This window comes from Candidatus Cardinium hertigii (genome assembly GCF_003788695.1).
The window spans coordinates 82,177-139,847 of record NZ_RARA01000024.1 but is presented as its reverse complement, the minus strand read 5'-3'; the positions used below and the strand labels follow the sequence as shown (position 1 = coordinate 139,847).

Below are 57,671 nucleotides of genomic sequence, written 5' to 3'. Positions count from 1 at the left end.
GCATGGGAATATGCACTTGGTGGAGGGTATGGCTGAGATGTTTGGCTGCTATGCCCCTTGCTTCGTTACCCAAAATAAGCGCAATAGGAAACGTTAAATTAAAAAGACTTTTTAGTATCAAATTTTTATTTGCTATTTCAACGGCCTCATAGTGTATTACATACCCTTATATTTTTGCATATATTTGCATATAATGTAGTATATATCTAAATTAGTCAGTGCATTACGTTAACATTACATGCTTTAACTTTAAACAGCAATTGCTATGTTAGTATACAAGAATAAAAATATTTGTGGAGGGTCGCTATTATCATTTTTAACTATGTTAGGCTTAACCTTAAGTGTAGGTGGATGCCCTTCTCCTAAATCCTCAGTCGAATCTAAATCTCAGTCAAAAATAAAAACAAACTTCATACAAGCACAAGCAGAAACACACGAAGAAAACCGTAAAAACGTAACAATTTTACGGCAAAAAATATTGCCTATAATCAAGAAAAACCTTAGTACAGAAAAAGTAAAGGAGCTAGAGAAAAAGATTAATGAATTGGATGAAGCGATAGAAAAAGTTGTGGCAATGGAAAAAGTCTTAACAGCAGCAGAAATAAAAAAGATTAATGAAATGGATGAAACGATAGAAAAAGTTGTGGCAATGGAAAAAGTCTTAACAGCAGCAGAAATAAAGTCAGGGACAGGGGCAGGGATAGACGCATACAGAAACCAAATAAAAGATATGTTTAGTAAATGGGTCAAAGTAATGGAAGTAATAGACCTGATTAGAGATACAGAATCTTCGAAAGAAGTCCAAGATGCTGTTAACGAACCAAATCTTTTTTCAATAAGCGATACTTCCGGTATCCCTTCAGTGGTATGGGGGAAAGATTGTAACGGTTCATTTACGCGGCAGTTTATTTTTGAACTTTAAACAGCAATTGCTATGTTAGTATACAAGAATAAAAATATTTGTGGAGGGGCGCTATTATCATTTTTAACTATGTTAGGCTTAACCTTAAGTGTAGGTGGATGCCCTTCTCCTAAATCCTCAGTCGAATCTAAATCTCAGTCAAAAATAAAAACAAACTTCATACAAGCACAAGCAGAAACACACGAAGAAAACCGTAAAAACGTAACAATTTTACGGCAAAAAATATTGCCTATAATCAAGAAAAACCTTAGTACAGAAAAAGTAAAGGAGCTAGAGAAAAAGATTAATGAAATGGATGAAGCGATAGAAAAAGTTGTGGCAATGGAAAAAGTCTTAACAGCAGCAGAAATAAAGTCAGGGAGAGGGGCAGGGATAGATGCATACAGGAACCAAATAAAAGATATGTTTAGTAAATGGTACGATGTAATGGAAGTAATGGACCTGATTAGAGATACAGAATCTTCGAAAGAAGTCCAAGATGCTGTTACCGAACCAAATCTTTTTTCAATAAGCGATACTTCCGGTATGTACCTTTTTGGCAAACGTTAACATACGAGTAACAAATAATTTAGTAATTAAAAACATTTCTGCCACGCAAGTGAACGGAACAGGGTTCCCCCTATGTAAGGGCTGAAAATTTAATTTTGCTTTGGGCGGCTGCTACCCTTGCAATAGGAACGTTATAGGGTGAACAGGAAAGATAGTGGATGCCCACTTTTTGAAAGAAATCAATTGAGGCAGCATTGGCGGCATGTTCTCCACATACACTTAAGCGTAATTGGGGATTTGCTGTTTTCCCCTGATTAATAGCTATTTTAATGAGTTCTCCTACTCCTGCCTCATCTATTTGTGTAAATGGATCGCATGTAAATATTTTTTGTGCTATATAGTTAGGTAAAAAATTTCCCATATCATCCCTAGAAATACCAAAAGTAGTTTGCGTTAAATCATTGGTACCAAAACTAAAAAATGCTACTATGGGCGCAATCTCGGCTGCAGTTAGTGCCGCCCGTGGTAATTCAATCATAGTACCTACTTGTATATTAAATCGCTGGGACAATAAAGTCTCCATTTTAGCAATGGTTTGATCTATATAAGATTTTATTTTTTGCAGTTCCTTTACTTCGCAAGTAAATGGAATCATAAGCTCTACTTTACTTTCTATTTTTTTTGTTACCTGCACCTTATGCATTGCGCATAAAATGGCTTCCATTTGCATAACATAAATTTCTGGATAGGATATACCTAACCGACATCCCCTATGTCCAAGCATAGGATTCATTTCATGTAAGGCATGGAGGCGTCGAACAACGGAAGATTGGGAAATTTGGAGCTTTGCTGCCATGCGTTGCTGTTCTTTTGTTTCAGTGGGTAAAAATTCATGTAAAGGGGGATCCAGTAATCTAATATTGATAGGCTTTCCCTTTAAAATTTGGAATAAATTTTTAAAATCTTCAGTCTGTAAAACTTGTAAATGTTGCAATACTTTTGTACGTTTTGTTGCATCTTTTGTAAGAATCAACTCTCTAACTAACCAAATGCGTTCCTCCTCGAAGAACATATGTTCGGTACGACATAAGCCAATGCCTTTTGCACCAAACTTTAATGCGGTTACGGTATCCCTTACGGTTTCTGCATTTGACCTTATATCCATATCCCGTTCACAATCTGCCCATTCAAGGAGCGTATGAAATGCTTTAGAAAAGGTAGGCGCTATTAATGTAACCTTACCCTTTATAATGGTACCAGTTGTTCCATCTATGGTTATCTTATCACCCTGCTTTATAGTATGACCCGAAGGGATAGTAAAAAAATGTTGTTTTTCATCAATAAATAATCCTTCAACGCCACATATGCACGGTTTTCCTATGCCTCTGGCTATCACCGCTGCATGAGAGGTCATCCCTCCCTTTGCCGTAAGAAGTCCTACTGATACCTGCATACCTTTTATATCTTCAGGACTGGTTACATTTCTAACCAATATAACTTTATGATCGCAAGCATGCTTTTCAGCATCGTAAGGAGAAAACATGACTATACCCGTAGATGCACCCGGTGAAGCGGGAAGCCCTCTAGCTATAATCTCTGGATGATCCGTATAATCAATTACCGTATGTAATAATTGATGCAAAGATGCAGGGTCAATGCGCATTAAGGCTTCTTGCCTAGTTATCATGCCTTCTGTTACCATATCAACCGCAATCTGCACAGCTGCCGCTGCCGTTCTTTTGCCTTTTCGGGTTTGTAATATATATACCTTACCTTCTTCTATAGTAAATTCAACATCCTGCATATCTCTATAATGTGCCTCTAATGTATGACAGTGTGCCATAAGCTCATTATATGCTTCGGGCATTTGGATATACATAGCACATCTATTTCCATTTGGTAGCGTTCCAATAGGAGATGGCGTACGTATTCCAGAAACAATATCCTCTCCTTGCGCATGTATTAAGCATTCGCCAAAAATTTTTTTTTCTCCATTTGAGGGATTTCTAGTAAAAACAACGCCTGTTGCAGAGGTATTGCCTTTATTTCCAAATACCATAGCTTGAACATTTATCGCCGTGCCACTACTATTGGTGATAGTATGTATTTTACGATATAATACGGCACGTGGAGACATCCAAGATTTTAAAATAGCTTTTATGCCATTTTTTAATTGCTGATAGGGATCTGATTCAACCTCTTTTCCGGTATGTTTGCGTATGGCATCTTGAAAAGCAACTATAATTTTTTGTAAAATCGTAGCAGTAATTTCGGGATCTTGCGTAATAAGATGGTCTATTTTATACCTTGTATAGATCGTATCAAAGATTTCATTGGACACTCCCAGGACTATTGATCCATACATTTGGAGAAATCGTCTATAACTATCATAGGCAAATTTAGGATTATCCGTCTTATTAGCTAAGCCCTGAGCAATTTCCCCATTCATACCTATATTGAGGAGGGTATCCATCATACCGGGCATAGAAATACTTGCACCAGATCTTACAGATAATAATAAAGGATCATAGGTAGAGCCGAAAATTTTACCCGTAACCTGCTCCAAAGATTGAATGGCATCAGCTAACATTTCTTCAAAGGCAGTAGCAAAATGATTGTCGTTCTTATAATAATGTTCCCATACAACAGTGGCTATCGTAAAACCAGGAGGTATGGGTAACCCAAGTTTTGACATCTCCGCAAGGTTAGCGCCCTTATCTCCAAGTAGATGTGGCATATGGGCATTTCCTTCCGTAGGCCATCCCCTTCCAAAGCGGTAAATAAATTTATTCGTGGTCATTTCGTATAACAGTATTAGATTTTTTGCCTACGTAATGTACTGCTGAATGGATGCATCTAAAGCAAGTAAAGCTTGCGTTTATATCATGGCATTTTGGTAAGCCAAACCATTACCTGTATGCCTTCTATATGCATTATGGAGCCTTCTGTTTTTGTTTCTGTTTCTGTTTCTGTTTCTGTTTCTGTTTCTGTAGGATACATCACAAAATTCAATGAAATGGCTTGTGTTTCCGTACAAATATAATCCATATATTGGGTAATAGCTTGGTAAATTTGTTGCTCTTTTTGAATATCAATTATAATCTTATCTTCAACCTTAAAGTTCAACTCTTTGCGCAACTGTTGAATACGGTGGACAATTTCCCGTGCCATCCCCTCTTCTTGTAATGCCTCATTTAGAGTAATATCTAGTGCAATGGTAAGCGCTCCTTCTGTAGCTACACACCAGCCTGGCATATCTTCTGTAACAATGGATACATCCGCTAGGGTAAGGGGTATTTTTTCATCTTCTAGCCATAATAGATGGGTTTCGCCCCTTTCTAACGCACAAATGTCAGCTGCTGTTAAGGCTAGTATAGCCTCATGCAGTAGCTTCATTTTACTACCATATCGTTTTCCTAAAAGGGAAAAGTTGGGTCTTACTTTCTTCTGGATAAGTTGATGCGTATTATCTAAATAGTAGATTTGCTTTACATTAAGCTCATTTTTAATGAGCTCTTCTACATTAGGTAGGTCTGTTGTCCTAAGCAGAGACGTTGCTAAAATGCTTATGCTAGGCAAAGGTTGACGTACCTTAATTTTATATTTCTTGCGTAAGGCATGGGCTAACGAAACAATGGTTTGTACTTGAAGCATCTCTGTTTCCAATGTGAGATCTACCACCTGCTCCGATCCTACTCCTACTCCTACTGGAAAATCTGATAAATGTACAGAATCATGGTTTTCTTTTCCAGTAACCTGATTCAATCCTTGGTAAAGATAGTCGGCATAAAAAGGAGCTACTGGAGCTATAAGTTTTGCAATGGTCAGTAGGCAATTATATAAGGTCTGGTAAGCAGCCTCTTTATCTTGATCTTGACTATTTTTCCAAAATCTTTTTCTATTTAAGCGTACATACCAGTTGCTCAAATCATCTATTACAAAATCTTGAATGGCTCTAGCCGCTAAGGTAGGTTCATAGCTATCATAGGCTTTTGTTACCGTTTTAATCAATGAATTGCAGCGGGAAATAATCCATCTATCACTTGTATGCATATCGGTCAGTGGTACTGCTTGAAAGTAGAAATGGTCTATATTGGCATAAAGGGCAAAAAAATTATAGATATGGTTTAGGGTAATAAAAAATTTACGTATTACTTCCTCTACGCCTCCCACATCAAATTTTAAATTTTCCCATGGATGGCTATTACTGATCATATACCAACGTAGCGCATCTGGACCATATTTTGTCAATAACTTCATTGGGTCAAGCGTATTACCGATGCTTTTAGACATTTTATTGCCATCCTTATCCAAAACCAATCCCATAGCCACTACTTGCTTAAAAGCAGCCGTTTCAAAAAGCAAGACCGCAATAACATGCAAGGTAAAAAACCATCCTCTCGTTTGGTCCACCCCTTCTGCAATAAAATCAGCAGGAAAGTTTTTTTCAAATATTTCTTGGTTTTCAAATGGATAATGCCATTGGGCACAGGGCATAGCACCAGAATCAAACCATACATCTATAACAGCTGTTTCGCGATACATAGGTAATCCATTGCTACTGACTAGTATGATATCGTCTACATAAGGACGATGCAAATCTATAGCTTCAGGTAACGCACTTTGCATATAGCCTGCTAATACGGCTTGATCCACTTCAAATCTAAGTTCAGCTAGGGAACTGATACATTTTTCTTCTGTTTGATCAGCTGTGCGCCAAATAGGAAGCGGAATACCCCAATAGCGGTCACGGCTTATGTTCCAGTCTACCAGATTTTCTAACCAATTACCAAATCGGCCTTTCCCCACAGTAGCGGGTTTCCATTGAATGGAGTTGTTTACAGTAACCAATAGTTCTTTGTAGGCCGTAGTTTTAATAAACCAAGCGTCCAATGGATAGTAGAGAATCGGTTTATGGGTACGCCAACAGTGGGGATAACTGTGGGTGTACGGTGCTACCTGAAACGCTTTATTTTCTTGCTTTAGTTTATCAGCAATTAGCCAATCTACAGAAGGCAAATGGGCATTTTTTTCATACGCTACCTTTACATAGCGTCCAGCAAAATCAGAAATTTCTGGCACAAAACGGCCTTGTTTGTCTACAATGGGTACTACTTGGCCAGTTGGATGGGTTACCGTAATAGAGGCAATATTTTCTTTTTGGGCTATTCGGTAATCGTCTGCACCAAAAGTAGGTGCAATGTGCACGATTCCAGTACCTTCTGTAGTGCTTACAAAATCAGCCGCTATTACTTTAAAAGCATCTCCTTGTGGTGATACATAAGGCAAAAGCTGTTCATATCGCAAACCTATTAAATCTGTTCCGCTATAGTGCGCCACAATCTCCCAAGGCAAAGCCGTAGCCGTAGTAGTAGCAGTAGCAGTAGTATGGGCCTGATGAGACAGCTGGTAGCTATCCTTACTATTTTGTGCTCCTGTAAAAAAACGTTCTATCGCATCTTCAGCCAAAATCACCTGAATAGGAAGCTGTGTATAGGGATTGATGGTAGCTATTTTAACATAATTAATGGCAGCACCTACAGCTAAGGCACTATTAGCCGGAAGCGTCCATGGAGTAGTAGTCCATGCTAAAAAATATTCGTTCTCTTTATCGCTTCGTTTAAACTGTGCAACAAGGGCCATATCATTGATCTCTTTATAAGCGCCTGGTTGGTTTAATTCATGGGAACTGAGCCCCGTTCCAGCAGCAGGTGAATAAGGCTGTATGGAGTGACCTTTATATAATAAACCTTTGTTATAAAGTGCTTTTATCAGATACCAAACACTCTCCAAATAATTACGTTCATAGGTAATGTAAGGCGCTTGGTTATCTTTCCAGTAACCCAGTTCCCTATTAAGGGCTTCCCACTGGCTTGTATAGGCCATAACGGTTTTTCGGCATTGCTGATTGTAATCAATAATGCTAATTTTTTTACCAATATCTTCCTTTGTAATGCCCAATTGTTTTTCAACCTGAAGCTCTACCGGTAAACCATGGGTATCCCAGCCGCTTTTACGCTCTACATAAAAGCCTTGCATAGTTTTATATCTGGTAAAAAGATCTTTAACCGTCATAGATAAGATATGATGTACACCTGGTGCACCATTGGCAGAAGGAGGTCCCTCAAAAAAAACGAAAGGTTCATTTTTTTTGCGTTGTTGCATAGAGCGTTCAAATATTTTGTTTTCCTCCCAAAAATCGTTTATATCTTTTGAAATTTGTGCAAAGTTTAATTGCATTTGCGTGGTATACTTTTTCATCTATGCATGCGTATATAGGGGTGGAAGGAAACTATTCTAAGCGCTAATTTATGAAAAAAGTTAGATAGTGGGGTATAATATGGTTTATAGCAGCACTTTTCAATCAATCTGTTCACCTGCGTGGCAGCCATATTTTATAGATTACAGAAAATGACTAATAATTAATAATTGATGATTTTATCCATTTTTTTAAAAACTACTTCTTTTTTTAAAAAATTACTGTTTTTAAAGCTACTTTTTTTGCTTGATCAAAAAAAGTAGCCAAAAAAAATCAAGCGCTGGTGAACAAAGCTGTTAAAATTTCAGTCTGAAAGCTGAAAATCAGAACTTGCCCAGGCCTGCAGCCTTGGGCTCAAACAGGCTGATTTTCTAATAGCTTTCAGACTGAAATTTTCTAATCACAGCTTTGTTCAAGGCGCGTTTTTATGATCTTGCATTAGTACTATTTGCTAGGTACGAACGTGAACAAATACGCTTAGGCCACATGACTGAAAGGGCACCTATTTCTAATTGATACGAATACGGATACGCATACGCATAGGCCACTCCACTGAACGGATACATTATTTCATAGATTTACTTATCTTAATTATGTTTTAAACTAAGCCAGTTATATAGTATATAATACATGTAGTATATAAATGGAATGTTAAATATGATGGATCATCCAATTACCGAAAGAATAGGTATGCTGAATGGCACAGAAACATATTAATTAAAAAAATTTGCACAGATGGTTGTGAAAAAGCAGCTGTTTCCATGAGAATTTAAACAATGCAAATGGTATTATATGCTATTAGATTTTGAAAAACCTATTGTTGAGCTTGAAGAAAAGCTTGCCAACATGCAAAAAGCAGCTAAGCAGCAAAATGCACCCGAGTTAATGGCCTCAATAGCTAAGTTGTCTACTGATATTCAAGAATTAAGAAATAGAACCTTTCAAAATCTAACCAGGTGGCAACGGGTTCAGTTGGCTCGCCATTCAGATAGACCCTATACACTCGACTACATCCAACAGATTACAGAAGATTTTGTACCATTACATGGAGACCGCTTTGCAGGGGATGATAAAGCAATGGTTGGTGGATTTGGTACCATAAATGGAAAAACGATGATGTTGATTGGTCATCAAAAGGGTAGAACCACCAAAGAACGGCAAATGCGCAATTTTGGTATGCCAAATCCAGAAGGTTATCGCAAAGCACTTCGGCTTATGCATTTAGCAGAAAAATTTAATAAAGCTATTATTACTTTTATAGATACACCTGGTGCCTATCCAGGATTAGGAGCAGAGGAACGTGGCCAAGCAGAAGCTATTGCCCGCATCATTCAAGCTATGTTTGGACTGAGTGTACCTATTATATCAATTGTTATTGGTGAAGGTGCATCAGGAGGTGCTTTAGGTATTGCAATAGGTGACCGTGTATTGATGTTAGAAAACACCTGGTATTCTGTTATTTCTCCTGAATCTTGTTCTTCTATTCTTTGGAAAAATCGCGATTATAAGGAGCAAGCAGCGGAAGTATTACAAGTAACGGCTAATGATATGTATAATTTTGGTCTGGTAGATGGGCTAATTAAGGAACCAGTAGGGGGCGCACATAGAGATCTACCAGCGGCCGCAGCGCTGGTTAAAGAAAGTATTCTAATGCACCTAGGAAATTTAACCAGTAAGCCCACAGAAACTTTACTAAAAGAACGGACCGAGAAATTTTGTACCATGGGAAGAATACAACCAAATTTGTAGACCGAATCTATGTATTATACTCCCCTATCCTTCTTTTTCACTTTTTGCTTGAGCAAAAAAACGTATCCGTTCAGCGGTGTGGCTTATACGTATGTATCCGTTCAATCGTGTGGCCAATTAGAAATAGCATAATAATGCAAGATTATAAAAAACGCGCCTTGAACAAAGCTGTGATTAGAAAATTTCAGTCTAAAAGCTAGTAGAAGGATTATTTTGAAGGATTATTGAAAAGAAAGCGCTCCAGCTCTTGATGGCACTTTATGTGGCCATTCTGTAAAGCCAAATACGCAGCTGTTTTATTAAACGTATTGGGCATAGTTAATGAAGCACCTGCTCTTATAAGTGCCCTTACAGCTTTTATATGGCCATTTTGAGCAGCAAGGTGCAGTGCTGTATTTTTATGCTGATCTAGCGCATTAATTTCTGCTTTTGCAGTTAGTATAGCCCTTATACAAATATCACATCCATTTTGAGCGGCAGCGTGTAATGGCGTTTCTCCTCTATTGTTTTTAGTATTTACCTTGGCGCCATGGCGTATCAGCAACAAGACACAATCCGAATGCCTATTTTGAACAGCAGCATGCAAAGGTGTTATATGAAATTGATTGGCCATATTTAGTTTTAGCTTATGTTTCATAGCCTTATTAATAATTGATGGACTATCCATTATGCGTTTTTTAGTGATAGCTTTCCCCTGTTGATCTGCTTCAATCAATGCTTCTATACAGGCAAAATGGCCACCAGCAGCTGCCAGATACAGGGGTGTTTCTTTTGCTTTATTGCAAGCGCTAATCTTTCCCCCGGATTGTATCAATTCTTTCAAACAATCTGTATACCCTTTTTTTGCGGCCATATGCATAGCAGTAGTACCTGATTTGGTTACGGCATTAACTTTACATTTTGCCTTGATAAGTTCTTGTAAACAAGCCAAATTACCCTGTTTTGTAGCTACATGCAGAGGCATAACGCCCCAGTGATTGGCTACATTTACAACTGCTCCTGCTTTTATAAGTGCTAAACTGCAATCTATATGTTGCAATGCAATAGAGAAATGCAGCGGTGTATTCTTAAACCGATCAACCGCAAAAGGCTTGCTCCCAGCTGCTAGCAGTAATTGTAAACATAATATATGGCCGCCTTTGGCAGCCATATGCAACGGTGTAAATACTTCTTCTGTGGTAGCATACACATCCGCACCAGCCTTTAAAAGAATAGCTATACAGTGATGATGGCCATGGAAAGCGCTTAGATGTAAGGGCGTCTTTTTATAGATATCCGGTGCATTTATAGCACTTCCTTCCTTAATAAGCTGCTCTACGCAAGCAAAATGACCTGATTGAGCTGCCCAGTGCAGTGGTGTGCGTTGTTTTTCACCAATTGCTTGTATGCCTTCTTGATTGGCTGCGATCAATGTTTGCAGGCAAGTCAATTTACCATAACGAGCCGCTAAATGTAAAGGCGTATTTTGGTGCTTATTACGCACACATGGATTTCCACCAGTTCGTAGTAATAGCTGTAAACAATCTACATGACCATTCAAAGCTGCAGCATGTAAGGGTGTATTGAGTCCATCTATTGCATGGATATCTGCTTTATAGTTTAACAATGCCTGTAGCATGTCAAGCTGTCCATATTGAGCTGCTAAATACAAAGCAGAAATACCACTTGACGTAATAGCATTGATATCAGCATTATGCTGCACTAGCAGTCCTAGATTTTCAACTTTACCACTTTGCGCTACTATATGAAGGGGTGTTACCTTATCCTTTTTGGTAAAGACTTGAACCTTTGCACCTGCTTGAATTAATGCTTGCATAGAGGGAAGAGAACCAGATAAAGCAGCACAATGAAGTGGTGTAACATTATCTTCATCAAGTTTATGCACATTCGCTCCTTTGCTAATCAAATAGTGTATACAATTGGTATGGCCAGCTTCTGAGGCTACATGAAGGGGTGATCTTCCTAGATAATTTGACGTATGCACACTAGCTCCAATCGCAATCAGCTCCCTAATAATAGCAGTATGTCCATTTTGTGCAGCAAAATACAAAGGAGTTCTACCCAGATTATCAACCATATTTACCTTAGCACCTACATTGATCAGTTCTTGTACGCAGTGTAAATGGCCTTTAGAAGCGGCAATATGCAGGGCACTAATTTTGTTATTATCTACTAGATGTACATTTTTTCCGTTAGCAATTAAGGAGCGCAAATGTACTATATTGCCTTTGGCAGCAGCTATATGGACCTCTATAGGAGACAGGTGATTGCCTATGGGAACCGATTTAACTATATGCGCAACTTGAGGAAATCCTGTCTCTTTTTCTACAAAATGTGCAGTAGCTATAGCCGGAAATACAAAGATAATAAGGATAATATAGATAAACATCCTAAACAGAAGGGACAATTTTCTCTTTTTAAGCATATAATACATATTATATTTAGCATGGGTTTATTTTTACGTAAGTATCCGTTCACTTGCGTGGTAGACATATTTTATAGATTATTAATGATTTTATCCATTTTGTTAAAAACTACTTCTTTTTCTTTTAAAGCTACTTTTTTTGCTTGATCAAAAAAAGTAGCCAAAAAAAATCAAGCGCTGGTGAACAAAGCTGTTGAAAATTTCAGGCTGAAAGCTGAAAATCAAAACTCGCCCAGGCTTGCAGCCTTGGGCTCAAACAAGTTGATTTTCTAATAGCTTTCAAACTAAAATTTTCTAATCACAGCTTTGTTCAAGGCGCGTTTTTTATAATCTTGCATTATTATGCTATTTCTAATTGGTACGAAAATGGATATATATAAGCCACATGACTGAACGGATACGACGAAGAGTAGGCTCAAACAGGCTGATTTTCTACTACTACCTTGCAGCCTGAAATTTTCTAGTCACAGCTTTGTTCAAGGCGCATTTTTTACGATCTAGTATTATTCCGCTATCTCTAATTGGTGTGAACAGAGATACGTATAGGCCACATGACTGAACGGATACCATAAATAAGAACTACGCGTCGTTGCAATAGAAAATTGCAGCAAGTGTGTTATACATATTCAAAGGTTTTTACCACGAAAACGTTATGCAAGCCTTCCTTCAGGCTTATCACGTAGCTATTGCTACTTAATGGCATAATTTACATAGGTAACGATGCGTACATGTTTCTTGGTCGGTATATGGGTATCACTTATTGAAAAAGTACCCTGCGTAGCAGTACGCAAAGAACCTAACTGTATATGGGCATCAGCAGCCAATTGTTCCGCTGCAGTTCTGGCGTTTATGGTAGCTTCTTGTAACATAGCAACCTTAATTTTATTTAGCTCCGTAAATTCAAATTTTACAGGATCTCTCCAGTGCATCTTTAATTGGACACCCTTCTTGAGTAATTCTTGAGATTTTTGTACAGCTGCCCAAAGCAAAGAAACATCTGATGTATGTACCGTTAGTTGCATTTCTTCTATATATCTTAGTTTCTTATCTTGTTGTGTATTATATTGTGCATTGTCCTTCAGTTGAGGTATGCCATAAACTATATGCTGATCTATAAAACCCTGTTCTCTTAAAAAAGAAACTACCGTATCGGTTTGTTGCTTGATTTGTACATTAACTTGATTCAAATCCTCACCTGCCGTCTCAAAACGAATATCCCAAATGCCTATAGTAGCGTCTACTTCTCGCTCTGCTAGACCTTTTACGCTAATACATTGAGCGCCTAGGGAACGCACATACACAAATGCCCCACTAAAAATAATACTACTCAATACAAACCCTATGCTAAGGATTAAACTGCCTCTTATGTTTTTCATTTGTTTTTTATTTTAATGCCCATTTTTCATTTTAATACCCAAGTATAGCGTGATGGTTTTCCACTACCATCTATACTACCACATCCGATCCTTTCAGCCATATGTATATGTATATGAATTTAGTACGCATACAAATAAAAAGCAACCCTACTTAACGTTTTAATTTTTTTATAAGCAATTGCATTGCGCTAATACATATTATATATAATATTGTATGTTGCTAATGCGTATATAATTTTTACGCAAATATCTAAAACCAACTTCCTAGTATGATCAACGGTATGGTCAACGGGAAGTAAACAAAAGGAATTTACTTAAAAATACCCTATTTTTGGGTTTTACTTACAATACCTGTTACAAAAACGAAATATTCAGATAATGCACCCATAATTATGGGTGCAACCTGAAAGGAATAATAATTTGTGTATATACAATGAACATGAAAGGCAATACAAAAGCAATTGTAACATTTTTAGCAGTGCTACTGGCGCTGCTTTCTATAGGTATGCATTTGGGTGTTATAGCAGTACCCATATTAGCTGGATATAAGTTTAGTATGATATCTATTGCCTTTGTATTGTTAGGTATATCTATGCTTTGTTAACTCAACATACATATAAATTTTAAATATTAAAGATTAGATGGTTAGATGCGGTAAATTTTTTGAAGTAATTTCATAATGAAAATCATACCCATACCAAAACCATTAGAACATAAAACTAAGAGTATCCATGTCTTATTATACAGAAGAAGGGCTAGAGCAAATTAAAAAAGAGCTTAGTTGGTTAAAAAGCGAAGGTCGAATACGCATAGCTAATGACCTTGCAGAAGCCTGTAAAAAAGGCGATTTAAGTGAAAATGCAGAGTATGATGCTGCTAGAGAAGCGCAAGGCTTGTTGGAAGCAAAGATTGCTACATTGGAAACTTTGGTAGCAAATGCTAGGGTATTAAAAGAGAGTGAAATTGACTTTTCCCGGGTTTCCATTCTCTGTAAAACACGTGTCAGAAATAGGAAAACCCAAACAGAATCTGTTTTTATGCTTGTTTCACAGGGTGAAACTGACCTAAAGCAGGGTAAAATATCGATTAATTCCCCTATGGGAAAAGGATTATTAGGTAAAAAGGTGGGCGAAATAGCACGTATTGATACCCCTTCTGGTATTATTGAATTAGAAATTTTAAAAATTGGATTAGAATTGTAAACAAAACAACCTAATATTCTATAAACATTAGCATGTAGGCGTTATTTTATTGGGAAGAGATTTGCTGCAATCTTTTATTTCTGTTAATTTAGTAGTTGTCTAAACGGATATAATTAAAATTTTTATGAGCTATGGCTTTACGGATAACAGACGCATGTATTAATTGTGGTGCATGCGAAGTAGCCTGTCCCAATACTGCGATATATGAGGGCGGTGTGGATTGGCAATGGTCACAAGGTACGCAGTTGCAAACAGTAGAGGTAGAAGGGAAAATACTGAATGCAGCTTTGCCGCAAGATCCTTATACGCATGATACGTTTTATATTGTTATGGGCAAATGTACTGAATGCGTAGGTTTTCACGAAGAACCTCAATGCGCAGCCGTTTGCCCTGTAGATTGCTGTGTATTGGACCTTGACCATCAGGAAACGCCAGAAGCGTTGCTAGCAAAAAAGAAATTTTTGCATGGCTGTTAAACGTTTATAGGATATAAATACATATTACATACTTACTTACACTAACAACTTAAAATATAATATATAGTGGAATTAAACACAGGACTAGATGAGGTTTATTCCAAAAGAGTAAATGCGGGGAAAAGGGTTTATTTCTTTGATATAAAATCTACCAGAGGTGGGGATTATTACCTCACCATCACAGAAAGCAAGAAAAAAACAGAAGAAGATGGGAAGTTTTACGAAAAACATAAAATTTTTCTATATAAGGAAGATGTAAACAAATTTGTCCATGCGCTTAATGAGGTCGTTTATTACCTTAAAACGGTATTAATGGCTGACTATGCGTTTGATCAATTTGATCGTAATATAGAAGACACCCAAAGTAAGTAGCATTAGTATGCGTTCAGTCATGTGGTCTATACGTATCTGTGTTCACACCCATTAGAAATAGTGCAATAATACTAGATCGTAAAAAATGCGCCTTGAACAAAGCTGTGACTAGAAAATTTCAGGCTGAAAGGTAATAGAAAATCAACCTGTTTGAGCCTACTCTTCGTCTTTGAAAAGCTGGCTGCGTTCCGTTTCGGGATTCAGCGTACTTGGGGTCCCCATGATGTATGTACATACATCATGGGGCGAACTTGCATAGTGCGTACTATGCTGCGTGCGCTTCACCCTCGCGCGCCTTGCCAGCTTTCCAAATCCATTGAGTAACCATAGAGCGAGTTTTGATTTTCAGCTTTCAGGCTGAAATTTTCAACAGCTTTGTTCACCAGCGCTTGATTTTTTTTGGCTACTTTTTTTGATCAAGCAAAAAAAGTAGCTTTAAAAGAAATAGTTTTTAACAAAAAAGAAATAGTTTTTAACAAAATGGATAAAATCATTATATATTAAATAGGTATCTATACCTTTTTTATTCTTCTTTTTCCTTTTCATTTTCATTATTTATAGCTTTATCTATCAGTTGTTGGTCCAATACTTTACTGGTACGTGCACCTAATATTTTCATTTTTTGTGCCCTAGATACTAAACTACCCTTTCCATCATATAGTTTTTTGGTTGCTTCTAAATAGTTTTTTTTAGTTAAATCTAACTGACGGCCTATATTTTTAATATCTTCTATAAAGGAAACAAATTTATCATATAGGGCGCCTCCTTGTGTGGCAATTTCTACAGCATTTTGATTTTGGTATGCTTGGCGCCATAGGTTTGCAATGGTTCGTAGGGTGGCCATTAAATTTGAAGGAGAGACGATAACAATATTGCGTTCATAGGCTTCATTAAAAAGGGTTGCTGCTTCTTGAACAGCTAATACAAAGGCTGGTTCAATAGGTATAAACATTAATACAAAGTCTAAATGCTGAAGTCCATAAAGCGATTGATAACTTTTTTCGTTTAGTGTTTTAATATGACGTCTAATAGAATGGATATGTTGTTTGAGGTGAAAAGACCGTTGCATTTCATTATCCATATTAAAAAATTGCTCATAATGGTTCAAAGATACTTTTGAATCAATAATAATATTTCGGCCTTCGGGAAGATTAATTACTACATCTGGCTGCAATCTTTGTCCATTTTCCGTTGTAATAGAGGGTTGTATAACATATTCTCTATTTTTGACTAGTCCAGATTGTGTGAGAATATTTTCTAAAATAAATTCTCCCCATCCGCCCTGTAATTTTGCATCTCCCTTAAGGGCTTTAGTCAAATTTTCAGCTTCTTTCGTGATTTTTATATTAAGTTCATGTAGCTGCTTTAATTCTGTTCGTAAAGCTACATTCCTTGCCAAACTCTCTTGGTTATAATGCGTTACTTGTTTTTCAAAAGTAGTAATTTTTTCATTGAGCGGTGTTAACAATCGTTCCATTTGGAGCTGGCTTTGGTCTGTAAATTTCTTACTTTTTTCTTCTAATAGGTCATTTGCTAAGTTTTTAAAATGAATGCTTAGTTGGGTTTGCAGGAGGTTAAAAGATTCTCCCTGTTCAGCTATTTTCTTTTCTAAGTGGATATGGTGTGCCACTGAGGTGGCTAATTCTTTGCTAATTTGCAGATGTTTTTCCTGAAATAATAGGGATTGATGCTTACTTTCTCCCAAATCCCTTTCTAGGTTAGTAATGGTATTTGCTAAGGTTGCAAGGGCTGTTTTTCGCAAAATATTTGCTACTAACCATCCAATGGTTAAACCCAGTAGCCATGCAATAATAAAATAGATCATTGTTATTGTTAACGGATATGAAAGGTAAAAATTATTATAAGTTAGTAGTTAGTAGATTGTTAGTAAATTGTATGGATAAACACTATTATGTCTCATATCCTCCAAGCCCATACCGTAAAAAAGCTCCTTAGTTTTACTGAATTACGCATTTTTTAGAATGCTTCAAAAAAAATTGTTTTTAGCCCTGTTCTTTACAGCAAGCTATATATTACAAAAAATATATTAATAAGGATAATAAACACCCATGGATGATTGGGATATCAGCAACTTTTTGACTGCTTGACCGCGAGGAATGACCTGTTCCTTTTGAAGAACCATGGCTGTCAACATTCCTCCATAAACACATGCTGTATCAATTCCTGTTGCCCACGGATGAAATTGAGGCTCAAAAAAAGCATTGTGACCAAAAACAATATGAGGGGGGCCTTTATATGCCCTCCCCCACCATTGGGAATGGTTCTTATTATAACAAGGTTTTTTCTCCTCAGTGAGTCCACGAATAGAGAGCAGCACCTTCCGATCTTGGCAGGCTAGCGTAATGCCAGGCACCAAACCCGCATGCACGACAAGGAGTTCATGCTCAGGCAGAGCATACCAGAGTGGGAAAGAGTGCATCCACATCCAATCCTCTTCGGTTAATGCTTGGGCAATAGCCAGATGCATAGGAAGTAATTCCACTGATTTAGAATTATAATCGTTCGAATCTTCTTGAGAAGTACGCCACAAAAGAAGTTTTTCCTCATGATTCCCCCGTACAACAAGAGCGCCTATTTCTCGTACAAGTTTTAATACTCCCAAGGAATCAGGGCCACGGGCAATAAGATCACCTACAAAAATTAGCCTATCACTTGGCTTATATGCAATGGTTTTTAGTAGATAGGTAAGCTCTTTATAACAGCCATGCACATCACCTACAATGATTGTACGTTCCATATCAGCAGATCCTAATGGCTAAAAAGAAAAAAAGAGCATAATGGGTTTTTAACATATTCAAATCTGGTAATTTTTTAGAAAAAATGGTTTCAGAAATGCGTTTTCAAAACTATACAACTACAAAGAAATTTACAAAAAAAATAAGAAATGGCTAATGCACATAGCTACCAGCGTAAATCCGATTATAATGAGGTTATCCTAATATATCCATATTTAAACCAAAAGCTAAACAGTACGGGTATAATTTGAAGTGACCACTAAATATTTAATACCAATACGTTTATTCTTAAAATCTGAAGAATATTCATATGGTATTGGTTACTATATGGTTAATCATTTTGGAAACCCATTTATAATTATTACAATAAAAACTACTATTGTGTTTTTGGTAAACCATTAAATCAAGTGATATAGCCTTATTTTGTAAATTATTTTCTTATATTACTTTCTTTACATAACAAGTCGCTCTTCTTGAAAGTAGCTTTATGCTTTCTTAGGCCTAATTTTTTTATTTCGAATGATTTTTAAGCTTTTTCTATTTATTATCACTTGTTGCTGTTTTTTGCTGGGTAGTTTTCCTACTTATGCCGAATGCATGCAAAAAATAGAAACCCCCCATTTTAGTATAGCGTTTGATAAACGTACGATGAACCAAGCACAGCGTATAGCCAATACGTTAGAAACCATTTATAAGCCTGTCTCTAGATCATTGGGCATTTATCCCGGCGCTATTCGTTTATGGTTAAATAATCAATCTGCTGAAGCCAACTCCTGTTTTTCTTCACCGCCGCGTCAGTTGATGTTTTCTAATTTCTATCCTGCTAATCCCTATTTTTGTGGCAATGCTGATTTTATAAGCCTTTTATGTATACATGAGTTCAGGCATGTAGTGCAACATAGTATTCAATATCATTATACACCTTTTCTGCTTAAGCCTTTCTACTTTTGGGGGAATACGATTACCTGTAGTGGTGTTCCAAGTTTTTTTAGTGAAGGTGATGCAGTTTGCGTGGAAACAGCACTTACCAAAAGTGGACGTGGACGTTTCCCTGGATGGGAAAAGTTGTATAAAGTTAATCTACTGGAACGTAAACCAATTAGTTTTGGCAAACAATTGTTTGGTTCTTATCAACATAGAATGCCAGGTATATATAGATTAGGTTATTATTTTTGTACACACATACGGAAGAAGTATGGTGCGCAAGCGATTAGGGCTATTTATGAAAAAAGTGTGCGCAGGGTTCCTTTTTTTGGATTTTATAATGCTATAAAAGAAGTTACCAAAAAGTCAGTATTAGAAATATATAAGGAAATGAACCAAGAGCTGTTATGGGGTTGGCAAAAACAGTTAGAAGGATTAAGCATTACGCCTGCCACCCACATTACTATTCAACCATCAGCAGATACAACAGATCCTATTGATTACATCAAGCCCTTTATGGATGTATCAGGTAACCTAAAGGCTTGGAAGAAGGGCTTAGGCGTACGTCCTCAATTGGTAAGCTTGTCTCCCCATTCTTTTTCTAAATCGACTGCTTTATTGAAAAAAGCTTCTACTCATTTTCAAGAAACACGATGCTGCTTTACCCGCGATATCCTTGCTCCTGCTGCTTTTGATATAGGGCAGGGATGTGCAGCTTGGTTAGAAAGCTGTTTGCACCCTTGGCAAGGAAAGACGCTGGAAAATCGTACATATAATTATACGGTTCGTTTGCAATATTATGATTTTAAGAGCAAAAAAAATCGAACGCTTACTAAAAACTGTAGATATAATGCGCTAGCTATAAGTCCTAATACTGCTCAATTGGTTGCGGTAGAGGTGGACAAAGGTGGTACCATTTACTTGGTTATTTTAGAAACCCAGCAGGGTAGGGTTCTCAAAAAAATAGATAATGCAGCGGGTGGTTATTATTTAACGCCCAGTTGGTGCGATGAAGCGCATATAGTGGCCATACACACCAAGGAAGGACAAAATAGTATTGTACGGATTAATGTGCATACAGACAAAGTGGAAATACTTTTGCCTTATTCCTATGAACATAGAAATTCCCCTAAGATATATAAAGATTATTTGCTCTATAACAGTTCTTATAATGGTATTGATAACATTTATGCAATGCATTTACCTACCAAGCATGGTTTTCAGGTTACCTCACGAAAATATGGTGCCTATCTAGGTATGGTGGATCCTGTAAACCATCAACTTGTTTTCAATGATTATACTAAAGATGGTATGGCCATAGCAGTTATGCCTTTTGATCCGCTTTCGTGGCTACCCCTAGAAAGGGTAGAAGATAGAACAGTACGTCACTATGAGACTTTGGTTGCACAAGAAAATAATAGTGATATATTAGCACAGGTCCCTGAACATGTCTATCCCATAACCAACTATAACTTTTGGAGAGATAGTTTAGGTTTTAGCAGTATAGCATTAGATGAGCCCAAGATCATAGGAGGTAAAGTGCTGTTGCCTGAATTACTAAGCTTACAGCATAATTTTAAAGCTCGTCCCCATTTCTATCATCAATTTAATCCAGAGTGGAAGGACCAAAACAATGAACAAAAGACCAGTGCATTAGGTTTAGATATACAATATCAAACCTGTTATCCAATTCTAAATGCGGATTTTAGTTTCCAACGAAAATTATCTGTGCAGGATAAGACTTCCTGGAGGAAACAACTAGAAGTAGGTATAAAGTTTCCCTATTATTTTACGTTGGATAGTTCTAGTGGAGAAACCTATTTACACATTAGTCCTATACTAAGGCTATTTGATAAAGGAAATATTTTAGATTATGTGCAATATAAATTTATGATAAAAAATGCAGCTACGAGCTGTATAAAAGATATGCATGCGCCTTGGTCTCAACAACTTGATATAAGTTATAATCATAGATTCGAGCATACCGAGACATATAGTTATGACCTTGACTGGAATGTTCAATTTCATCTTTTTTTTCCAGGGATTTTCCCTCATCATTATACCGGTTTGATACCAGAGTGTCAATATAGGCATTACTCGAAAGAGCATGTTTTGTTTCCCAAATCTGAAATCTTACCCAAATTCCAGCTACTTTATGGTTTTCCTTTATATCTAGACGACTGGCAGATACCACTGATCTGGTTTTTAAGAAAGGCGAGCTTTGCAGTTAGCTATGCTATTCAACCAGCAGGATGGATTAATAAGCTAGATAATTTACGCCTTCAAGATACGCAACATACTATAACTCCACAATTAACTTTTTGGAATGGTTTCTTATCTATTGAATCCTATGATCCTGTTAAAGTTTTGATAGCTTTTCCTTTCCATTGGAAAAAAGACCTAAATAAGCAATGGAAGTTCTCTTGGAAACCAAAATTGGAATGTACACTTGCATGGTAGGTAGTAGGTAGTATCCGTTCACGTGCGTAGCAGAAGTGTTATATCCGTTCACATGCGTGGCAGCCGTATTTTATAGATTATTTAAAGCTACTTTTTTTGCTTGATCAAAAAAAGTAGCCAAAAAAAATCAAGCGCTGGTGAAAAAACTGCTGAAAAGAAAGGAAAAAAACCGAAAATCAAATCTCGCTCCTACGGTTACTCAATGGATTTGGAAAGCTCGCAAGGCGCGCGAGGGTGAAGCGCACGCAGCATAGTAGAACTATGTGAGTACGATGAATCCCGAAGCGGAAACACAGCCAGCTTTTCAAAGACGAAGAGTAAGCTTACTCAATGGATTTGGAAGGCTCGCAAGGCGCGCGAGGGTGAAGCGCACGCAGCATAGTAGAACTATGTGAGTACGCTGAATCCCGAAGCGGAACAGGGGTCCCCGCCAGATGATATATCTGGTGGGGTAAAGCGCAGCCAGCTTTTCAAAGACGAAGAGTAGGCTCAGACAGGCTGATTTTCTTTTATTTTTTCCTTTCTTTTCAGCAGTTTTTTCAAGGCGCATTTTCAAGGCGCATTTTCAAGGTGCGTTTTTTATGATTTTGCATTATTATACTATCGCTAATTGTTGCGAACGTAAACGGATACGCATAGTTCACACGACTAAACGGGTATGGTTTTATAGGATGTGCGGAGTAGGAGGGATTCGAACCCCCGGTACCATTATCAATGGCACATCCGTTTTCGAGACGGACACTTTCAACCACTCAGACACTACTCCAGTAAACCACAAAATAATAGTATTATTTTCCACTTATTAAGCGATTGAATGTTACATAATACTGCGTAACATCAGCTATTATTTTAGTTATATTTGCGTAAGTGCTTTTTTAGTAAATTTTATAATGGCATGCAATACGCGAGGATTCGAAAGAATATTTCTATATGGTGGAACCGTTACAATAGTCCAAACCTTTCTACTATGAAAGACATCTTTGATAAAAATTCTTTTGAAATTTTTCTTATTTTTTGGTACAATATTTAGCGCAAGCTGGCTATAAAGAGGAATATACATATCGTGACTACGATTGCATTTCGCTTCTCCTACTATTAACCAAGTATACATGCTATTTAAAGCTTTAAAAGAATGCGGTATCTTTTTGGGTACAAGGGCCCTAAAATCATCTTGCCCTCCTCCTATAGCTAATATAGGCACTTTTGTATGAGGAAGCGTTTTTTTGATCTCGCACAAAAATGTACTATCAACTAGTAAATCTTTTGCGCCAGGGAAGTGCAGTATGCTTTGATGATTTTTAATTTCTAACTTAAGTTGCTCAGTAAGGGTATCAGCAGGATACCCAAGGCTCAGGGAAAGCATACGCAGGTCGTTTAAAACAGGATCCGTTAAATGTTCTAGTAACATTTTTTCATTTACCCTACCACCAGGCGAACCTTCCCATGGGGTGGCCAATGTAACCAGCCCTTTTACCTGTAATAGGTGTGCATACTGCTTGAGTAAAGCATACGCACGCACTCCACCCTGGCTATGGCCTATAAATACAATAGACTTATTGCCTAGATCAGCTACCTTTTGATTAAGTTCTTTGAAGCTCACTTCAACTTGTTCTTGTATAGAAAGGTTTAAGCTTTGCATCTTTTCAACATTAGCCAATGCAACCACAGTAGCACAAGGAAAGGCTTGCTCCAGTTTTGTTTGTATTGTTTTTAAAGAAGCAACATTGTTGGCAAATCCATGGAAGAGAACAATGAGTTGGTTGTGTTTATTTTCATCTGATTTTGCTTGGGAAAAATTTGTAGTCAATAATAAAAAAATCGCAATAAAACGAAAAAGGTTAGAAGCATATGGTATCATGAGTCTTATAAAGAATATAAATAAAATAGATGCGAAAGATTAAAGAGCGATATAAAATAAACGATTAAAAAATAACAGGCATAATCAACAATAGTAGATGTTCATGCTGATCTTGTACTTTAGGAAAAATTAAAACAGCCTTATTAGCTTCCCAGAAGAAAAATTCTATTTCTTCTGTTATTATGCTAGAAAGCATATCTAATAAAAGTTTTGCATTAAACCCTATTTCTAATGGTAAACCTTCATACATACAAACAAGTCGTTCTTTTGCTTCATTGGAAAAATCCAAATCTTCTGCAGAAAGTGCCAGTTCGTTATCTATAATGGTTAATTTTACCTGATGGGTAGCCTTGTTGGCATAAATAGCGATACGTCTTAAAGAACTTACGAGCGCAGGCCTATTTATGGTAAGCTTACTAGTATGCTCCTTTGGTATGACATTTTCGTAATCTGGATAACGTTCGTCTACTAATCTAGCAATAACACTAATGTTATCGATATGAAATTGGATTTTATGTTGATCAAAAGAAACGTTTGCAGTTTTATTTTTACCACCCAAAAGGCCATTTAAAAGCATCAATGCTTTTTTAGGCACAATAATTGGGCTTTGTGTAGATGCTGTCAGATCGTAACGATTGTAACGAACCAACCGATGCCCATCCGTAGCCACAAAAGTCGCCATGGTATTGGTTAACGTTATATATACACCGGACATAGCCGGTTTAAGTTCATCATTGCTCGTCGCAAACATGGTTTTTTGTAAAACGCTTTTCAGTACATCCACCTCTGTATGGAATGTTATACCATCAGTGATAGCGGTTAGTTGTGGAAAATCACTAGCGTTCTCTCCTGCTAACTTATAATAACCATTGTCAGATTTAATAGAAATCGTATAAGAATTTGGATTAATTTCTATCCTAATAGGCTGTTCTGGCAAGTTTTTAACCGTATCCAGTAACATACGGGCGGGTATAGCCACACTTATTTGTATATCTGAGGTAATCCCTAAAGAAGCACTTAAGGAAGTCTGTAAATCGGACGCCGTTACGATCAAACGATCAAAATCTATCTGAAAAAGAAAATTTTCTAAGATCGGTACAATCGGATTACGGGCTATAACCCCACTAATAGCAGTGAGCTGTTGCGATAGCAAAGCTGATGATATCGTAAACTCCATAATTGATTTCTTTATTGTTTATACGGTTTTATATGGTAATGGTATGGTTGCTACTTTATCTTTTATGATGTAAAGAGATAATCCTTATTTAGCCACTTACATAAAACTAGCCACTTACATAAAACCATCTATATATCCATAAAAAAACGCCTTGTTCTAGGCAGGCAGCCAAAACCAAAAACAAAACCAAAAGTATATTGTATATAAAATGTGAATTTAAGTAAAAAAACGTAAAAGTTATTACCTTTGCTCAGTTTATGGTAAACTGGCTACATGTTTTCAACATTTTCTTCCTGTTTTCCCCATACCATACATTCATAATCATAATTTTTCAACACCCCCCCTGCTTTTCCAATACAATAAACTCATAATCATACAAATTATGTGCATCTGCTTTACAAGAAATTATAGAACGTTGCACCCATTCTTCTCCGAGTAAAGGAAAATAAGTATCACCCAGTAAGTTAACATAAATTTTTGTTAAATAAATCCTACTAGCCAAAGGTAGGGTCTGTTCATAAATCTGCCCCCCTCCTATTATAAATAACTCTAATGCCCCTTGCTCCCTTGCCAAGTTGATACCTGCTTCTATGCTTCTTACTACATAATAACCACTAACTGACGCTTTCATTTGTGTACTGACAACTATACTGATGCGATTCGGTAAGATACAGCCAATGGAACGAAAAGTATGGCTGCCCATTAACAAGTGATGCCCCAGCGTCTTTTTTTTAAATTCCTTTAAATCAGCTGGTATATGCCATGGAAGCTTATTTTCTTTTCCAATTACCCTATTTAACGATGTGGCAACCATAAGGGATATAACCATATGTATACATTTTAAAAATATCTTCAATTCCTAAATAAAACGATTTTTATTTGATTTATTCAATCAACCCTATTAAATTCGCTTAGTGGGTAGAATTCAACAAATGGGTAGAATTCAACACACTAGTATAACAACAGCTAGATTACGTAGTTGTGGTATTAAAAATTTGGGGGATTAGCTCAGCTGGCTAGAGCACTTGCTTTGCAAGCAAGGGGTCATCGGTTCGAATCCGATATTCTCCACTTTTGTTTGATGGACTCGATTGACTGTTGTCCAGTGCTAGTAAAATTATTAAGGCTTTCTTTTGCTTTGGTTTTTTTTAATAGGGGACTGTTGTGTATTCCAGCAGCAGCCAATATCCTTTGTTTAAGTATGAAAGCAATAGTTGAGTGGAGCTGATAGTCACATTCCGTTACCTGGTTTAGATTGCCTTTATATGATCAACAGACGAACGAGGGCTGAACTAAAGCTATTGCGACAAGCCGGCCATATTGTAGCACTGTGTCATAATACTTTAAAAAATGTTATCCAGCCAGGTATCAGCGGTTTAGCCTTAGACGCAATGGTAGAAGAAATCATCCGAAGTCACAACGCTTATCCTGTATTTAAGGGCTATCGTGGTTTCCCGAATGCTACTTGCATTTCTATTAATGATGGCGTGGTGCACGGCATACCTACCAAACAAATATTAACTTCAGGAAACATTGTCAGCATTGACATAGGTGTCAAATATAAAGGCTATATTGGAGATAGTGCTTGGACCTACGGCGTAGGTAAAATTTCTGATACACAAAAGTTTTTGTTAGAGCATACTGAAAAAGCTTTATGGGAGGGACTGAGCGTTATTAAAGCAGGTACACACCTCTCTACTATTTCTCATGCTATAGGTACATATGCTGTGCAACACAACTTAGGTATTGTCAAAGAGCTAAGTGGACATGGGGTAGGTACCAAATTACATGAACCACCTATCATTCTCAACTATGGCAAGCCCAATGAAGGACCTAGGTTACAAGCTGGTATGGTATTGGCCATAGAGCCTATATTAAATTTAGGTAATACAGCTATCAAAACTTTACAGGACGGTTGGACAATTGTTACCAGTGATGGGAAAGATTCAGCCCACTTTGAGCATACTATCGTTGTGGAAGAAGAAGGATATACGGTTTTAACCGCCTTGATGTCCAACTGCTAAAGCTACTTTTTTTGCTTGATCAAAAAAAGAAGTATAATTATTACTGCTTATTATGGTTCTATTTATAAATTTAATTTATGGGAAATAAATATTTGGTATTTATGTATAGTATAGTTATTTTATAATTCGTAATTAACGTAACGATCTTCACATCTGCCTTATATTTGACTTTATTACCAATACTTTTATTACCAGCTATGTACCAGCTCAGCTATGCGTTTAACTTAATGTATAATGTATCTTAGTATCCTCCGGTTACTGCTACCTGTTACTGCTACGGCAAAAACTGCTGTACAAATACAAATACCATAAATTTTTTTCTATTCCAACGGTCTCGCAGTGCTTATGCTGTTATTATGCCAACTGATCAATTTCAAAGTAAGCGCATACAACTTCCCAAAAACCATTATTTATGAACATGGATGTAATCATCGTAGCCCTATTCTTAATTATAACCCTTGTAATTGGGATGTATTATGGTAGAGGGATTAAAACATTTCAAGAATATGCAGTAGGAGACAGAAAAATGTCTAGTATAGTCATTGCATTTTCGTTAGTGGCTACTATCTATGAGGGTGGCTGCTTAGAAGTAAGTCTATTCAATTGGTATCACAGGCCGTTTTTTACTCTGGCTTTCACTGTAATACCTGTTTTATTTTATATCTTTTTTCCTAGATTTTTTATTGTAAGAATGAAAGAATTTTTAGGCCATCTTTCTATAGCTGAGTCTATGGGCAGTATATATGGCCCTATGGTTCGAATGTGCGTAGCCTTATTAAGTATCGTATATGCAATAGGATTATTGACCGTTCAAATTAAAGTTGGTTTAGACATTACAAAAATTTTATTACCTAACGCAGGCGCTTATGCAGCTATTATATTAACGTTACTATTTATTACGTATGCTGCTGTTGGTGGTGCAAGAGCTGTAACCTATACAGATGTTTATCAATTTTTTATTTTTTGCCTCTGTTGCCCTATGGTATTTTTTGTACTGCTGTATTATACAGATGCTATCTCAATAACTAGTTGGCAACGATTACAAGATATACCACAATTTAGCATGAGCCCATGGCATTGGAATATTGCTCCCAAAAAAGAGGTGTGTTATTATGCTATTTTTGCCAGTTTGGTGTACTTTCGTCCTTCCATGATACAACGTTTTTATATGGCGTCTTCTATACGGAAGGCCGTAAAAATATTTAATACGATATGGATAAGTTGGCTAGCCCTTGCGGTAATTTTTTTAAGCATTGCGATGGTACTGCATTTAGGGAACCATCCTATTCAACCCAATCAAAATGTACTCCAATATATACTTGAACAAACTTATTTCCCATTTATGAAAGTTATGTTGATAACAACTAGTATTGCCCTACTTATGTCTTCAGCTGACTCTGAGTTGCATGTTGTTGCCGTTTTGTTTACCAACGATATCTGGCCTATGCTCACACGTTTAGTGAGCTATCGTATATCTTTCATAAAGGTTACACGTATAGCTGCTACCGTAGTAGGCATCATCAGCTTAGTGGCCGCACTATATACAAGTACAAACAAAACAGAGCAATTATTGCTAACCACTGTTTGCTTATATGCACCTATTTATATAATCCTATTCTTTACCTGTTGTGGCTTTAGACCGCGCCCTATTACTGTTTTAGTAACCATAAGCATCCCTACCTGTATAACACTTTTTTACTTGATTTATCAAGGAGTCATGTTATCAGGGACGCATTTTTTTGTCTTACTATTTTCCAGTATAACCACACTGCTACTTACCCACTGCCTACTTCCTAAACGTCCACATACTGGTTGGATAGGTATTAAAGACCGTAGCGCATGGGATCTACAAAAACAAGAAATCAAACGGTGGTGGCAAAAACGGTTGCAACAGTTGACTAGCCTTGTTACAAAACAATATCGAGCAGGCCTTTTTCCAAAACAGGCTAATACTTTTATCTTGTTAGGTATCTATATTATTATCAGTACAATTATATCGATCTGTTATATGCAAAAAACATACTTTTTTCCTTATGTATATGTATATATGATAGTCATGGCCATTGGAACGATTGTAGCCCTTTATCCCGCTTTGCACTCCTATAAAAAAGAGGGTAATGTTTTCCTCCATTGGGTATGGCCTGGGTTGTTATTTCTATTGTTTTTTGGTTTCAATATACAATTTGCTAAGCTGAGCCATTTTAGTCCTATGGTTTGTACGCTATTTGTCTGTCATATAGGCTTAAGTATTATTTTATTATCCTTAGAGGTAAGTATTAGTATGTTGTGTTTAGCCATGATGATGCATACGTACATTCCCCCTCATATTTCTTTTTATAGTGTATTTTGGAAAAATTTTCAATCATTTTCGTTGGAACTACATTTTGCTTTAGTGCTTTTAGGGATAGTGGTAGGAGGATTAGGCGTCTATAAAAGTTTACGTGATAAAGCTAACGCTAAATTGAAAATTCTAGAACTTACTAGGTCCTATGAGCATAAAATTGCATTAGAAGCTATTTATAACCAGGCCAATCGGTTTAGACTAGATAGAACGAATGGTAGTAATCTACTTAGGGAAATGTGTAAAAGGTTGCAAGCGCCCTCTCACTATCTCTATACACACCATCAAGAAAAATTAGGAGAAGAAATTAACATCTTTATGAAAAAGTTGCGTCAATTTAGCAGCTTATTGTTACAAAACGCTAAAGCAAAATACAGCCTAGAATTGAATGCCAAAGCGGTAAAATCAGTAGCCATTGAATCAGTAATTACAAAGACCTATCGATATCTCCATGAGATAAAAGCATCTATACAGCTGCTTTTGCGTGGCCAAACAAAGGTCAAAAAGTTGCTAGCAGATCCTGAGCTTTTTGAGTGTTTTTTGACTTTAAACCTAATGGAAATCAGTAGAAGTAAACAAGCCGTAGATCATGTGGTCACATTAACGATTGCAGATACTGTTTTACATTATAATAAACCCATCATCCCGCAATCCACTGGACATGGAACGCTTATGTTACCAGCATTGGCTTTTTGTATGAGTACCGATACCACCGTGCAAAAGATCCTATCAGGATATGAGGTTAGGGATGAGCTAACAGCATTTCATTTACCTAAAACAGAAAAAGAAGTCTACCAAACTGAAAGTAGACAGATTGTACAAGCCCATGGCGGATATACGGAAATAATAGACACTGAATCAGCTTTAACTTGCCTTTACGTGTTACCAGTAGCTGGTACACGGGTAATGCATTTTAAAACTTATGACCCTACTGATTTAGTGGCGGATAAGATAGCAGAAACGCCTGAAAGCTTAGCTCAAGAAAAAGAGTTAATAGCGTTACTTACTACCAAAACTGCTTTGACTCAAGAAATGGTAGAAAAAACCATCGCTTTTATTAAAAATGTACATGGATTGACCGTACGTAAATCGGGCCTTCCTTTTTATACCCATCCCATGGCAGTAGCGCAAATACTCTTAGAGGTTACCAATGACCCATCCACCATTCTAGCTGGTTTGCTACATGATGTGGTAGAAGATTCATCTGTCACATTGAATCAATTAGAACTGATGTATGGACCTGAAGTGGCTTCTATTGTAGAGATAATAACCCATTACAATACCAGTGGTTATCCATGGAAATTAGATAATACAGAAAACAAAAATATGCTAAAGCAGTGTAAAGATATACGTATAGTGCAAGTGAAACTTGCCGATAGACTTCACAATATTCGAACTTTATATGCCCGTCAATTGGTAGATCAAAAACGAATAGCGCAAGATACCATGAATTTTTATATACCATGGGGCCATAAACATAATATTTGTTCGAAATGGTTAGCAGAGATGCAACGAATTTGTGAAAATATTTTGGGGATGGCTAAAAAAACGCACCTTGAATAAATACAATGTATTATTCTATCTATGCGACAGAAATTGCAACGTTTTGAAGCAAATAAATGGTTAAATAATCTTATAGAACCAGGAAAAGCTATTTATAAAACCATCAAGGGGCAATGGAATAATTTGTATTTTCCAAATAACCAACCTATTACCCTAGAAATGGGTTGTGGGCATGGTGCCTATACAGTGGGATTGGGTAAAACATTTCCAGAAAGAAATTTTATAGGTATTGATATCAAAGGAGATCGATTGTGGAAAGGAGCGCAAGAAGCTCAAGATGGTCACTTACACAATGTGGCTTTTTTACGTATTCCCATAACGCAACTGCTAGATTTTTTTGAAGAAAATGAAATATCTGAAATTTGGATTACTTTTCCAGATCCGAGACCCAAAAATAAGGATATCAAACGTAGACTTACGGCTCTTCGTTTTTTGAAGCTATATGAAATTATTCTGATAGATAGCGGAAAAGTACACTTAAAAACCGATAGTACCTTGTTATTTCAGTATACATTGGATCTCCTCCAGCAGCAAGCGTTACAACTGCTCAGCTATACAACCGATTTATATGGCTCTTCTCTAATAAAGGATCATCTGGGCATTCAAACCACTTACGAAAAACGATTTTTAGCACAAGGCATGCAGATCAGCTATTTATGTTATGCAAACCGTTGTGGTACTTCCTACTTCCCCCATCCCGCTCGATCTAGGCTACGGTATTGAATGGCTTCTGCTAAATGCAATTCTGATATATTTTCATTTCCTGCCAAATCTGCAATCGTTCTGGCTACTTTTAAAATCCTTTCGTAAGCCCTTGCAGAGAGGTCCAGTTTTTCCATAGCTATTTGTAGGAGTTTTTGTCCGGTATTAGAAATAGGACAGAATACTTTGGTCATGGTAGAAGACATTCGTGCATTGGTATAGAGCTCTATATGATCTTGGAAACGTTTTTCTTGTATTTTTCTTGCTTTAGCTACTCGCTCCCGGATAAGATGACTTGCTTCATTCTGCTTTGAAGAAGTCAATGCTTCAAAGACGACAGGGGTAACCTCTACATGGAGGTCTATCCTATCTAACAAAGGTCCACTTACCTTATTTAGGTAACGTTGTACACTAATCATGCTGCAAACACATTTTTTTTCAGGGTGGTTATAATAACCACAGGGACAAGGATTCATACTGGCCACAAGCATAAAGTTAGCTGGAAACTCAACAGAAAATTTAGCCCTTGCAATCACTACTTTACCATCTTCTAAAGGCTGACGCATAACTTCCAATACACTGCGTTTAAACTCTGGCAATTCATCTAAAAAAAGAACGCCATGGTGTGCCAAGGAAATTTCACCTGGGTGTGGAAAGGCTCCCCCTCCTACTAATGCTACATCACTAATGGTATGGTGAGGTGCTCTAAAGGGCCTAGTGGGTAAAAGACCGCAGCTATTATCCATGCGGCCAATTACGGAATAGATTTTAGTGGTTTCTAGTGTTTCAGCCAAGGTAAAGGCTGGCAAAATAGAAGGTAATCGCTTGGCAAGCATGGTTTTGCCTGCTCCGGGAGGCCCTATCATAATAACATTATGGCCACCAGCTGCAGCAATTTCCAAGGCTCTTTTGATATTTTCTTGTCCCTGTACATCTGCAAAATCTGCCTCATATGTTCCCACTTGCGTTTCAAATAGTTTACGTACATCTACTTGTATGGGATGAATAGTGCGTTTAGCTGCCAAAAACGCTATGGCTTCTGTAATATGGCTAACGGCAATTACCTCTAACTTATGCACAATTCCTGCCTCAGGCCCATTCTTTTCTGGGACAATAACCCCTTTAAAGGCATTTTTATGGGCTTCAATAGCAATAGGTAATACACCCTTTACCGGTCTAAGAATTCCATCTAGGGCCAATTCTCCCATAATTAGATAATCAGACAAATACACTAAGTTACACTGTTCTGAGGCATGTATAATAGACAAGGCAATAGGCAAGTCATAGGAAGCCCCTTCTTTACGTATGTCTGCTGGAGCAAGATTTACAATTACACGTTGCCGCGGCATGGCATATTGGATCTGCTTTAATACAGATTCTATTCGATGTTGACTTTCTTTAATGGCACTATCTGGAAGCCCTACCATAAATAAACCAGTTCCATTCACAATGCTTACCTCTATAGAAATCATAAAGGCATTGACCCCATATACAGCGCCACTAAAAGAACTAGTGATCATTTTTTTGCAAGAAGAAATAATTGAATAGATAATTATTGAACTACCATAAGGTAATAATTTTTCTTGCCTTTCTGTACCAATAGGTAACGACTATGTAGTAAAATAAAATCTGGCTTTTGATAGGGATCAGTGATTAATACCTTATTAATCATAATACCATGCGAAGCAATCATTCGTTTTGCTTCTGATTTAGATGTCATAATAACTCCTTCTGTAGTTACCGATAACAAAGAAATAATGGAATCTACTGTATTTAATGTAGCTTGTGTAATATGAATCTTAGGTATAGTTGCACAAACCGTTAGTAAATCATCTTCACTTAATGCATATAGCTCATGCATCGAATAAACATTACTAAAAAGAATATGAGAGCTAACGATGGCCTTGCTGCAAGCTTCTTCTGAATGCACCATAGTAGTTACCATCTTAGCTACCGTTTGCTGCAAAAGACGTGTTTCTGGTTTAGCTTGATGGGCCACAATAAGCGCTTCTATCTCCTCTTTGCTACAGCATGCAAAAACTTTAATTAATTTCTCAACCTCATAATCCGTACAGTTTAGTAAGAATTGGTAAAGCTCATAAGGAGAAGTTTTAGAAGCATCTAGCCATACATTAGCCCCAGCTGTTGTTTTTCCAAATTTTATGCCATCTGAACGGGTAAACAATGGGGCTGTTATGGCAAAGGCTTGTGCATGTGCTTTTTTACGAATAAGTTCTATACCTGTAGTTAAGTTTCCCCATTGATCAGCCCCTCCCATCTGCAACGTCACGCCCTTATTTAAATAGAGGTAGTAAAAATCAAAACCCTGTAAGAGTTGATAAGCAAACTCTGTATAAGAGATACCTGTTTCTATCCGCCTTTTTACACTATCCTTAGCCATCATATAACCAATAGGAATATGCTTCCCTACATCACGTAAAAAGGATAAGAACGAAATGTCCCTTAGCCAGTCAAAATTGTTGAGTACAACGGCTTTATTTTTACCAGTATCAAAGTCTAAAAACTTTTTCAATTGCTGGCTAATACAATCTTCGTTGTGACGTATTATTTCTTCTGGTAGAAACAGCCGCTCTTGCGCTTTCCAAGAAGGATCTCCCACCATCGCCGTAGCACCACCTACTACTACAATAGGCTTATGACCTGCTTCTTGAAAGTGTTTTAAGAGCATTAATGTAACCAAATTACCTAAATGCAAAGAAGAGGCTGAAGGCTCAAACCCAATATAGCCAGTGACCATACTGTTACTAAGATGCTCTTCTATACCAGGTACTATATCATGAATCATACCACGCCAGCGCAAATTGGCAACAAAATTTTTCATATAAATCAAATTTTAAATAACCGTAATGAATAGACAAAATTTAATTGATCATGGTTATGGGTTAGGAGACGTAGTAGAACATTTTAATATCCCAGTTATAATTATACCTCACAAAAAATTAAGGGAACTTTTGGATATATGGATATATTAAAAAATTGGCTAAAAATAATGCGTTGCATTTAGCAAATACTACCTTTTCTTGCTTACATGATAAATATACAAATAAGTTCTTGAAAAATATTAATACAAAAGGTACAGGTACAGGGCTTAATTCTAACAAGGGTGGATCAACATTGCCTGTCACTAATCAGAGAGGTAACTTTTCTGTTCTGCCAGTTAATCCTAACAATGGTAATGGTGGACCAACAATGTCTATCCCTAATCAGGGAGGTAACACTCCTCAGGGAGGTAACTCTCCTACTCTGCCAGTTAATCCTAACAATGGTAATGGTGGACCAACAATGTCTATCCCTAATCAGGGAGGTAACACTCCTCAGGGAGGGAACTCTTCTACTCTGCTAGTTAATCCTAACAATGGTGAACCAACAATGTCTATTCCTAATCAGGGAGGTAACTCTCCTCAGGGGGGTAACTCTTCTGCTCTGCCAATTAGTCTTAACAATGGTGGACCAACATCGCCTATCACTAATCAGAGAGGTAAACCTGTTGTGCCACCGAAGCCTGCATGGCTAAAATCTCTTAATCCTAATAAAGAAGTTACAGTACCAGAGCACAGCAGAGAAAAAAGCACAGCAGAGAAAAAAGTAGGAAAGCTTAATCGTAATAAGTATGCTGATGTTATAAATTGTTTGACAAACAGTCCCCTGCGAACACCATCGCAAGAGATAGCAACAAGAAGAGAACGTCCTCTTAGGCAACTAGATAATAATCACAATACAGTAGCGCAAGAAGAAAAACAAGAAAATATTGCGCCAATAGTGGTACAAAATATTGCAGCAACGAGTGCATCACCACCACCTCCACCACCGCTTGATAGGGACCGTTTTAATAAAATAAAGCTGACTTCTAGTCGTAAAGAAATTAGACCTGCGCCAGCTGAATCTGATTCACCTAAAATTAAGAATGATCAAGCTAAGCTTCCTAGTTATCTAAAAGACCCTGAATTTTTTGCACAAATAACTAATAGGCGCAAAAAAATAATAGGCGCAATGTAATTAAAGGTAAAACTAAACTAGACACAACACAGATAGATACAAACAGTAAAGAAATTTGATTTTTTGCGGCATATTTGTAACGCATAAGAAAACGCTCTGCAAGCTGAAAATCAGAACTCGCCATCTACGGTTACTTAATGGATTTGGGAAGCTGGCAAGGCGCGTGAGAGTGAAGCGCACGCAGCATAGTACGAACTATTCGAGTTCGCTCCATGATGTATGTACATACATCATGGGGACCCCAAGTACACTGAATCCCGAAACGGAACGCAGCCAGCTTTTCAAATACGAAGAATAGGCTCAAACAGGCTGATTTTCTATTAGCTTTCAGCCTGAAATTTTCTAATCACAGATTTGTTCAAGGCGCGTTTTTTACGAGTTAGTATTATTGCGCTATTGCTAATTGGTGTGAACACAGATACGTATAGGTCACATGACTGAACGGATACATATAAACGTCATCTGTATTTTATATAACGCAACGCTTGGTATAGATTTTTCTATTTTATAAAATTTTTTTTCTATTGCCACAGCTTCAGGTTGGGCCATTCAATGGCCATACAAAAATCTAAATGATAGGCTTATGTAGTGGCAAAAACGTATACTATACACTAGACTTACGTTGCATTAAACATAAGGGCATAATCGCCAATAAAAAGAAAAGGCCGGATATAGTATATATACATTTATATCCATATAGGTCTGTAAGTTTACCCATAAACATAAATCCTGCAAGTTTAAACAAATGAATCAACCATTCATACCATGATTCAACAGTTGCACGCTGATTACCTGTAATGTTATTGTGCATCACAGTGTAGACAATGGGCACTTGTGCAGTTTCTCCGATAACATGTACTAAATACAAGCACAAAGCAACAACAGCCGTAATGCGCAAATAAAAAAACAACAAAATAGGTAATCCAGATAGCAAGGCAAATGTAATCAATCTTTTTTTATCACTTATATGACTGGATATATTGACAATACCATTGGCTATAAAGCTCATTATACCAAAACTACCATACATCAATCTTAATTTGGATGAGTCTTCTAGTAAATGTTCAAAAACAGGTTGCCATGTTTTCATTAATCCAACTGCGCCTATTTGCGAAAGGCAAGTAAATAGGGTAACACTTAAAATAGATGTATGGCTGTATAAGATTTGCAAACCTTTGTGTGTTTTTTTGATTAAAGCTATAGCGCTAAATTTTGATGAATGGCTTATAAGAGCAGTAGAATGTTGGGATGGGTAAAGCTGTTTGGTATGGATCATGATAAGGCAAGCTAAAAGACAACAGCCTGCTGCCATCCACCAAGATATAGTAGAATTTGAATAAAAAGAAGCAAAGTAACCCATTATAGCTCCTGCAATATTACCCAGATTACCAAAATTTCTATTAACTATAAATTGATATTCCATTTCAGCTTTGCTATTAGGGGATGCTGTTATATTTTCTGCAATCCAGGCGTTCAAGGCACCAGATTGAAAAGATTGACCGAAACCCAGACAAAAATAGGCTAATGCCAAAATACCATATATAGGTATACTTGCTACAAATAGGTAAGCTATCGTTCTTAAAATACAACTGCTGATTAAAGCATATTTTCTACCGTATCTATCAGCTATTACACCGGTAGGGATTTCTAACAATAGGGCTCCCGCACTAGCAACTACTTCTAGTGCATTGATTTTTGTATAATTCATGCCCCTAGAAAGGAAAAAAAGGGCATCATTACCGGCAATACAAGCATGCGCAGCAGCTACCAAAAATGTAAACATACCTAAATTTCTTAGCACACGATTGGCGTAGGCAAAAGTAATAGGCATAGTAAAAATTTTGCGCATATAGGTAGATGTTATTTGAACCCATGTCTATGCTTATTTTTAAGCATAGCTTGGCTATCCTCTGTTATAACGGTATCGATATGGCCATAGGCGTGAATAGAAATATTTTTAACTGCTATAATTTCTTATTACTTTTTGTATTAATTACAAAAAGTAACCATTAAAATAATTTTTACCACATACCTGAATGGTTAATCTTTATGAAAATATATAAAATTCCAACATGGGCCCGACTTACCCATATGCAGCTTACATTTTCAGGAGCCATTATTATGGCCATGGGTAGTGTATGGGTCCACTATACCGCCTGTCAATCATCTCTTAAATCATATAACGCTACAGATACAGATATAGATATAGAAATGTATTTTACACCAGAAGATCCTTGTATGGATTTAATTATAAAAAAAATTCTATCTGCAAAAAAACGCATTCTCGTACAAGCCTATGTCATAACTTCTGAAAAAATTGCACGTGCCCTGATACAAGCGCATCAAAAAAAAATAAAGGTGCAGTTATTAGTAGATAAAAATACCCAATCCTCAAAGGGAAGTAAAATAGATTTGATGCTACAATATGGCATTCCCATTATAATCGACACACCATCTCCTTTCGGTATTGCGCATAGTAAAACAATGATTATTGATGATACATATGTAATTACAGGTTCCTTTAATTGGACCGATGGTGCCCAATTTAAAAATTCAGAAACCGTAGTAATCATAAAAGGAAAAGATAGCAATAGAAAATTCAAAAATAATTGGTACAAAAGAGCAAAATCTGGCAAGAAATTAAAGAGTATAAGGTAACGCATGGATAATGCATGGTTTATCCAGCTTCTAAAGGATCCTGCACCACTACAAATTTATTTTTAACAAATCGTAATACTGGAATATGTTGATTGGCATGATGCTTTCCATAATATAATTTTGGGAAAATAACACCACTATAATGCATTTTTTCCCATTCTTTTTGAAAATATATACCATAGGTCGCCAATATACGTCCAAAAAATAGCATCATTTCATAACCAACATAACTTTGTTCATTTGGTTGGGTAGCTGTTTGCTCAAAAAACTTTTCACGAAATGCCATTAAAGCAGGGCGATGAAAATCGATATAACAGGGCGATAAAAACAAAATAGGCAATTTTTCCAGTTGTGAAAAAGTTAGTATCTCTTTTTTTAACCACTGTTCATGGCCTATAATTTGTGGACGTATATGCAACCTAAAAGGAAGACTTATTACATTAGATACCAGAAACCCATCCTGAGATGGCACATAAAGATGCGTTATCTGCTTAAAATCTAGTTTATCTGCTTTGTGTGTTAACACTTCAACTTCTTCCTCTTGCCCTATTGTTTTTGCTTGATCAAGCTTGGCTATTTGATCAACAAAATTTTTAACCTCTTCATTGTTAGAAAGTTGCACAAACCAATCTAATTCCCTACCTAACTTTTGCTCAACCATGCGCTTATATAATGCTGCTTGCAAAACATCTTCCCGTGCGCTACCATAAAAAACCGCTATAACAGGTTCTACTATCGACTGGTCATGTATATCACTAAGTGTAAGCTGAGCCGCCTTTTGGGCGCACGTTTCCACACTGGGCTGAAAAAGAAAAGCAAATGGATTATCGTGCATTATATCAGGATTTCCAGAAATAGGATTCACAAAATTAATCTTATGTTTTTTAGCAAATGCAGCCACCAATGGAATAGTAGCGGGATAGAGCGGTCCGATAATAAGATCCATATATTTTAGCTCTTCTTGTGCAAGTAATACTTCTGTAGTCTTTGCATTTTTTTTAGTATCAAAAGCAAAAAGATGGATCTTAATGCCCTCCTTCACAAGATCTTCTATAGCACATTGTATACCCTGATAGAGATCAATGACAAATTGGTTTGTACATGCTTCATAATCCAACTCTTCTACAAAAAAAGGAAAAAAAACAGCCACACGGTATGCCTCCTTGCGCTTAGACTGTAAATGACGCAAAGGCTCATAGGCATAATCACAACCATTGTACTGCTCCTTTAACTGGTTTACTAATGAAAAGTCTTGTGTTATATAGGCCTGGCGAACAGCTTTCTTATACAATATTTTTTTGAGCATATCCTCATTTGGGAATTGTGCTACTAGTTCTTGCAAGCATACGCAATTTTCTATTTTTGCAAGGAAATATTTTTTCATTTGAAGCACTGACTTGGCCATCCCTTTATCTTGAATCAAAGCAAGAAGTGCTAAGGCCTCAGCAAAATTACCTTCTTGAAATTTACATTGTGCACTCCAATAACGAATTTCATTTTGTTTAGACCACAGCGGAAAATGTAAGTTTATCCAGTAAAAAGTTTGAGCAGCTAAGACTTGTTCTCCATTGTGATAAGCAGCTAATGCATAATAGAAATGTATATAGGGAGCAAATGATGGTTCCCACTCCCTTTCCCTAAGTTTGTCAAATAATGATTTGGCCTCCGCATAACGTCCCTCTTTATAAATCTGCTTGGCATATGCATACTGCTGAAAATACAGATGCTGCTCTGATATGCTTAAATGGCTTTTCTTGTCCGCAACAAGGGGCACGATAGTCCCGCAAATAAATGTCCACAAAAGTGCTAGTAGGTAAATAGCCATTCTTATGGATTTAGGTTGTTTATATTTATAATGGCAATGCATTTTTTGTGGAAAAATACTACTACTAAACAAAATAAATAATGATTTTTATTGCTTTTTTATGCGGAATGTCGGGTGTTATGTCCTTTTTAAGGCTTTTACGTAACACTTGGATATAGATTTCTTTCTTTTATAAAATTTTTGTTTTCTATTGCAATAGCCTCCACTGAACGAATACGTAGATCTAGATAGGAGGCGATCCTGCGCCCTAAAGTATTTAATAATAATACGCTTGAAGTAAAATAATACAAGCAAGAGTAGATATACTGCAAGTCCAAAAATGCCTTTGTATGCTATTTCTTGATAAAATTTAGCAAAAACGCTATGAATAGGAAATTTGTTTATAAAAAATATCGCCATGATAAAACCATCTACAAAAGCATATACGCATGAGCTTATAATATTACTTACCGGAAAACTGTATCTGGTTTTTAGCTTTAAAAAAATTTTTAACCCCATACAGGACGAAATGCATATAGATAATAAGGAGATTGTGATTAGTCCCTGAATAGGCTTACCATACATATGGTATTGCATATCATATAATGTACAAAAAGTTATGCCTACGCACCCTATTACACTTAGCGTAGCCTTTTTACTGCCCCAAAGCGCTGATAGACAGTTTACAGTAAGTGCTAAAAAAGTAGAGCATAAAGCACAATAAACTATTTTAATAGAAAAATTAATCGATAAAGTAAAGGCAAACAGTAGAGAAGTGGCTATTACATAAAATATATTATTATATATATTATTGTGATGATTTATATTTTTATCCATAATAATTTCTATTGAACTAATAAACTGTATCCGTTCATCCAATGGCGTCAACTTAAGGTTTAGCTGTTATTGATAACCAAGTAGAATAGGAGGGTAGGCTAATCATGAATTCCCTTAAGTTGACGCCATTGTCCGTTCATCTGCGTGACAGGAATGCTTTAATTTAATTATTAATTTACTAAATTATTGATTTTTTTTGATAAAACGCATTCGCTCACCTGTGTGGCAGCCATATTTTATAGATAGATCACAGAAAATTGTTAATAATTAATAATTGATGATTTTATCCATTTTCTAAATTAATACAAATACGGATACGTACAAGCCACACCACTGAACGGATACCGCTACTAATTGCGCTATTCCAAATTATTATGTACGTTGTATGTGAACGGATATATTTTTTATATTTATGAAATAATACGTGAACGAATCCCCACTACTGCGTATTGTTACGTACATGAACAGATACGCAAAGAGCATGTGCTATGCAAACCATTTAATTAATTAAATTAATGCGCTTAAATTCTTCTTATTTATGCTTAATATGTTTGCATATAATATGTTGTTATACAACAGGTAATAATTATATTAAAGATAATACGCTTCAAGCTTTTAGTGGGAGAATAGTATATCCTACTTCTTCAACGTATGATCAAGATAGAATATCCTTTAATAAAAAGATTGATGCTAAGCCTGCAATAATATTTTTTTGTAACGATTCAGAAGATATAAAAATAGCTATAAATTATGCTAAATCTGTCAGAAAACCCATTCGTGTGCGTTCCAATAGACACAGTTACGAAGGATTTAGTATAGCAGATGATGCAGTTGTGATTGATATTAGTGGCATTACTACTATTGAGTTAAATCATGATAAAACTACAGTGAAGGTAGGAGCTGGAAATGATTTATATAACGTTTATAAAAAATTATGGGAAGAGCATTTAACCATTCCTGGCGGCTCATGTCCTACCGTAGGGATAGCAGGATTTACCCTGGGTGGCGGTATTGGTTTTTCATCGCGCCTAATGGGACTTGCTGCTGATAATGTAGTAGCGTTTGAGTTAATTACTGCTAATGCACAGTTTTTAACTATTAATGAACAGCAGTATAGTGATTTATTTTGGGCATGTCGTGGTGCAGGAAATGGTAATTTTGGCGTAATCGTTTCATTAACATTTAAAACACACCAGGTTAATAATAACCTATCTATTTATAAAATAGAATGGGACTGGGATCAGTTATACCACATTAGCAATAGCTGGTTTAGGATACGTGAGACTGCGCCGGATACGCTTATGATGTTTTTACGTTTTCAAAAGCAAGAAGGCCAAAAATCAATATTTTCCTTTGGCCAATATTTTGGTTCGATGATTGAACTGAAGAAAATACTAGAACCTTTATTACAATTTCCAGCAAAAAATATTTTAGTAAAAGAATTGAACTATATGGAAGCAGTAGATTTTTGGGCAGGTATACCACATCGCATACATGCAACATCTTACAGAGAAGATAGCAATAAACAACGTCAAGCATTTAAAGCGACTTCTTTATATTTAAGGCAACCTTTCTCTAGACAGGCATTAGAGGTTATAGACAAATATTATACTCAAAATGACATTAAAAATAATTATACCATCATTGATAGCTATGGCGGGCAAATCAATAAGGTAGCTGAAAATTTTAATGCATTTCCCCATAGGGGTACTATAGCTTCGGTCCAAATTTTAGCATATTGGCAAAATGACATTGAAAAAAATGTACAGCTAGAATGGTCCCGTCGATACTATTGTGCACTAGAGCAATTTGGCGAAGGAGGAGCCTATAGTAATTATCCTGATATATGGCTTAAGGATTGGGCAACAAAATATTATGGTAATAATTTGCATAGATTAAAACAGATTAAACGAAAATATGATCCGCATAATTTGTTTCACTACGAGCAATCTATTCCAGTAGAATAATTGGAGCAGTATTAAACAGTATCACCAAGTTTGCCCGTTATTCGTATCTTTTTTGGTATCCGTTCACCCAATGGTAATATTTCAATATTGAATAGCTTTACCTAGGCAATAGTATTGAAATCCTTTTCTCTGCATAAGATTAATATCAAGTATGTTTCGTAAATCAATAACAATATTGGATTTCATTATACCACTTATTTTGATTCGATCAAAATTTATATTTTTGAACTCTTCCCATTCGGTTGCAATAATTAAAGCGTGCGCATCACACATACTTTCCTCCGGGTTATTATAAAAGTTAATGGATTGGTTGTAATCATTTTGAAGCAAATCATAATTAGCTTTCGGATCATAACAGTTGATCATTGCATTTTGGGCAACCAATAATTCAATAATTCTTAATGCTGGACTTCCCCTTGTATCATCTGTATGGGCTTTAAATGTAAGTCCATACACACATAATATTTTATTTTGAACGCCTCCTAAAATTTTTAATATTTTATTTACCACATTTTCAAATCTATATTCATTTGCTGCCATTACGGATTCTAAAATTTTTGATTGTATACCATATTTATTAAAGCTCCTGTTTAAAGACCTGATATCTTTGGGAAAACAGGAACCACCAAATCCAGGACCGACCTTTAAAAATGCTGGCCCAATTCTTTTATCTAAGCCAACCCCTAAAGATAAATCATCTATATCCGCTTGAGCCTTTTCACAAAAATCTGATAACTCATTAATAAATGCTATTTTACTGGCTAAAAAAGCATTTGAAGCATGCTTGATAAGTTCTGCGGTATTTGGATCAGTTATTAATGTATAACATCCTTTATCAATGAATGGTTGATATATTTTAGTCAACATATCTTTGCCATACGAATTATGTACTCCTATCACAATTCTATCAGGATTGAGGAAATCATCTAAAGCATGCCCCTCTCTAAGGAATTCTGGATTGGATACCACTTCATCATATCTATTATTTTCCTTTAAATAAGATACTATTTTTTTATTAGTACCCACAGGGACAGTAGATTTTACTACTATTAAAGAATGGTCCGGTGCAAACTCAATAATTTTAGCTATGGAAAAAAATAACTGAGATAGGTCTGCATCTCCATCTTCTAAAGGAGGGGTACCAACCGTCAAGAAAAAAATTCTATCTGTACACCTGTAATGGGTACCAAAAGTCAGCAATGTATTGGAAGACAGTTGCCGTAATCTTTCTTCTATGTTTTTTTCATATATAGGACAATGTCCATCAGTTAAAGATTGAATTTTTTGCGCATCAATGTCAACACAATGAACAGTATGCCCTAACATGGCTAAGCCTACTGCTGTAACCATACCGACATACCCCATACCTATAACTGTAATATGCATCTCTACTGTGTTGTGGGTATAACGTTTATGGGTTTAACTACGTTCTGGATTACATATATTAGCAACCAATTAAATTGGTATACGTTCAATGGTGTGGCCTATGCGTATTTTTTCATGTTCGTATTTAAAAATAGCGCAATAATGCAATATTATAAAAAAGGCGCCTTGAAAAAACTGTGGAAAGAAAAGAAGGGAAAAAATCAAAAGAAAATCAATTATTCCTGCGTAATAATATATAGGTCTTCCTTCTCGCGTTTCATATAATATTTTTCACGAGCAAGTTTTTCTAGGATATCATTATTGTCTATACACTCTTTTTTTTCTTTTTTTATTTGCTGAATATAGGAAGTATAGTATTTCTTCTCCTCTTTCAATTTTTGCAAACGCTTATATAACTCATATTGTGAAAATATATTTTGGTAGTCAAAAAAGAGAAGCCATATAGTAAAAAAGAACGTTGAAATAAAATAAAGATTCAATAGTACTTTTTTAAGGTAAAGAAATTTGTATCCGTTCACTTGTGTGGTAGCCATATTTTATGTATTCGTTCACTTGCGTAGTAGCCATATTTTATAGATTATTGATGATTTTATCCATTTTTTTTAAAACTACTTATTTTAAAGCTACTTTTTTTGCTTGATCAAAAAAAGTAGCCAAAAAAAATCAAGCGCTGGTGAACAAAGCTGTTGAAAATTTCAGGCTACAAGCTGAAAATCAGAACTCGCCCAGGCCCTGCGGCCTTGGGCTCAAACAGGCTGATTTTCTACTACCTTGCAGCCTGAAATTTTCTAGTCACAGCTTTGTTCAAGGCGCATTTTTTACGATCTAGTATTATTCCGTTATTTCTAATTGATGTGAACACAGATACGTATAGGCCACATGACTGAACGGATACATATTTTATATATTACAGTAAATGGCTAATATTTAATAAAGGCCACCTAATTAATAAATCATTAATAAAAAATTTTCATTCTTCATCCGAAGTAGCTTCAGAAGCTGTTTCCTGCGCAATGGAATCAGTAACAATTTCTTTCGCAATAGGGGTAGTACTTTTCTTTCTTCTTCGTCTAGTTGTCTTAACGATTTTCTTTGCTTTGGTATACACTTCATTATAATCTACTAATTCCACCATGCCCATACATGCATTATCTCCAGCACGATTCCCTAACTTAATGATCCGTGTATACCCACCTGGACGCTGCCCAATTTTTTCAGCAATATGATTAAACAATTCTTTGACGGGTTCTTTATCCTGAAATTGAGAAAAAACCATTCTTCTAGCATGGGTAGTATCCTGCTTTGCCCTGGAAAGTATTGGCTCAATAAATTTGCGCAGTGCTTTGGCTTTGGATAAGGTCGTAACCATACGTTTATGCATAATCAATGACTTAGATAAATTCATCAACAATGCTTTTCTATGACCTGCAGGTCTATTCAGGTGATTAAGTTTATTTCTATGCCTCATTTGTTTATACTGACAGCTCTTTTACTTACCATCTATTTTATAATGGCTTTCTTAACAAAAAATTTACTCATCTAACTTATAGCTAGTCAGATCCATACCAATCCTCAAATTCTTTTCCGCCAAAAGTTGATCTATTTCCTCACGTGACTTACGACCAAAATTCCTAAATTTCATAGTATCAAAATCTTTCACAGTCACAAGGTCTGCCAAGGTTTCTATCCCTGCTGACTTAAGACAATTCAAAACCCGAGAAGAACAATTTAGCTCACTAATACAAATTTTTAAATTTCTTTTTATAATTAATGTTTCCTCATCTAATAGCTGCACTTTATCATCTTCTGCTGATTGTATGGCAATATCTTGACCAGATAACAAATTAAGATGCTGAATCATCAATCCAGCGGCCTGTTTAATGCTTTCTTCAGGGCTAATGGAACCATCCGTACGTACTTCCAATGTCAATTGTTCATAATCTGTTCGTTGCCCAACTCGCATATTTTCAACACGATACTCTACTCCTACAATAGGAGAAAATATGGCATCAATAGGAATCACGTCTAGAACAGCGTTTTTGGATTTATTCTCCTCAGCGGAAAGATATCCTCTATGTCTTTCTATCTGAAGTTGTATATCGAAACTTGCAGCCTCATCGAGTCTGCAAATCAGCAGATCAGGATTTAAAATTTCGAAAAAAGGTGTAGCTTTCGCAATATCTCCAGCACGGAATTCAGATTTATTAACGTTAACCGAAATGGTATTGTCTCCGTCTTCAACAATTTTTTTGAGCCTAACTTGCTTCAAATTTAAAATAATCTCTACTAAATCTTCCCGTACACCATCAATAGTAGAAAATTCATGACGAACACCAGAAACCTTAATCGAAACAATGGCGTATCCTTTTAAAGAAGATAACAATACACGCCTAAGTGTATTACCAATGGTAGTACCATATCCCTTTTCAAGGGGACGAAAACTAAACACACCATGAAAGTCAGTAATCTTTTCTACAAAGACTTTCTCGGGCATTTGAAAAGCTAATGACAACATGTCGAATAATCTTTATTGGTAAAAATTGATTTAAAATAAACCATATAACGTTATTTAGAATAGAGCTCCACAATGCTGCGCTCATTAATTTTTTCTGGTATTTCAGTACGTTGTGGAAACGCAACGAATTTTCCTACCATCAAGGAGGCATCCCATTCTAACCAACTATATTTATTAGACGGATTATTGGTTACATTGGTACAAATCAAATGCATTTTTTTGGCTTTTTCTGCTACTGCCACAATATCTCCCGGCTTTAACGTATAAGAAGGAATGTTCACACTTTTACCATTAACCACAATATGTCTATGTGAGGTTATTTGCCTTGCTTCTCTTCTGGTAGAAGCAATACCAAGGCGATAAACGGTATTATCTAAACGGGCTTCTAAACGTTGGAACATTACTTCACCCGTAACGCCTTTGCTTTTAGCAGCTTTTTCAAAAAGATTATAAAACTGACGCTCTAATAACCCATAGGTATACTTTGCTTTTTGTTTTTCAAACAACTGAAGCGCAAATTGAGAACGTCTTTTACGTCCCCTACCATGTTGTCCTGGTCCATAGTTTTTCCTTTGTAACACTTTACTAACGGATAAACCAAAGATGGGTTCATTATATCTTCTTGCAACTCTGGCTCTTGGACCACGATATCTTGCCATATTTTATTTCTTCTTATAACTAATTATATAATATTTTGAAATAACTCCCATTGAAATTGAAGCCGCTTTCAAAAATTCACGGCCGCCTACGTTTAGGCGGCCTACAACCATTGTGTGGAAGTGGCGTAACATCTTTAATAGAAGCTACTTCTACAGAATTTTCTTGAAGGGCACGGATAGCAGACTCTCGTCCAATCCCTGGCCCTTTTACAAAAACATCCACCCGCCTTAAACCTAATTCATACGCAGCTTTTGCACAGTCCGCTGATGCCACTTGAGCCGCATATGGAGTGTTTTTCTTAGAGCCTTTAAATCCCATCTTACCAGAAGAAGACCAAGCAATTACTTGACCTGCTTCATTCGTAATGGAAATAATAAGATTGTTAAAAGTAGCTTGAATATGCGCCTGTCCATTTTTACCAACCTGGACGACTCTTTTTTTGACCTTAATTTTTCCCGTATTTTTCATAGTAATTTCTCCTATATGGCTATGCTACTTTCTATATGCTATGCCCCCTTTGTAAAAAAGCAAAAGCTATATACGCTACTCTAGTTTTTTACTTGGTAGCCTTCTTTTTATTAGCAATTGTCTTAGGCTTTCCTTTGCGTGTTCTCGCATTGGTTTTAGTTCTCTGCCCACGAACGGGTAACCCCAGTCGGTGCCTTACGCCTCTATAGCAATTAATTTCTATTAATCGTTTAATATTCAAGCGAATATCAGATTTTAAATCACCTTCTATTTTATACACGCCACGAATAGCCGTTCTGATTGCTTTTAACTCATCATCTGTCCACGTAGAGACATGCCGATCTTTATGAATTTGAGCAACTTCAAGAATTTTATTGGCAGAACTTCTACCAATTCCAAATATGTAGGTAAGGGCAATTTCCCCTCTTTTAGCATCTGGAATATCTACACCTAATACTCTAGCCATATTTATCCTTGTCTTTGTTTAAATTTAGGTGTCTTCTTATTGATCACAAATAATACGCCTTTACGACGTACAATCTTGCAATCAACACTTCTTTTTTTAACAGATGTTTTAACTTTCATAATTAGTATAGTTATAGTATAACCATCCGGTTATTCGGTGGTTTTGTACCTGTGTACTATCCTAGCCTGCGTTAAATCATAAGGCGTTAACTCCATTCTAACGGAATCACCAGGTAGAATTCTAATATAATTTTTACGCATCTTACCAGAAATGTGAGCCCTAACGATATGGCCATTTTTTAGTGCAATTTTAAACACTACATTTGGCAAAGCTTCTTGGACTATTCCATCCTGTTCAATTGGAGGCAATTTAGCCATATTATATATTATATTATATTATTTTTACCTAAGGGCACGTACTATCCTGTTATATATATAAGTTTGTTGTATAAGTTGTATAACCCCTATTTTATGTATTACTGTTTTATTTCTTATACGCTACGAATATAATCAGCGTATCCTATTCTGTAGTTATTATACAAACGTTGTACTTAGAAAATATATTGCAATATACTAAAATTATTCTATCTATCTTCAAGCAAAATCTACAACTATTATTTTTGTATTTTGTATTTAATGCCCAATACATTTCCTTCTCCAAATTTTATAACGTATCCGTTCATTCAATGGCGTCAACTTAAGGGAATTCATGATTAGCACACCCTCCTATTCTACTTGGTTATCAATAACAGCTAAACCTTAAGTTGACGCCATTGTCCGTTCATTTACGTGACAGCCGTATTTTATAGATTATAGCAAATGGCTCATATTTAATAATTAATGATTTTATCCATTTTTTTTAAAAACTACTTATTTTAATTAAAGCTACTTTTTTTGCTTGATCAAAAAAAGTAGCCAAAAAAAATCAAGCGCTGGTGAACAAAGCTGTTTAAAAATTCAGTCTGCAAGCTGAAAATCAGAACTCGCCCAGGCCGTAGGCCTAGGGCGAGTTCTGATTTTCTACTAGCTCTCAGACTGAATTTTTCTAATCACAGCTTTGTTCAAGGCGCATTTTTATAAGCTTATATTATTGCGCTATTTCTAATTGGTACGAACAGGGATACGCATAGGCCACATGACATACTTTGCATTTTGCATTTAATGCCTATGCCCAATACATTTCCTCTTCTAGGGTTTATAACATATCCAGTAACCCCATGTATAGTATCCGTTTACTTGCGTGGTAGCCATATTTTATAGATTACGGAAAATGGCTCATATTTAATAATTGATGATTTTATCCATTTTTTTTAAAACTACCTCTTTTAAAGCTACTTTTTGTGTTCTTTCACGCTCCTGACAAGGATATCATTATAAACAGGAGAGCGCCTTGGAAAAACTGCGGAAAGAAAAGAAAGGAAAAAAATCAAAAGAAAATCAACTTGTCTGAGCTCCTCTGAGCTCCGTAGGAGCGAGATTTGATTTTCGGTTTTTTTCCTTTCTTTTCAACAGTTTTTTCACCAGCGCTTGATTTTTTTTGGCTACTTTTTTTGATCAAGCAAAAAAAGTAGCTTTAAACATGATATTAAATTTAAAGAATTAAATATATAATTACCCTTCCCCCCTTTTGTAGAAGTTACTATAGTATAGTTTATGTGTAAGCTGTTTACAATGTAATTACAAAATCACTTAATCCTAGCGCCTGTATTAATAATAACTTCATATCGACGCATCAGTAAGTAACTTTCAATCTGTTGAATGGTCTCTAACATAGAACTAACCACAATTAACAAAGAAGTTCCTCCACAGAACCTCGCAAAATCAGGGCTTAAATCAACCATATGGGCAAAAGCCGGCAGTATGGCAATAATCGCTAGAAAAATCGCACTCGGAAGGGTTATTCTGTCCAATACATCATCCAAAAAACGAGCTGTGGCATTGCCCGAAGTAACACCAGGAATAAAACTATTTGCTCGTTTCATATCTTCTGCTATTTGGACAGGATTCACCGTAATAGCTGTGTAAAAAAATGTAAAAACAATAATCAAAAAAGCAAACAAAAGATTAAAGGGCCAACTCGTAATATCTTGCAACATCCTACTTGCATTAGCTAACCAGACAACCTTACCGTCCCAGATGCTTAAAACAAGTGAAATACAAAAAATTAAAAGCTGTGCAAATATAATAGGCATAACCCCTGCACCATTGAGCTTGAATGGTATATATTGACATTTCCCTCCATATACCGTACTGCTACTTAATTGTTTGGCATATTGAATAGGAACTCTGCGCGTGGCTTGTGTAAAAGCAACCGTAGCAAGGACTATCAAAAACAAAAAGAATAACTCAAATACAAATAAAAGAATACCCCGACTGCCACGATGCACCGCCTCTTGATATAAAGCACCTGGAAAAGAAGATACGACCCCCACCATAATCAACATGGTAATACCATTACCAACACCCTTGTCTGTAATCTGCTCCCCTAACCACATACAAAATATAGTACCGGCCGTTAAAATAACAACAGAAATCGCAATAAAAAAAGTCCGATCTATAGCAACCATTCCCTTACTTGAAATAGCTAGTAAATATTGAAAAGACTGGACAATAGCAATAAAAATAGTAAGTATACGGGAAATTTGCGCTATCTTACGTTTTCCCATCTCGCCATCACGCTGTATTTTTTGGATTTTCGGCCAAGCGATAGACAAAAGCTGCATAATGATAGAAGCAGAGATATAAGGGGCAACCCCCAGGGCAAAAACAGAACCTTTACTAAAAGAACCTCCTAAAAAACTATCCAACAAACCAAGAACCCCCTTTACTTTACCTGAAATTTGGGTCATGTCTATACCTGGCAAGACCATAGCAGCACCCACACGGAATAGCCATAAAAATAGCAATGTATTCCCTATACGGGTTCTAAGCTCCTTGATAAGGAAAACATCTTTTATAACCTTAAATAAGTTATTCATATATAGCCAATAAAGTAACATCTCCGCCCAGGTCACGTATAGCTTGTAAAGCAGCAGCAGAACAACGATGTGCGGCAACAGAAAGTTTAACCGTTAGTGCACCCTCCCCTAGAATTTTATATTTCTCATTTTTACCAATTATTCGATGCTTTCTCAAGAAAACTTGATCTAAATGAAAAACGTTATGCTTTTCAGCCAATGTCTGCAACACAGAAAGATTCAAGGGCGTAAAAGCTATTCTACTAGGGCATTTAAAGCCATACTTAGGGATACGCCTTTTTAAGGGTTGCTGCCCACCTTCAAACCCAACTTTTCTTTTATAACCAGACCTAGACTGAGCTCCGTTATGACCCCGTGTAGCGGTTCCACCTTTACCAGAACCCTGGCCCCTACCCACTCGTTTCTTCTGCTTAAAAGAACCTATGGCTGGCTTAAGTGTATGTAATTTCATAAGTGATTATAAATTGACTAAATCTGCTCTGTAACAACCAAATGACTGATTTTGTTCACCATACCCAATACCTGTGGAGTGGCCTCTAGCAAAACGCTCCTATTCACGCGACCCAATCCAAGCGCTTGCATAGTATCTTTTTGCCGTTTAGAACGCTTTATTAAACTACGGACTTGGGTAATCTTAATTCTTTCCATAATGATTTCTATGATAATCTTATCCATTAAATACCTTATCCAAGGAGATACCACGCTGCTTAGCTACGGTCAAAGGATCACGTAATTGTAACAATGCTTTAAAGGTCGCCTTAACTACATTATGCGGATTAGAAGAACCTTGCGATTTAGATAAAACGTTCTTAACTCCAGCACTTTCTAAAACAATGCGTACCCCCCCCCCAGCAATAACACCCGTACCAGAGGCTGCTGGTTTAATAAGTACATTTCCACCACCATACTTCCCAATAGCATCATGAGGAATGGTCCCACGTAAAATAGGAACTTTAATGAGATTACGTTTTGCTTCCTCCATGCCCTTGGCAATAGCATCCGTTAATTCCTTGGCTTTACCAAGTCCATATCCTACCACTCCATCGCCATTTCCAACTACTACCACCGCAGAAGAACTAAAGGTCCGGCCACCTTCCACTACCTTGGTAACACGATTGGTAGCTACTACCCTTTCCTCAAGGTTATAGTCGCTAGCTTTAAGCCTGATTCCACCTAATACCATATTAACTAAAATTTAAGACCTTTTTCTCGAGCACCCTCAGCCAATGCTTTGACTTTGCCATGATAAACATACCCAGAACGATCAAATACAACCGTTGTGATACCTTGGGCTATAGCCCGCTCAGCAACCGCTTTCCCTAACTCCAATGCTCCAGAAATATTATTTTTATGTATTTTCAGTTCACGCAAAGAGGAAGCAACCAGCGTTTCCCCTTTTTCATCATTGATAAGCTGTACATACATACAGGTATTACTCTTAAAAAGAGCAAAACGAGGTTTTGCTAAGGTCCCATGCAGACGGCTTCTAATACGCTTCCTAACTTTTAATCTGCGCGCTACTTTTTCATTTTTTATTTGCATATCGCTATTTTTTGTAGGTTGACCAACCCTACATCCATTTTATTTTATCGTTTAATATAACATTAAAAATTATATTATTATATTATGTAAACTACTACTATCTGTTATTTTTTGCTATTTTTTAGTAGATTTACCAACTTTACGCCGGATTTGTTCACCTAAAAACCTAATGCCTTTGCCTTTGTAGGGTTCCACTTTTCGTAGGGAACGAATTTTAGCTGCTACCTGCCCGAGCAGTTGCTTATCGATACATTCCAAATAAATCAATGGGTTTTTCCCTTTGAGCAATTCCGTAGTAGCCATTACTGGTTCCGGCAATACTAAAACAATATCATGTGAATAACCGAGACTTAATTCCAATAATTTTCCCTGGACATTAACTTTATAACCCACTCCAACCAACTCTAATGTACACTTAAATCCAGTACTTACACCTACAACCATATTATAAATCAACGCTCTATAAAGCCCATGCAGCGCCTTGGACTTCCTAGAATCCTCTATAGCAGGCATGACCTTGACCACTGCTCCTGAAATTTGAACCAAAATGGCTGCATCAATATGTTGTTGCAATACGCCCCTATCTCCTTTGACTTGAACCATCCCTCCATCCAAGGTTTCTACCACAACACCTGGTGGCAAATGAATGGGCAACTTTCCTATTCTTGACATTTTCTTACTAAGATTTTAATAAATATAACAAAGCACTTCGCCACCAACATTCATCTTACGGGCTTCTTTATCAGTCATAATGCCTTTTGAAGTAGACAATATCGCTATACCCAAACCGTTGATTACACTAGGCATAGTGGCTACCGTGGTATATTTACGTAATCCTGGTTTACTGATACGCTGCAACTTCACAATTGCAAATGTTTTTGTAAAAACATCATACTTAAGGGCAATTTTAATAATTGGCTGTACACTACCTGGATTAGAGAAAATTTTATATCCTCGAATATACCCTTTTTCTTGCAGTACCTCTGTCAACTGAATTTTCGTTTTTGAAGCAGGCACCTCTACAACTCTATGCTTAGCACTGATAGCATTTCTTATCCTAGTAAGATAATCAGCTATTGGATCTGTAGTCATATAATATACATTAACAAATAGGAATAGATAAAAATAAGCATATACACTTACAATAGTGGTAAAACATTACCAGCTTACTTTTTGTACCCCCGGTAGTTTTCCCTCTAAAGCCCATTTTCTAAAAATAATCCGGGAAACACCAAACTTTCTAATATACCCCCGACCTCTACCCGTTATACGGCACCTATTGCGTAATCTAACAGGAGAAGCATCTTTGGGCAATTTATCCAACGAAACGTAATCTCCCCTAGCTTTGAATGTTGCTCTTTTAGCAGCATATTTTGCTACCAAAAGTCTGCGTTTTCTTTCTCTTGCTTTGACTGATTCTTTTGCCATAACCTTCTTAATCTAATAATGTAAACTTCTTAATACAGCTATAAACTAACCTTGTTCCATATTAAAGGGCATTCCCAAGGCCTTGAGGAGTTGCAATGCTGATACACTATTTTGAGCAGTAGTAACAAAAGTTATATTCATACCATTCACCTTTATTACTTTATCAATACTGATTTCTGGGAATATAATTTGCTCTTGAATGCCTACATTATAATTTCCTTGGCCATCAAATCCAGTCGTTCGCAAACCCCAAAAATTTCTAATACGCGGCAATGCAATAGATATTAAGCGATCAAGAAATTCGTACATAAGCGTCCCACGTAAAGTAACTTTTACGCCGATGGGCATACCCTCTCTCAGTTTAAAGTTAGAAACTGATTTTGTAGCAACGGTAGCGATAGCTCTTTGCCCGGAAATAGCCGTTAGCTCCTCCACCCCCAATTGGATCAGCTTCTTGTTTGATACGCCATCACCTAATCCCTGATTGATACATATCTTTTTCAATCTAGGCACTTGCATAACGGATGTATATCCAAGTTCTTTTTTAATAAGGGGAATAACTTCTGTAAAATATTTTTCTTGTAATCTAGGCCTGATCATTTTTTATAAAATTTCCCGTTTTTTTAGCATACTTCTGGAGCTTGCCCATTTCATTATATTTTTTGCCTACACGAGTAGGTTGGCCACTGGTTGGATCAATTAACATAAGATTACTGATATGTATAGGCGCCTCTTTTTTTTCGATGGTTCCTTGAGGTGTCCCAGCAGTTGGCTTTAGATGTCTAACAACCATATTCATTCCTTCTATAATGGCACGATACGCCTTGGGGAACACCTTTATAACCATACCCTTTTCATTTCTATGCTTACCAGCCAAAATCTTTACGCGGTCTCCCCTTCGGATATGCATTTTGAAACTTTTTTTTATTATTTGTCCCATACTTTTTATAATACTTCATCGGCTAAAGAGGCTATTTTCATAAACTTCCTATCCCGAACCTCTCGAGCAACTGGTCCAAAAACGCCTGTTCCCTTAGGTTCATTATTGTTTTCGATCAATACAATCGCATTGTCTTCAAAGCGAATATAGGAACCATCCTTACGCCTTACTTCTTTACACGTACGCACCACTACCGCTTTTGAAATAGTTCCCTTTTTAAGGGAACTAGATGGATTAGCAGTCTTTACGGTTACCACAATTTTATCTCCAACGCGGGCATAACGCTTGCGTGTTCCACCTAGCACACGAATACAGAGCGCTGTCTTTGCTCCACTATTATCTGCTACTTTTAGTACTGATTCCTGTTGTATCATTTATTTAGCTCTTTCTATGATTTCCACCAGTCGCCAACGCTTTTTCTTACTTAAAGGTCGAGTTTCCATAATTTTCACTAGGTCACCCATGCTACAAGCATTTTCCTCATCATGCGCCATAAAACTAGTAGTAGTCTTTACAAATTTACCATACACAGGATGTATAGCCCTACCGTCCATTTCAACTGTTATGGTCTTTTGGGACTTATTACTGGTTACCCTTCCTACTTTTTCTTTTCTTCTATTTCTCAGCATGGTTATTACACTTCTGATTCTGATGATTGTCTGAATGGATAATAGTTGTTTTGAGCTGTTTTCAATCTTGCAATGATTTTCCTAGTTTCTCTAATTTTCATAGGATTTTCAATAGGAGAAACCGAATGGGCAAATCTTAGCTTCACTAAATAATCCCTCTCTTCTTCCAACTGATTGCTACATAATTTAGCAGAAAGCAAATGAATTTCTTTATATTTCATTATAAAAACCTTTTAATAACACATCTTTATAATCCCATCTAAGCGGTTGGATCGTAATCTTTACGTACTATGAAATGTGCCTTAATAGGCAACTTATGCATAGCAAGCCGGATGGCCCGTTCTGCTACTGTTTTAGCAATACCATCTAGCTCAAAGATAATTTTACCAGGTTTAACAACTGCTACAAAACAGTCTGGAGCTCCTTTCCCTTTACCCATCCTTACCTCAGCTGGTTTTTTAGTCAGCGGCTTATCTGGAAAAATCCTATTCCAAACCTGTCCCTGTCGTTTCATTTCTCTCGTAATAGCAATACGAGCCGCTTCAATTTGCCGAGCAGTAATATAAGATGGCTCTAGTGCCTTCAGCCCAAAGATACCAAATTCCAATGTATTACCCCGCATGGATAAGCCTTTTATTCTCCCCTTTTGCGTTTTTCTGTAACGTACTCTTTTTGGTTGTAACATTTTGGTTATTCAATTTAGCTATAACATGGGGCTATACCATGCAAAATTACCATCACCGCCATCAGCCTTTCGCTATAGCCACTTACCTTGTCCTAGCACGAGAAGGCATTTTCTCTGGCCTACCTGCCCCTGCCCTATTGGTTCTATCTAATAAAAATGGTACATTTTTTACCGAAACATCTCCTCTAGAAATCCACACTTTAATACCTATTCTACCATAAATGGTATGCGCTTCGACAATCGCATAATCTATATCATTACGCAGGGTATGAAGTGGAACAGCACCTTCCTTAAATTGGTCAGCCCTAGCCATTTCAGCACCATCCAATCTACCGGATATTTTAATTTTAACACCTTGTGCACCGGCACGCATAACAGCAGCAATAGACTGCTTCACTACACGCTTATAAGGGACACGCCCTTTGATCTGTTGCGCAATTTGTGAAGCTACTAATTTTGCCTCCAAATCTGGCTTCTTTATTTCAGAAATATTTACCTCAACTTCTTTCTTAGTCAACTTTTTCAGCTCTTCTTTTACCTTATCCACCTCCGTGCCTGACTTTCCAATAACACTACCTGGACGAGCTGTGTGGATGGTAACGGTAATTTTCTTACCCGCACGCTCTATAAGAACCCTAGAAACGCTGGCCTTGGCCATCCGAGCGTCCAGATAGACCCGAATCTTTTCATCCTCCATTAATTTCTCCGCATAAAAAGCTTTTGATGCAAACCAACTAGCATCTGGCTTTCGAATAAATCCAATTCTAAAGCCAACCGGATTAACTTTTTGACCCATGGTATGATTTATCTATTTATTGTCTATTTATTCGCTTATAATTTTCTTACGCCAAAATATCCACTCCCTATCTCTAACCACCTACACTATTTCTCTTATGCAATTCGTTCCAATATTAAATGACAGAATATCCATTCTCTATCTCTAACCACCTACACTATTTCTCTTATGCAATTCGCTCCAATATTAAATGACAAAATATCCTCTCTCTTTCTCTAACTTGCAATACTATTTAATTAATGAAATTAGATCATATACATAATGCCAATGGAATAAATCTATTTATTCAAAAAATTAATGAAATGAATTGGTTACAAATTGGCGAACAAAAGCATCTGGATAATTAGATTTCCTAAGCATATAAAGAAAAGATTTAAAATCAAATCCTAAAGACATGAAATATATAAAACAAATTGTATATGCACCACACACATCACTAAATAAGTTTTGGAATTTATATCGATTGTGGGTAATCTTATCAAAGTTCTTTATTAGATAGTTAGTAATCAAACTTGTTGGCTTATCACCATATGAGTCAAAATAATATGCTTGATTAGGCCTCTTCGCCCAGATTGCCGTCCAATGAGTGCCTTTCCCTTCTGCGGGGTCCTTTAGTAATGATTATAAAAGATTGATTAATAATGAGACTTACCAAGTTGACAACCATTGCACAGGGAAAACTTTGGCATTTTGGGATCTTGTCTGCAGGGAAACATCCTTTGTAAAACTTCCTTGTCACTGGATGTCCCATCAACAGTTTGTCAATTGTTGCTGTGTCCATCTCGGCGGCGTCTTTCTCTTTCTCTCAAGTACAGATAGAA

At 36.6% G+C, this 57,671-nt stretch carries 52 protein-coding genes and 2 tRNA genes (1 of these 54 running past the window's edge); 15 read left to right on the top strand and 39 right to left on the bottom strand.

The features are described from left to right. Positions 1 to 121: the 5' portion of an RNA methyltransferase gene (locus EDM02_RS03060; protein WP_184891111.1), read on the bottom strand. 53 nt of this gene lie to the left of the window's left edge; only the first 121 of its 174 coding nucleotides appear in the window; its start codon is at positions 119 to 121; its stop codon lies off the left edge, out of view. Positions 122 to 265: 144 nt separating this feature from the next. On the opposite strand from EDM02_RS03060, the gene EDM02_RS03055 reads away from it, so the two are divergent. Next, entirely contained in the window at positions 266 to 922 is a 657-nt protein-coding gene (locus EDM02_RS03055) for a hypothetical protein (RefSeq protein ID WP_123663002.1), read from the top strand. Between the two features lie 12 nt (positions 923 to 934). Then, positions 935 to 1,471, top strand: coding sequence for a hypothetical protein (locus EDM02_RS03050; RefSeq protein WP_123663000.1), 537 nt, complete (start codon positions 935 to 937; stop codon positions 1,469 to 1,471). A 70-nt stretch (positions 1,472 to 1,541) separates the two neighbouring features. Here the strand turns inward: EDM02_RS03050 and ppdK are convergent, their stop codons facing one another. Beyond that, complete coding sequence (gene ppdK, locus EDM02_RS03045) at positions 1,542 to 4,211, bottom strand: pyruvate, phosphate dikinase (protein ID WP_123662998.1); 2,670 nt, start codon at positions 4,209 to 4,211, stop codon at positions 1,542 to 1,544. Between the two features lie 83 nt (positions 4,212 to 4,294). After that, positions 4,295 to 7,672, bottom strand: a complete 3,378-nt coding sequence (gene ileS / locus EDM02_RS03040; protein WP_123662997.1) for an isoleucine--tRNA ligase — start codon at positions 7,670 to 7,672, stop codon at positions 4,295 to 4,297. A 790-nt stretch (positions 7,673 to 8,462) separates the two neighbouring features. Between ileS and EDM02_RS03035 the strand changes: the two genes are divergently transcribed. Beyond that, positions 8,463 to 9,419, top strand: a complete 957-nt coding sequence (locus EDM02_RS03035; RefSeq protein WP_123662994.1) for an acetyl-CoA carboxylase carboxyltransferase subunit alpha — start codon at positions 8,463 to 8,465, stop codon at positions 9,417 to 9,419. Positions 9,420 to 9,627: 208 nt separating this feature from the next. Here EDM02_RS03035 and EDM02_RS03030 read toward each other — a convergent pair whose 3' ends face one another. Further along, positions 9,628 to 11,844, bottom strand: coding sequence for an ankyrin repeat domain-containing protein (locus EDM02_RS03030; protein ID WP_184891110.1), 2,217 nt, complete (start codon positions 11,842 to 11,844; stop codon positions 9,628 to 9,630). A 689-nt stretch (positions 11,845 to 12,533) separates the two neighbouring features. Continuing rightward, the gene (locus tag EDM02_RS03025) at positions 12,534 to 13,220 is read right to left on the bottom strand and encodes an SIMPL domain-containing protein (RefSeq protein WP_123662990.1); all 687 of its coding nucleotides are present in this window, start codon (positions 13,218 to 13,220) and stop codon (positions 12,534 to 12,536) included. A gap of 439 nt (positions 13,221 to 13,659) precedes the next feature. On the opposite strand from EDM02_RS03025, the gene EDM02_RS05670 reads away from it, so the two are divergent. The 4 genes from EDM02_RS05670 to EDM02_RS03010 all read left to right on the top strand — a co-directional run bounded on the left by EDM02_RS05670 (position 13,660) and on the right by EDM02_RS03010 (position 15,270). After that, complete coding sequence (locus EDM02_RS05670) at positions 13,660 to 13,824, top strand: hypothetical protein (protein WP_184891109.1); 165 nt, start codon at positions 13,660 to 13,662, stop codon at positions 13,822 to 13,824. Positions 13,825 to 13,951: 127 nt separating this feature from the next. Further along, a complete protein-coding gene (gene greA / locus EDM02_RS03020) occupies positions 13,952 to 14,422 on the top strand; it encodes a transcription elongation factor GreA (RefSeq protein ID WP_123662988.1) in 471 nt (156 codons plus the stop codon). Positions 14,423 to 14,553: 131 nt separating this feature from the next. Then, positions 14,554 to 14,898 (top strand): 4Fe-4S dicluster domain-containing protein, encoded by a 345-nt coding sequence (locus tag EDM02_RS03015; protein WP_123662986.1) that lies wholly within the window; start codon positions 14,554 to 14,556, stop codon positions 14,896 to 14,898. 66 nt (positions 14,899 to 14,964) lie between these two features. After that, positions 14,965 to 15,270: a DUF3276 family protein gene (locus EDM02_RS03010; protein ID WP_123662984.1), complete on the top strand. Its 306-nt coding sequence runs from the start codon at positions 14,965 to 14,967 to the stop codon at positions 15,268 to 15,270. Positions 15,271 to 15,793: 523 nt separating this feature from the next. Here EDM02_RS03010 and EDM02_RS03005 read toward each other — a convergent pair. Continuing rightward, positions 15,794 to 17,095 (bottom strand): DNA recombination protein RmuC, encoded by a 1,302-nt coding sequence (locus EDM02_RS03005; RefSeq protein WP_123662982.1) that lies wholly within the window; start codon positions 17,093 to 17,095, stop codon positions 15,794 to 15,796. Between the two features lie 222 nt (positions 17,096 to 17,317). After that, entirely contained in the window at positions 17,318 to 18,028 is a 711-nt protein-coding gene (locus EDM02_RS03000) for a metallophosphoesterase family protein (RefSeq protein ID WP_123662979.1), read from the bottom strand. A gap of 595 nt (positions 18,029 to 18,623) precedes the next feature. On the opposite strand from EDM02_RS03000, the gene EDM02_RS02995 reads away from it, so the two are divergent. Further along, the gene (locus EDM02_RS02995; protein ID WP_123662977.1) at positions 18,624 to 21,410 is read left to right on the top strand and encodes a TolB-like translocation protein; all 2,787 of its coding nucleotides are present in this window, start codon (positions 18,624 to 18,626) and stop codon (positions 21,408 to 21,410) included. Between the two features lie 676 nt (positions 21,411 to 22,086). Here the strand turns inward: EDM02_RS02995 and EDM02_RS02990 are convergent. The 4 genes from EDM02_RS02990 to EDM02_RS02975 all read right to left on the bottom strand — a co-directional run bounded on the left by EDM02_RS02990 (position 22,087) and on the right by EDM02_RS02975 (position 25,274). After that, positions 22,087 to 22,176: transfer RNA gene (locus tag EDM02_RS02990), tRNA-Ser, on the bottom strand. Between the two features lie 87 nt (positions 22,177 to 22,263). Further along, positions 22,264 to 23,268 carry an esterase/lipase family protein gene (locus EDM02_RS02985; protein ID WP_123662975.1) on the bottom strand — a complete coding sequence of 335 codons (1,005 nt, stop codon included), beginning with the start codon at positions 23,266 to 23,268 and terminating at the stop codon, positions 22,264 to 22,266. Positions 23,269 to 23,332: 64 nt separating this feature from the next. Further along, positions 23,333 to 24,445, bottom strand: coding sequence for a DNA polymerase III subunit beta (gene dnaN / locus EDM02_RS02980; protein WP_123662973.1), 1,113 nt, complete (start codon positions 24,443 to 24,445; stop codon positions 23,333 to 23,335). Positions 24,446 to 24,776: 331 nt separating this feature from the next. Further along, positions 24,777 to 25,274: a dihydrofolate reductase gene (locus EDM02_RS02975; RefSeq protein WP_123662971.1), complete on the bottom strand. Its 498-nt coding sequence runs from the start codon at positions 25,272 to 25,274 to the stop codon at positions 24,777 to 24,779. A gap of 168 nt (positions 25,275 to 25,442) precedes the next feature. On the opposite strand from EDM02_RS02975, the gene EDM02_RS02970 reads away from it, so the two are divergent. The 4 genes from EDM02_RS02970 to trmB all read left to right on the top strand — a co-directional run bounded on the left by EDM02_RS02970 (position 25,443) and on the right by trmB (position 31,096). Then, positions 25,443 to 25,516 (top strand) — tRNA-Ala (locus EDM02_RS02970). Between the two features lie 194 nt (positions 25,517 to 25,710). After that, complete coding sequence (map, locus tag EDM02_RS02965; protein ID WP_123662970.1) at positions 25,711 to 26,469, top strand: type I methionyl aminopeptidase; 759 nt, start codon at positions 25,711 to 25,713, stop codon at positions 26,467 to 26,469. Between the two features lie 418 nt (positions 26,470 to 26,887). Next, positions 26,888 to 30,373, top strand: a complete 3,486-nt coding sequence (locus EDM02_RS02960; RefSeq protein WP_184891108.1) for a sodium:solute symporter family protein — start codon at positions 26,888 to 26,890, stop codon at positions 30,371 to 30,373. Positions 30,374 to 30,394: 21 nt separating this feature from the next. Next, the gene (gene trmB / locus EDM02_RS02955; protein WP_123662966.1) at positions 30,395 to 31,096 is read left to right on the top strand and encodes a tRNA (guanosine(46)-N7)-methyltransferase TrmB; all 702 of its coding nucleotides are present in this window, start codon (positions 30,395 to 30,397) and stop codon (positions 31,094 to 31,096) included. On the opposite strand, the gene EDM02_RS02950 is transcribed toward trmB, so the two are convergent. Beyond that, positions 31,057 to 32,595, bottom strand: coding sequence for a YifB family Mg chelatase-like AAA ATPase (locus EDM02_RS02950; RefSeq protein WP_123662964.1), 1,539 nt, complete (start codon positions 32,593 to 32,595; stop codon positions 31,057 to 31,059). The two genes, trmB and EDM02_RS02950, sit on opposite strands and share 40 nt — an antisense overlap. A 32-nt stretch (positions 32,596 to 32,627) precedes the next feature. Next, a complete protein-coding gene (tyrS, locus tag EDM02_RS02945; RefSeq protein WP_123662961.1) occupies positions 32,628 to 33,917 on the bottom strand; it encodes a tyrosine--tRNA ligase in 1,290 nt (429 codons plus the stop codon). A gap of 155 nt (positions 33,918 to 34,072) precedes the next feature. Here tyrS and EDM02_RS02940 point away from each other — a divergent pair, with 155 nt between their 5' ends. Then, entirely contained in the window at positions 34,073 to 35,092 is a 1,020-nt protein-coding gene (locus EDM02_RS02940; protein WP_123662959.1) for a hypothetical protein, read from the top strand. 604 nt (positions 35,093 to 35,696) lie between these two features. Here EDM02_RS02940 and EDM02_RS02935 read toward each other — a convergent pair. Next, complete coding sequence (locus EDM02_RS02935) at positions 35,697 to 36,941, bottom strand: MFS transporter (protein ID WP_123662957.1); 1,245 nt, start codon at positions 36,939 to 36,941, stop codon at positions 35,697 to 35,699. A gap of 200 nt (positions 36,942 to 37,141) precedes the next feature. On the opposite strand from EDM02_RS02935, the gene EDM02_RS02930 reads away from it, so the two are divergent. After that, complete coding sequence (locus EDM02_RS02930; RefSeq protein WP_123662955.1) at positions 37,142 to 37,750, top strand: phospholipase D-like domain-containing protein; 609 nt, start codon at positions 37,142 to 37,144, stop codon at positions 37,748 to 37,750. Positions 37,751 to 37,769: 19 nt separating this feature from the next. Here EDM02_RS02930 and EDM02_RS02925 read toward each other — a convergent pair whose 3' ends face one another. Then, positions 37,770 to 39,647, bottom strand: coding sequence for a tetratricopeptide repeat protein (locus tag EDM02_RS02925; protein WP_123662954.1), 1,878 nt, complete (start codon positions 39,645 to 39,647; stop codon positions 37,770 to 37,772). Positions 39,648 to 40,942: 1,295 nt separating this feature from the next. Between EDM02_RS02925 and EDM02_RS02920 the strand changes: the two genes are divergently transcribed. Next, entirely contained in the window at positions 40,943 to 42,358 is a 1,416-nt protein-coding gene (locus EDM02_RS02920; protein ID WP_184891107.1) for an FAD-binding oxidoreductase, read from the top strand. An 81-nt stretch (positions 42,359 to 42,439) separates the two neighbouring features. Here EDM02_RS02920 and EDM02_RS02915 read toward each other — a convergent pair whose 3' ends face one another. From EDM02_RS02915 to rpsC, 24 genes are all read right to left on the bottom strand, one after another. Beyond that, on the bottom strand, positions 42,440 to 43,744 hold the full coding sequence (locus EDM02_RS02915) for a UDP-glucose dehydrogenase family protein (protein WP_123662950.1): 1,305 nt from the start codon (positions 43,742 to 43,744) through the stop codon (positions 42,440 to 42,442). A gap of 215 nt (positions 43,745 to 43,959) precedes the next feature. Then, on the bottom strand, positions 43,960 to 44,127 hold the full coding sequence (locus EDM02_RS05805) for a hypothetical protein (RefSeq protein WP_221179600.1): 168 nt from the start codon (positions 44,125 to 44,127) through the stop codon (positions 43,960 to 43,962). A gap of 587 nt (positions 44,128 to 44,714) precedes the next feature. After that, positions 44,715 to 45,212 carry a 50S ribosomal protein L17 gene (rplQ, locus tag EDM02_RS02905; protein WP_123662946.1) on the bottom strand — a complete coding sequence of 166 codons (498 nt, stop codon included), beginning with the start codon at positions 45,210 to 45,212 and terminating at the stop codon, positions 44,715 to 44,717. 63 nt (positions 45,213 to 45,275) lie between these two features. Further along, a complete protein-coding gene (locus tag EDM02_RS02900) occupies positions 45,276 to 46,259 on the bottom strand; it encodes a DNA-directed RNA polymerase subunit alpha (RefSeq protein ID WP_123662945.1) in 984 nt (327 codons plus the stop codon). Between the two features lie 50 nt (positions 46,260 to 46,309). Beyond that, the gene (gene rpsD, locus EDM02_RS02895) at positions 46,310 to 46,918 is read right to left on the bottom strand and encodes a 30S ribosomal protein S4 (RefSeq protein ID WP_123662943.1); all 609 of its coding nucleotides are present in this window, start codon (positions 46,916 to 46,918) and stop codon (positions 46,310 to 46,312) included. A gap of 76 nt (positions 46,919 to 46,994) precedes the next feature. After that, a complete protein-coding gene (rpsK, locus tag EDM02_RS02890; RefSeq protein ID WP_123662941.1) occupies positions 46,995 to 47,387 on the bottom strand; it encodes a 30S ribosomal protein S11 in 393 nt (130 codons plus the stop codon). Positions 47,388 to 47,475: 88 nt separating this feature from the next. Beyond that, positions 47,476 to 47,853, bottom strand: a complete 378-nt coding sequence (rpsM, locus tag EDM02_RS02885; RefSeq protein WP_123662939.1) for a 30S ribosomal protein S13 — start codon at positions 47,851 to 47,853, stop codon at positions 47,476 to 47,478. Between the two features lie 2 nt (positions 47,854 to 47,855). Next, complete coding sequence (rpmJ, locus tag EDM02_RS02880; RefSeq protein ID WP_123662937.1) at positions 47,856 to 47,972, bottom strand: 50S ribosomal protein L36; 117 nt, start codon at positions 47,970 to 47,972, stop codon at positions 47,856 to 47,858. Between the two features lie 30 nt (positions 47,973 to 48,002). Continuing rightward, positions 48,003 to 48,230 (bottom strand): translation initiation factor IF-1, encoded by a 228-nt coding sequence (infA, locus tag EDM02_RS02875; RefSeq protein ID WP_123662934.1) that lies wholly within the window; start codon positions 48,228 to 48,230, stop codon positions 48,003 to 48,005. A gap of 1,307 nt (positions 48,231 to 49,537) precedes the next feature. Continuing rightward, positions 49,538 to 50,830 (bottom strand): preprotein translocase subunit SecY, encoded by a 1,293-nt coding sequence (gene secY, locus EDM02_RS02870; protein ID WP_123662932.1) that lies wholly within the window; start codon positions 50,828 to 50,830, stop codon positions 49,538 to 49,540. Next, entirely contained in the window at positions 50,823 to 51,281 is a 459-nt protein-coding gene (rplO, locus tag EDM02_RS02865; RefSeq protein ID WP_123662930.1) for a 50S ribosomal protein L15, read from the bottom strand. The genes secY and rplO overlap by 8 nt, the downstream gene beginning before the upstream one ends. A 17-nt stretch (positions 51,282 to 51,298) precedes the next feature. Next, positions 51,299 to 51,478, bottom strand: coding sequence for a 50S ribosomal protein L30 (gene rpmD / locus EDM02_RS02860; protein WP_221179599.1), 180 nt, complete (start codon positions 51,476 to 51,478; stop codon positions 51,299 to 51,301). Positions 51,479 to 51,497: 19 nt separating this feature from the next. Beyond that, positions 51,498 to 52,013 carry a 30S ribosomal protein S5 gene (gene rpsE, locus EDM02_RS02855; protein WP_123662927.1) on the bottom strand — a complete coding sequence of 172 codons (516 nt, stop codon included), beginning with the start codon at positions 52,011 to 52,013 and terminating at the stop codon, positions 51,498 to 51,500. Positions 52,014 to 52,018: 5 nt separating this feature from the next. Next, a complete protein-coding gene (gene rplR, locus EDM02_RS02850) occupies positions 52,019 to 52,372 on the bottom strand; it encodes a 50S ribosomal protein L18 (protein ID WP_123662925.1) in 354 nt (117 codons plus the stop codon). Between the two features lie 114 nt (positions 52,373 to 52,486). Beyond that, complete coding sequence (gene rplF, locus EDM02_RS02845; protein WP_123662923.1) at positions 52,487 to 53,044, bottom strand: 50S ribosomal protein L6; 558 nt, start codon at positions 53,042 to 53,044, stop codon at positions 52,487 to 52,489. Positions 53,045 to 53,059: 15 nt separating this feature from the next. After that, positions 53,060 to 53,464 carry a 30S ribosomal protein S8 gene (rpsH, locus tag EDM02_RS02840; RefSeq protein WP_123662921.1) on the bottom strand — a complete coding sequence of 135 codons (405 nt, stop codon included), beginning with the start codon at positions 53,462 to 53,464 and terminating at the stop codon, positions 53,060 to 53,062. Between the two features lie 66 nt (positions 53,465 to 53,530). Next, the gene (rpsN, locus tag EDM02_RS02835) at positions 53,531 to 53,800 is read right to left on the bottom strand and encodes a 30S ribosomal protein S14 (protein WP_123662919.1); all 270 of its coding nucleotides are present in this window, start codon (positions 53,798 to 53,800) and stop codon (positions 53,531 to 53,533) included. A gap of 45 nt (positions 53,801 to 53,845) precedes the next feature. After that, on the bottom strand, positions 53,846 to 54,400 hold the full coding sequence (gene rplE / locus EDM02_RS02830; protein ID WP_123662918.1) for a 50S ribosomal protein L5: 555 nt from the start codon (positions 54,398 to 54,400) through the stop codon (positions 53,846 to 53,848). After that, the gene (rplX, locus tag EDM02_RS02825) at positions 54,387 to 54,740 is read right to left on the bottom strand and encodes a 50S ribosomal protein L24 (protein ID WP_184891106.1); all 354 of its coding nucleotides are present in this window, start codon (positions 54,738 to 54,740) and stop codon (positions 54,387 to 54,389) included. Before rplX ends, rplE begins: the two co-directional genes overlap by 14 nt. Positions 54,741 to 54,745: 5 nt before the next feature. Further along, entirely contained in the window at positions 54,746 to 55,114 is a 369-nt protein-coding gene (rplN, locus tag EDM02_RS02820) for a 50S ribosomal protein L14 (protein WP_123662916.1), read from the bottom strand. Continuing rightward, on the bottom strand, positions 55,115 to 55,369 hold the full coding sequence (gene rpsQ, locus EDM02_RS02815) for a 30S ribosomal protein S17 (protein ID WP_123662914.1): 255 nt from the start codon (positions 55,367 to 55,369) through the stop codon (positions 55,115 to 55,117). It lies immediately after the preceding gene. A 5-nt stretch (positions 55,370 to 55,374) separates the two neighbouring features. Then, positions 55,375 to 55,590: a 50S ribosomal protein L29 gene (gene rpmC / locus EDM02_RS02810; RefSeq protein ID WP_123662912.1), complete on the bottom strand. Its 216-nt coding sequence runs from the start codon at positions 55,588 to 55,590 to the stop codon at positions 55,375 to 55,377. Between the two features lie 38 nt (positions 55,591 to 55,628). Then, positions 55,629 to 56,054 carry a 50S ribosomal protein L16 gene (gene rplP, locus EDM02_RS02805; protein WP_123662910.1) on the bottom strand — a complete coding sequence of 142 codons (426 nt, stop codon included), beginning with the start codon at positions 56,052 to 56,054 and terminating at the stop codon, positions 55,629 to 55,631. Positions 56,055 to 56,136: 82 nt separating this feature from the next. Continuing rightward, on the bottom strand, positions 56,137 to 56,850 hold the full coding sequence (gene rpsC / locus EDM02_RS02800) for a 30S ribosomal protein S3 (RefSeq protein WP_123662908.1): 714 nt from the start codon (positions 56,848 to 56,850) through the stop codon (positions 56,137 to 56,139). Between the last annotated feature and the right edge of the window lie 821 nt (positions 56,851 to 57,671).

Excerpts from the sequence above, each read along its gene's own strand:
- EDM02_RS03055 (WP_123663002.1), top strand. The coding sequence starts at position 266 with ATGTTAGTATACAAGAATAAAAATATTTGTGGAGGGTCGCTATTATCA.
- EDM02_RS03050 (WP_123663000.1), top strand. The coding sequence starts at position 935 with ATGTTAGTATACAAGAATAAAAATATTTGTGGAGGGGCGCTATTATCA.
- ppdK (WP_123662998.1), bottom strand. The coding sequence starts at position 4,211 with ATGACCACGAATAAATTTATTTACCGCTTTGGAAGGGGATGGCCTACG.
- ileS (WP_123662997.1), bottom strand. The coding sequence starts at position 7,672 with ATGAAAAAGTATACCACGCAAATGCAATTAAACTTTGCACAAATTTCA.
- EDM02_RS03035 (WP_123662994.1), top strand. The coding sequence starts at position 8,463 with ATGCTATTAGATTTTGAAAAACCTATTGTTGAGCTTGAAGAAAAGCTT.
- EDM02_RS03030 (WP_184891110.1), bottom strand. The coding sequence starts at position 11,844 with ATGCTTAAAAAGAGAAAATTGTCCCTTCTGTTTAGGATGTTTATCTAT.
- EDM02_RS03025 (WP_123662990.1), bottom strand. The coding sequence starts at position 13,220 with ATGAAAAACATAAGAGGCAGTTTAATCCTTAGCATAGGGTTTGTATTG.
- EDM02_RS05670 (WP_184891109.1), top strand. The coding sequence starts at position 13,660 with ATGAAAGGCAATACAAAAGCAATTGTAACATTTTTAGCAGTGCTACTG.
- greA (WP_123662988.1), top strand. The coding sequence starts at position 13,952 with ATGTCTTATTATACAGAAGAAGGGCTAGAGCAAATTAAAAAAGAGCTT.
- EDM02_RS03015 (WP_123662986.1), top strand. The coding sequence starts at position 14,554 with ATGGCTTTACGGATAACAGACGCATGTATTAATTGTGGTGCATGCGAA.
- EDM02_RS03005 (WP_123662982.1), bottom strand. The coding sequence starts at position 17,095 with ATGATCTATTTTATTATTGCATGGCTACTGGGTTTAACCATTGGATGG.
- EDM02_RS03000 (WP_123662979.1), bottom strand. The coding sequence starts at position 18,028 with ATGGAACGTACAATCATTGTAGGTGATGTGCATGGCTGTTATAAAGAG.
- EDM02_RS02995 (WP_123662977.1), top strand. The coding sequence starts at position 18,624 with ATGCAAAAAATAGAAACCCCCCATTTTAGTATAGCGTTTGATAAACGT.
- EDM02_RS02985 (WP_123662975.1), bottom strand. The coding sequence starts at position 23,268 with ATGATACCATATGCTTCTAACCTTTTTCGTTTTATTGCGATTTTTTTA.
- dnaN (WP_123662973.1), bottom strand. The coding sequence starts at position 24,445 with ATGGAGTTTACGATATCATCAGCTTTGCTATCGCAACAGCTCACTGCT.
- EDM02_RS02975 (WP_123662971.1), bottom strand. The coding sequence starts at position 25,274 with ATGGTTATATCCCTTATGGTTGCCACATCGTTAAATAGGGTAATTGGA.
- map (WP_123662970.1), top strand. The coding sequence starts at position 25,711 with ATGATCAACAGACGAACGAGGGCTGAACTAAAGCTATTGCGACAAGCC.
- EDM02_RS02960 (WP_184891108.1), top strand. The coding sequence starts at position 26,888 with ATGGATGTAATCATCGTAGCCCTATTCTTAATTATAACCCTTGTAATT.
- trmB (WP_123662966.1), top strand. The coding sequence starts at position 30,395 with ATGCGACAGAAATTGCAACGTTTTGAAGCAAATAAATGGTTAAATAAT.
- EDM02_RS02950 (WP_123662964.1), bottom strand. The coding sequence starts at position 32,595 with ATGATCACTAGTTCTTTTAGTGGCGCTGTATATGGGGTCAATGCCTTT.
- tyrS (WP_123662961.1), bottom strand. The coding sequence starts at position 33,917 with ATGAAAAATTTTGTTGCCAATTTGCGCTGGCGTGGTATGATTCATGAT.
- EDM02_RS02935 (WP_123662957.1), bottom strand. The coding sequence starts at position 36,941 with ATGCGCAAAATTTTTACTATGCCTATTACTTTTGCCTACGCCAATCGT.
- EDM02_RS02930 (WP_123662955.1), top strand. The coding sequence starts at position 37,142 with ATGAAAATATATAAAATTCCAACATGGGCCCGACTTACCCATATGCAG.
- EDM02_RS02915 (WP_123662950.1), bottom strand. The coding sequence starts at position 43,744 with ATGCATATTACAGTTATAGGTATGGGGTATGTCGGTATGGTTACAGCA.
- rplQ (WP_123662946.1), bottom strand. The coding sequence starts at position 45,212 with ATGAGGCATAGAAATAAACTTAATCACCTGAATAGACCTGCAGGTCAT.
- EDM02_RS02900 (WP_123662945.1), bottom strand. The coding sequence starts at position 46,259 with ATGTTGTCATTAGCTTTTCAAATGCCCGAGAAAGTCTTTGTAGAAAAG.
- rpsD (WP_123662943.1), bottom strand. The coding sequence starts at position 46,918 with ATGGCAAGATATCGTGGTCCAAGAGCCAGAGTTGCAAGAAGATATAAT.
- rpsK (WP_123662941.1), bottom strand. The coding sequence starts at position 47,387 with ATGAAAAATACGGGAAAAATTAAGGTCAAAAAAAGAGTCGTCCAGGTT.
- rpsM (WP_123662939.1), bottom strand. The coding sequence starts at position 47,853 with ATGGCTAGAGTATTAGGTGTAGATATTCCAGATGCTAAAAGAGGGGAA.
- rpmJ (WP_123662937.1), bottom strand. The coding sequence starts at position 47,972 with ATGAAAGTTAAAACATCTGTTAAAAAAAGAAGTGTTGATTGCAAGATT.
- infA (WP_123662934.1), bottom strand. The coding sequence starts at position 48,230 with ATGGCTAAATTGCCTCCAATTGAACAGGATGGAATAGTCCAAGAAGCT.
- secY (WP_123662932.1), bottom strand. The coding sequence starts at position 50,830 with ATGAATAACTTATTTAAGGTTATAAAAGATGTTTTCCTTATCAAGGAG.
- rplO (WP_123662930.1), bottom strand. The coding sequence starts at position 51,281 with ATGAAATTACATACACTTAAGCCAGCCATAGGTTCTTTTAAGCAGAAG.
- rpmD (WP_221179599.1), bottom strand. The coding sequence starts at position 51,478 with ATGGAAAGAATTAAGATTACCCAAGTCCGTAGTTTAATAAAGCGTTCT.
- rpsE (WP_123662927.1), bottom strand. The coding sequence starts at position 52,013 with ATGGTATTAGGTGGAATCAGGCTTAAAGCTAGCGACTATAACCTTGAG.
- rplR (WP_123662925.1), bottom strand. The coding sequence starts at position 52,372 with ATGCAAATAAAAAATGAAAAAGTAGCGCGCAGATTAAAAGTTAGGAAG.
- rplF (WP_123662923.1), bottom strand. The coding sequence starts at position 53,044 with ATGTCAAGAATAGGAAAGTTGCCCATTCATTTGCCACCAGGTGTTGTG.
- rpsH (WP_123662921.1), bottom strand. The coding sequence starts at position 53,464 with ATGACTACAGATCCAATAGCTGATTATCTTACTAGGATAAGAAATGCT.
- rpsN (WP_123662919.1), bottom strand. The coding sequence starts at position 53,800 with ATGGCAAAAGAATCAGTCAAAGCAAGAGAAAGAAAACGCAGACTTTTG.
- rplE (WP_123662918.1), bottom strand. The coding sequence starts at position 54,400 with ATGATCAGGCCTAGATTACAAGAAAAATATTTTACAGAAGTTATTCCC.
- rplX (WP_184891106.1), bottom strand. The coding sequence starts at position 54,740 with ATGGGACAAATAATAAAAAAAAGTTTCAAAATGCATATCCGAAGGGGA.
- rplN (WP_123662916.1), bottom strand. The coding sequence starts at position 55,114 with ATGATACAACAGGAATCAGTACTAAAAGTAGCAGATAATAGTGGAGCA.
- rpsQ (WP_123662914.1), bottom strand. The coding sequence starts at position 55,369 with ATGCTGAGAAATAGAAGAAAAGAAAAAGTAGGAAGGGTAACCAGTAAT.
- rpmC (WP_123662912.1), bottom strand. The coding sequence starts at position 55,590 with ATGAAATATAAAGAAATTCATTTGCTTTCTGCTAAATTATGTAGCAAT.
- rplP (WP_123662910.1), bottom strand. The coding sequence starts at position 56,054 with ATGTTACAACCAAAAAGAGTACGTTACAGAAAAACGCAAAAGGGGAGA.
- rpsC (WP_123662908.1), bottom strand. The coding sequence starts at position 56,850 with ATGGGTCAAAAAGTTAATCCGGTTGGCTTTAGAATTGGATTTATTCGA.